This window comes from Nocardia sp. NPDC023852 (assembly GCF_040639505.1).
GTDB lineage: Bacteria > Actinomycetota > Actinomycetes > Mycobacteriales > Mycobacteriaceae > Nocardia.
Window position 1 is genome coordinate 1 of sequence record NZ_JBFAAB010000023.1, and the last position, 56,635, is coordinate 56,635.

Genomic DNA, 56,635 nt, shown 5'->3' on the forward strand with positions numbered 1-56,635 from the left:
GACACCGTGCGGGTATTCGCCGAACGGTTCACCCGACTACTGCACGCGATCACCACCCAACCAGAGCAGCCGGTCGGCGACCTGCAGATCCTGGAGGAGTCAGAGCGCACTGATCTGCTCACTCGGGCTGGTGGCCCAGCAGTGCGGCCGCGCACTCTTCCGGAGCTCATGACGGCCGCGGCGGCCGCGAATCCGCACGGTCCGGCGGTCGTCTTCGAGGGCCACTCGTTGACCTACGCCGAACTCGATGCCGCCTCCACACAATTGGCGCGTGTCCTGATCGATCGTGGCGCGCGTCCGGAGGTGCTGGTGGCCGTGGCGATTCCGCGGTCGATCCGGTCGGTGCTCGCGGTGTGGGCGGTGGCCAAGTCGGGTGCCGCATTCCTGCCGGTCGACCCGGCCTACCCGGCCGACCGCATTGCGCACATGGTCTCCGACTCGGGTGCGCAGCTCGGCCTCACGATCGCCGCGGAAGCCGCTGCGCTGCCGCCGATCGCGAGCGGTGCCGGCTGGCTGGCCTTGGACGATCCGCAGTTCGAGGCCGAAGTGCAGGCGCAGTCGGATCTTCCGATCGCCGATTCCGAGCGGCACGGTGTGATCCGGGCGGAAAACACTGCGTACGTGATCTACACGTCCGGTTCCACCGGTCTCCCCAAGGGCGTCGTGGTCACCCATGCCGGCCTGGCGAACTTCAGCGCCGAGCAGGTGGAGCGGTATCGCCTGGACCGGGATTCGCGGGCCCTGGCGTTCGCATCCCCGTCCTTCGACGCGTCGATGCTGGAGTTGTTGCTCGCGCTCGGCTCGGCGGGCGGGCTCGTGGTCGCGCCGCCGCTGACCTTCGGCGGGGAGGCACTGGCCGACCTGATCCGTGCCGAGGGTGTCACGCACGCCTTCCTCACCCCGTCGGTGCTGGCGTCGCTGGACTCGGACGCGTTGTCGGGTATGCGGGCGATCGTGGCGGGCGGCGAAGCGGTGCCCGCTGATCTGGCGGCCAAGTGGGTCGGGGTGTCCGAGCGGGCGTTCCACAACGGGTACGGGCCCACCGAGACGACGATCATGACCAACATCAGTGACGCGTTGCGGCCTGGTGACCCGGTCACCATCGGCGGTCCGATCCGCGGCATGCGGTCGCTGGTGCTCGACAGCAGGCTGCGTCCGGTGCCTGAAGGTGTTGCGGGCGAACTCTATGTGGGTGGTATCCAGTTGACGCGTGGCTATCACGCGCGACCGGGACTGACGGCGGCGCGGTTCGTCGCCGATCCGTATGGTGCGCCTGGTGATCGTCTCTACCGCACCGGCGACATGGTGCGCTGGGGCAGGGCCGGGGGCGTCCCGGTGGTGGAGTATGTGGGCCGTAACGACTTCCAGGTGAAGGTGCGCGGTTTCCGTATCGAGCTCGGTGAGATCGATGCGGCGCTCGCGGCGCAGCCAGGCGTCGACTTCGCGGTCACGGTCGGCCGCGAAGCCGGTTCCGGCGCCACGATGCTGGTCTCCTACGTGCTGCCGGCCAAGGGGGCGACGCTGGAGCCTGCCGTGCTGACCGAACGGATCGGGCGGACGTTGCCGGAGTACATGGTGCCCGCGGCGATCGTCGTGCTCGACGAGATCCCGCTCACGCCGGTCGGCAAGCTGGACCGCAAAGCACTACCCGAACCAGCCGTGGAGACCCGCGCCTACCGCGCCCCGCAAAACCCCACGGAACAGGTGATCGCCGAGGTGGTCGGCGATGTGCTCGGCATCGACAGGGTTGGTCTGGACGACGACTTCTTCGCGCTCGGTGGTGACAGCATCGTCTCCATCCAGTTGGTGTCGCGGGCCAAGACGCGTGGGGTGACCTTCACCCCGCGTGACGTCTTCGAGCAACGCACCGTGGCCGCGCTGGCCGAGATCGCGACGCTCGGCGGCCCCGAACAGGCGAAGCTGGAGGAACTGCCCGGCGGCGGTGTCGGCGAGATCCCGCTGTCGCCGATCATGACGCAATTCCTTGCGAGCGGCTCGTCCTACCAGCGGTTCTCGCAGACCATGGTGTTGCGACTGCCCGAGGGCATCGATCGGGAGACCCTGGTCGGCACCATCGCGGCCGTGTTCGACCATCACGACGTGCTGCGGTCGCGCCTGCGCCGCACCGGCGCGGACTGGACGTTCGAGGCGCTGCCGCGCGGTGCGGTCGACATCGATGCGCTGGTGCATCGGGTGGAGCTGGCCGTCGACATCGACGAGGCGGAGCTGACCAGGGTCGGCACCGCGGCGCTGGACGCGGCGCTGGGCCGGCTCGATCCGGCGAATGCTGCGATGGCGCAGTTCGTGTGGTTCGCCTTCGACGGTGAGCGGCGCGACGTGTTGCTGATCGCCGCGCACCACTTCGTGATCGACGGCGTGTCGTGGCGCATCCTGATCCCGGACTTCGCGGTCGCCTGGTCGCAACTGGTTGCCGGTCAGCCGGTGGCGCTGCCCGCCAACGGCACCTCGATGCGGCGCTGGGCGCACAGCCTCCTCGACGCGGCGCGTGCTCCGGAACGGGTCGCGGAACTGCCGTTCTGGCAGCAGGTTTCGGCCACCCCGGACCCACTGCTCGGCGTGCGTGCGTTCGACCCCGAAGTCGACACGAACGCGACCGTCGAGCGAGTCGAGGTCACACTGCCCGCCGAGATCACCGACGCGGTGCTCTCCGCGATTCCCGGCCTCTACCGCAGTGGCGTGAACGACGGTTTGCTGTCGGCTCTGGCCATGGCCGTCGTCCGCTGGCGTGGCGACCGCTCGGCAGGAGCGGCCGGTTCGGAGGCGGCAGCTCGCGTAACCACAGCGGGACCCGCGGACGCCGACTCGGTGCTGATCAAGCTGGAAGGCCACGGTCGCGAAGAGGACGTCGTCGCCGGCGCGGACCTCTCGCGCACCGTCGGCTGGTTCACCACCGCCTACCCGGTCCGGCTGGACCTGGCCGGCGCGGACCTCACAGACGCCTTCGCCGGTGGCGCCGCGCTGGGCGATATCGTGAAGTCGATCAAAGAGCAGTTGCTCGTGGTGCCCGACAAGGGCCTCGGCTATGGCCTGCTGCGGTATCTGAACCCGGAAACCGCGCCGCGCCTCGGTAGCGCGAGTGGGAGCAAGGCGGGATCCGACACAGCCCAGATCAGCTTCAACTACCTGGGCCGGATGTCGGCAGGGGGGAACAACGAGCAGCTAGCCGAGATCGGCTGGGTGCCGGCGGCCGACCTCGGTCAGCTGGATGTCGACATGGACCTCGACATGCCCGCCAACGCGACGATCGACATCAACGCGATCGTCACCGACGGCGCGGACGGCCCGCAGCTGAGTGCGTCGTTCGCCTTCCCGACCGGGCTGCTCGGCCAGGAACAGGTGCAGGAGTTCGCCGACCTCTGGGTCGAGGCGCTCACCGCGCTGGCCACGCATGCCCGGCGGCCGGGCGCGGGCGGCTTCACGCCGTCGGACATGCCGCTGGTTCGGGTCGGCCAGACCGACATCGAGCTGTGGGAACGGAACTACCCGGCGCTGGCCGAGGTATGGCCGCTCTCGCCGCTGCAGTCCGGTCTGCTGTTCCACGCGCTGATGTCCCAGTCCACCGTGGACGTGTACACCGTTCAGGCCGTGGTGGACTTGGGCGGCACGTTGGATGTCGCACGGCTGCACGCGGCCGCGCAGGGCATCATCGACCGGTACCCGAATCTGCGCAGCGCGTTCGTCACCGACTCCGACGGACAGGCCGTGCAAGTGGTGCTGGATCGGGTCGAGGCGCCGTGGCGCGAGGTGGATCTCACCGGGCTGCCCGCCGAGCAGCGGACCGCGGAACTGCGCAGGCAGGTCGCGGCCGAGCAGGCGACGCGCTTCGACATGACCGTCTCGCCGCTGATGCGGTTCACGTTGTTCCGCAGCGAGGAGTCGCAGTGGCACCTGGCCATCACCACCCACCACATCCTGGTGGATGGTTGGTCGATGCCGCTGCTCTTGCGGGATCTGCTGGTGTTGTACGCGGTCCGCGGCGACCAGACGTCGCTGCCGCGGGTGGCGTCCTACCGCACCTTCCTCGGTTGGCTGGCGGGGCGCGACCGGGACGCCTCGCTGCGCGTCTGGGCGTCGGCGCTGGACGGACTCACCGAGCCGACGCAGCTCGCGCCGCAGCCGCGTGCCGCGGAGAACTACGAGATCGGCAAGCTGACCACCGAGATCGACGCCGACCGCACCCGCAGGATCACCAAGCACGCAGCCGAACTCGGCGTCACGGTGAACACGCTGGTGCAGGCGGCGTGGGGCATTCTGCTCGGGCGGCTCACCGGTCGCGGTGATGTGGTGTTCGGCGCGACGGTGTCCGGCCGTCCGGCGGAGCTGTCCGGTGTGGAGTCCATGGTGGGTCTGTTCATCAACACGCTGCCGGTGCGGCTGCGGATCGATGACCGCGAGTCCGTCGGCAAGCTGCTGGAGCGGTTGCAGCACGATCAGGCCGACCTGCTCGAGCACCACTACGTGGGGCTCACCGACATCCAGCGGGTGGCGGGTGCCGGGTCGTTGTTCGACACGCTGGTGGTATTCGAGTCGTATCCGGTCGACAAGGAAGCGATTTCGGCGGCCAGCTCGATCGACGGCATGTCGGTCACTGGTGTCGACCTCAACGACGCGACGCACTATCCGATGACGCTGATGGTGGTCGCGGAGTCCACCATCGAGCTGATCCTGAAGTATCTGGGCAGCCGGTTCACTGCGGAAGAGGTGGAAATCCTCTCCGCGCGCCTGGTCCGAGTGCTGGACGCGCTGGTCGGCGATCCGGATTCCCTGATCGGCGACATCGATATTCTGGATGCGGACGAACGGGCCCAGCTGCTGGTCGAATCCGGTATCACGGCAACAGCTTCCGTGCAGGAGCCGGTCGGCCGGGTTGGTGCGCGCACGGTGGCCAAGGTGCTCGGCGAGGTCGTCGAGGAGGACCCGGAGGCGCCCGCGCTCTTGGCCGACGGCGACGAGGTCGCCTACCACGTGCTGGATCGGCGCTCCTCGCAGCTGGCCAGGGTGCTGATCGATCGCGGTGCGGGGCCGGGCGACGTCGTCGCGGTGACCCTGCCGCGCTCGGTGGACGCCGTGGTCGCCGTGTGGGCGGTGCAGAAGGCCGGTGCGGCCTGCCTGTTCGCGGGCGATCTGTCGGCGGCGGAGCTGTCGGCGGCGGGCGCCGGGTTCGGGATCGCCCTGGAACCGGTGGCCGACAGCGACATTCGCTGGCTGGTACCGGCCGACCCGCAGGTGCGGCAAGAGCTCGCCGCGGCGGCGTCGCATCCGGTGTCCTACACGGATCGGGCGCGCCCGCTCGGTGCGGATCATCCGGCGTTCGTCGTTCCCACGGCGGGCGGCGTCGTCGCGGTCACCCAGACCGAGGCGCTCGCCCAGGCCGAACGGGTGCGCGAGGAGTACGAGATCGACTACGAGTCGACCACGTTCACCGTCGCCTCATCCGGCCGCGCGGCTCTGCTGGAATTCCTGGCCGCCACCACCGCGGGCGCCCTCTCGGTCCTCCCGAACGGCGACCTCGGCGGCGATCTCGCCGACGGCGAGGTGACCCACTGGTTCATAGCCCCCGGCGAACCGACCGACATGGCAGCCGCCGAGGTCAAGATTGTGATCGCTGAATAGCGGCACGACGAGATCCGCCGGTGCAGGGCACGGCTCGGTGCCCTCTACCGGCGGGATCGTTTCGGCGGTTCGGCTAAACTCGAATGGAATCGGCGGCGACCGTACGTCACCGTTCGACGAGGTTGGAGGTGGTCTTATGGCTATGCCGGTGCACCGTGCAGAGCGCTGGACGGCTGCCGACCTCGAGCACATGCCCGAAGACGGACTGCGTTACGAGGTGTTGAATGGTCAGCTCGTCGTGAATGCCGCGCCGAAGCCCCGGCATCAGTGGCTGATCCAATGCTTGGTGCGCTCACTCACGGACGCCGTACCGTCTGGTTTCGTCGTGCTCGAAGGTGTCGGGGTATTGATCAACGACGATGAGCCGATTCCCGATCTGATCGTGGCGAGCGGTTCGATCGGGTGGGATGATCGAGGAATCCCCGCGGACCAGGTTCGACTAGTGGTCGAGGTGGTGTCCAAATCCACCACGCTGCAGGACAGAATGGTAAAGCCCGTCGTGTATGCAGAGGCGGGTATCCCGAGCTACTGGCGCTTCGAGCCCAACTCGTTCAAGGGGCAGCTGTCGGGCGAATCCTTGCCGGTGCTGTTCGCCCACGAACTCGGCGATGACCACGCCTACGAGTTGACGCACCGGGTGGCGGCAGGGGATGCCGTCACCTTGCGCAATCCTTTCGAATTCACGATCGATCCAGGGTCGCTACTGCCCTGATCGCCCGCCGTTGCCGGTCGGGCGATCGTTGGCCGAGGGGTGTGCTAGCCGGGGACTGCATGTTCCTCGGCGAAGACCTTGCGGCAGACCGGGGCGCAGAAGGCGTAGTCGGTGCCCTCGTGGGTGAGGGTGAACCGGGCGGTCGACAGCTCGACAGTCATGCCGCAGACCGGGTCGATGGCGTAACCCTCGGGGGCTTCGGCGTGGTCGCCGGAGTCCCGGTATTCCTGGGTCATCAGCTTGGTGATCTCGGTGGCGGTGAGCTTTCGGCCGAGGACGCCGAGATTGTGTTCACGCAGGCCGATGATCTGGATCACGCAGTGCGGGTCGCGGGTCAGTCGGTCCTGATCGGTCTCCGACTCGGCGATTGCCTTTGTGATCAGGGGGATCACGTGGTCGCCGAATTCACTGTTGTTGCTCCATGATCCGGGAACGGTGAGCCGCACCAGGTAGCGCGGTGCGAGCGCCCCGCCGGTCACCCAGACCTCGGGGGTGCGCACCAGAACATGGGTCAGTTCACGGGCTTTCGTCAGTACCGAGTCCGGCGCGGCGGGTTCGGTGGTCAGCTCGCGCAGGATGTGTTCGGCGAGTGCCCGTTTGCGGTCGGTGGTCAGCGACTCGTCGGAGACGAACAATTCGACGGTCATCACAAGCGTGCCTCTTTCGTGGGGAGCAGGGTGAGCATGACGACCAGCAGGAACGCCACTACGGCGCACGCGGTGCGTGCGAAGTGGAACGCTTCCCAGCGAGCCAGGAGTGTGGCGTAGTCGGCCGGGGGACCGCTGACCGCCCACACTTTGATGTGCTGGTTGATCGGGACGTTGCCGAGCCGGGTGATCACCAACGCCGCGACGGCAAGCACGGCCGCGCCACCCGCGAACCAGCGATACCGAGCGGTGGAGCGCACGGCGAGTACCAGCGTGGAGAAAATGGTCAAACCCATCAGCGCTTGCATCACAAGGCCGTTCACGCTCATCAGGGCGGTGTGGAAGGTAAAGCGTACGTCCAGTGGCACCCTGCGGAAGGCGTACAGCACGTTGACCGCCCCGTAGCCGAACGCGCCCGCGAGCAATCCGCTGAACAGCAGCGCGAATGCCCTCGCCGGCAACGGCCTTTCGATTGCCATCACGGGCGACGCTCGATGGCTGGTACGAGCGCGAGCAATTCGTCGACCGACCACTGGTCGTAGACGTGTTTACCGTGCTTCGCGGCGAGCACGCGGCCGCCGGGGGCGATCAGGAAATCGGCGGGCAGCCCGAGACTGCCGCCGTCGGGTTTCGCGGGCGGGGCGGCCTGCCTTCCGCGCAGCGTGCCGCGCACGTCGTGCGCGACACCGCGAAGGATGGCGCGCCAGCCACGCGGGTCGAGCAGCGCCCGTGGCGATTTCTCGACGCCGAACTCACGGTAGAGCTTCCGGGTCGGGTCGGCGATGACGTCCAGTGGCAGCTCAGCGGTGTACTTGCGCAATTCCTCCGCGCTGGAATGGAATACGACCACTTCGCGGATGTTCGCCGCGGCGATCTCGTGCCGGCGGGTGACGATCGAGCGCAGGTGCAGATTGCACACCGGGCAGCCGGCGAACCGGCGGAACTGTAGATGGATCAGGCAATCCGGGTCCGGCACCTGGATCTGCGCGCCGGAGACGGCGACCAGTGTTCGGTCGGGAACGTCGGTGGGTAAGGACATGGGGCTCCTCTCGTAGGAGTACATCGTACGCCTACGATCAGTATGCGCGTATCTTGTACGCTGTCAACTCGTGCCCCGTCCTCGGTCGCTGACGAACACCGATCTCGTGTCGGCCGCCCTCGCCGTGCTCGACCGCGACGGCCTGTCCGCGCTGACCATGCGCGCCGTGGCCAAGGAGCTGGGGGTGGCCACCATGGCGCTGTACCGCTACATCCGCGACCGCGACGAACTCGAGGTGCTGATCGTGGACCAGATGTTCGCCTCGATCGACACGACGCGGCCTGCCGGGATCGACTGGAAGGCGGGCGCGACGCTGCTGATCGAACACATCCGCGCCGGGGTTTCGGCCCACCCGGCAGCCGTGCCGCTGGTGCTGCGGCATCGCCAGTCCTCGGTGGAATCGCTGCGCGTGATGGAGGCCATGCTCGCCGTGCTCACCGAAGGCGGTTTCACCGGACGCGCACGGGTAATCGCCCAGCGCACGCTGATCGCATTCCTGCTCGGCTTCCTGCAGAACGAGCATTACGCGCCGCTGCCGGGTCGGGGCACGGCTGCGATGGCGCGACTGTCCCCCGAGGACTATCCGCATCTGGCGCAGACGGCCGGCCAAGCCAAGGACATGTCGGTCGACGACGAATTCCGGAATGGCGTTCAGATCGTGCTGCGCGGTCTGGAGCGTTAGAGTCACTGGCCGCGGGCGCTATGCCGAGCGATGGCCGGCGTCAGCGCCGTGATACCTACGGTCGATCGGCACGCTCGGTCAGGTAATCCTCCCAGGTCAGCTTGCCGACATCCGCGCTGTCGAACACCAGGTTCTCGCCCGCGCGGTAGACCCGGCCCGCCTTGCCGGGGACCCGCACCGTCAGCAGCGCGCGGTGCTTGCCGAGCGCCTTCAGATAGTCCCGGACCAGTTCACGCATGCTGATCACGGTCGGCCCGACCAGGTCCGGCACCCGTCCGGCGGGCGCGCCGAGCGCCAATTCCACCAGCCGGGCCGCCACCTCCCGTGCGTCGACCGGCTGGACGCACACGCCGCCCAGGATCGGCAGCACCGGCGACTTCAGCATCGCATCAACCAGATTCGGCACGAAGTCGTGGAACTGCGCTGCGCGCAGCGTGGTCCACGGGACGCCCGATGTGGCGACCACCTGTTCTGCGGCGAACTTCGCGCGGAAGTAAGTCAGCGGCAGCAGATCGGCGGCGGTCACCGAGATGTACACGACGTGCCGGACTCCAGCGGCGAACGCGGCGCGCATCAGGTTTTCGGTGGCCACCTCGTCGCCCTTGGCGTCGCCCGCCAGGTGCAGGATGGTGTCGACACCCGCAACAGCGGCATCGATTTCCTTGTCGCGCAAGAGATCTCCAGCTACGAACTCGACGCCGTCGACCGGTTCGCGCGCGCTGCGGCTGAGCACGCGGACATCGGCGCCGGTGTTCCGCAACAGGGGAAGGACCTGGCGGCCCAGTGTGCCGGTGCCGCCGGTGACAAGAATCTTCGTGGCCATGACCGTCTCCGATCCGGGTATCGATGGGTGGTTCCCATCTCCTCACTGGGACGACGACGCAGCAGCGCGGACTGTGACATGGCTCGACTGTGCACCCGCGCGGACGAGCCGTCCTACTTGGTCGGCGGGGTGAAGGGTTGATTGATCGTGGTGAAGTATTGGACAAGGGCAGCGATGGCGACAGGTGCCGTAACGAAGAGTTGACCGGCGAGGGTGCCGAGAGCGCCCACGGCGATGACACCACCCAGGCAGCCGACGGCAGCGGCTGGGATGAAGGGCCCGAACATGCCGATGATGGTCGCAGCGGCGATGGTCGCGCCGGCGATGCCACCGAGCACACAGCCGACGAGGCCGCCGCCGATACCGCCGACTGTGGTACCGATCGCCGCCCCTGATGCGATGGTGTCCTTCAATCGAGTGAAGGCCGCGACTTCACGGTCGTACGGCGATTCCCACCGAGCCTGGTCTTCGAAGGGGAGGGCAACCGGACGATAGGCGGCATGCTCGAGGTCGAATCGCGGTACGAGCGTGGCCGTCCGGCCCTTGATATCGGCGGCGATGGGGAAAACGAAATCGTCGACGCGGAATTCCAGCGGGGTGCCTGCGAGTACGGTGCCGTTGGCCGCTTTGACTTCGAAAACCCCATTCTCGACCGTCATCGAGCCCGAATCGATGTGGACGACCGCGCTGTCTTCGGATGTGGTCGCGGTGTAGCCGACCGTGCCACTGTCGGTGGCCTGCGGAGCAGCGCTGACATTTCCGGTAGTGATGCCGGCAACCGCGATGGCAAGCGTCGATGCTGTGGCGATCTTGCGCAGAAACATGTTCTCGGAACCTTAACCAGTTGTTTGAATGGTGGGAATAGGTGAGGTGCGGTATTACCCCTGTTGCCAGACCTCCCGGACCACGGTTACCTGGTCGGTGTCGAATTCGGCGCCGACGAGCAGCCAGCGCAGGCCGTCGAGTGCGTGACGCAAAAGGGCATCCATGGTGAAACCTCCTGGGGGAGCGGTTGTCTCGAAGATGGTCACCACCGTCGCAGAGTGTGGCTGAAGGCAGCCTGAAGCCACCTGAAATTTCTTCAGGAACAGTCCGACGTCGTCGCGCGATACCGCGGTCGACCCGTCGTGCAGGTGGGAACTCCGGCTGGTCGACCGCCGCCGTGAGCGCGGGTGTGAGCGATCAGCTCGATCGATTCGCCTGCCGATGTAGGGATTTCCCGACTTCGCGGGTCCACGTATCGGGGACAGACTCGGGTGACTCGACTCAACGAAACGGGTACCGGTCTACCGGTCCCAGATGCAGGCAGAAGCTGTGACTCTGCACTCATACCTGCTACTCGATCGGCCTGCGCTGCCGGCCGAATGACGGTATCGGAATCCGACGCACGGCGTCCCGCGCGGTTCTACCGCAGCGCCGCGCCGGACGATCAGTGGGTCGGCGGTGCGATCTGCCAGTGTTGCTGCAGCGCACCCGCGATCTGCGGCAGCACCGTCACCGGAATCCGCTTGCGGCGCAGCACCGCCCGGATCTCGGTGACCTGGTCGCGCTTGCGCAGGTCGTAGGCGCCCGTGACCGGGCGGACCACCGGCGGTATGGACAGTAGGACCAACTCGCCATGGGGTTCGTCGCCGCCGGACAGGTCCAGCGCCAGCGACCAGCGGGACCGTTCGTCGAGGGTGAACCGGCCGGCCACCACCCGATCCCACGCGATGCTGGACACCGTCCACGGCGTGCGCCGGTAGATGGTGTGGTCGGTGAGCACGACGGCGTCCCTGGTGAACAACGCCGATAACGCGGCGACGCCCGCGACGGCACCGGCCAGCAGGCCGGTGAACACCCGGTTGGCGCCGAACGCGGCCACAAAAGCACCGCAGATCGTCACGGTCACCAGGATGCCGAGCACGCTGTAGAGCGCCGCGCGCTGCGTCGGGACGACACCCACCCGCACCGTTGTCATCTCACCTACCTGCCTTTGGTGCATTGCCGGCATTACGGTACCTACTGCTCGCGCGCGGACGCACACCTCGGGAATTCCCAGCCGTGGCCGATCCGTGCGTCGAATCGGCCACAGGCTCATGCCGTCAGCGCGACCGCGGCCTCGGCGGTGTACACCAGGAAGGTCATGCTCTGCTGGAAATACAGCTGGACGGACTCGGCGTCGTGCGACAGATAGCCGATGGAGAGGTCTTGGCCGATGCGTAGATCGAAGTCGCCGCCGCGGGTGGTGAGCACGACCGCGCCGCTGATGGCGGGCGCCCAGATGATCTCGCCGTCCGGGATCAGGCGTTCGATGTGAGTGCGAATCATGTGCCCGTGGTCGGAGGTCTCGCTGACCTCGGTGTACAGGTCGGCGCTCAGCAGTACCGAGTACGGTCCGTCGACACCGGCCAGGCGCAGGGCGCTCAGCGCCTGCGCGACCGCCTCCGGCATCAGCCGGGTGTCGCTGGGCAGCGTGATCGGCTGGTTGGACGAACTTTCCCGGACACCGGTGATGGTCGCGGCCGGATAACCCTCGAAGATCGCGCGATCCTCGGCGAACGCGATCTTCTTCGCGGCATCCTTCACCGGGTCCAGATCGGTGTCCCGAGCGCCGCGCTCGACGTTGTCGAGTTCCGCACGGGAGAGCGTGAACGGCACCCGCAGTTCCACCAGGGGCGCGACCACGCGCCGGCGGGCCAGCACGCCTTCGTCGGGCGCCGCGATCGGCGTGGTGTGGCCGGTGCCGACGGCGGAGTAGTCGGTGCCGTGCGGGCCGGACAGGTCGACGACGCGGCGGCCCGCGATGTGCCGCTTGAAGGTGCGCGTCGCCTCCTCTTCGATGGCCGCCCATGCCTCGGACGTGATCGGCGCCAGTTCGCGATGGAGGTTGTTCATGACCGAGTGCTCCTTTTCAACGTGCCGATACCGAGGGCGCCGTCGCCGGAAACCGTGGCGCTGCCGGACAGACCTGCCCCATCGACGCCGACGGGTTCCCCGGATTTCTCCGTTTCCCACGGGGCGGGCGGAAGATCGTCGAGGAAGTCGATGGTCGGGGTGAAGAACGAGGTGCCGGTGACGGCGATGGAGAAGTCGAGGATGCGGTCGTAGGCGGCGTCTTCGGTGCCGAGGAACATGCGGGTGAGCATGCGTTCGGTGACGCTCGGGGTGGCCGCGTAGGCGATGTAGTAGGTGCCGAACTCGCCGTCGCGCACGCTGCCGAAGGGCATGTTGCCGCGCACGATCTGGCGTTCGGTGCCGTCCGGATCGACGAGCGTGTTGATCGCGACGTGCGAGTCTGCGGGTTTGTCCTCATCGGAGAGTTCGAAGTCGTCCAGCTTGGTCCGGCCGATCACGCGCTCCTGCTCCTCGACCGACAGTGCGCGCCAGTCCGCGAGCGGGTGTGTGTACTTCTGCACGATGACGTAGCTGCTGCCGGCGAACTCCGGGTCCTCATCGCCGACCAGGGCCGCGGAGACGGCCGTGCGGCCCTCCGGGTTCTCGGTGCCGTCGACGAAGCCGAGTAGGTCGCGCTGCTCGAAGTACCGGAAGCCCACCGTCTCGTCGACGATTGTCGCCGCGCCGGCGAGCCGGTCGCCGATCGCCATGGCCAGCTCGAAGCAGGCGTCCTGGGCCTCGCCTTTGATGTGGAACAGCAGGTCGCCCGGTGTTGCGGGCGCCGTGTGGTGCTCGCCTACGAAGCCGGGGAACTCATGCAGCTCAACGGGCTTCGGTCCCGCGAAGAGCCGGTCCCATGCGGCGGAGCCGATGGAGGTGACACAGGCGAGCCCGGCGCCCGCCAGCCGGAATCCCACCGAGCGACGCAGGCCGGTGATGTCGGCGAGCAGATCGCGCACCGCGGCTTCGCCGCCGTCGTCGATGGTGGCGACAAGGAAGATCGCGGCCGGTGTGAGTGGTTCGAGGATCGGCTGCGGCTCACCCATGATCGACAGACTAATGCCCGGCCCGTCCGACCGGCGGGCAGGGACGCACGGCGTAGCTGTTACTTCGCCACCGTCAGCAGGAAGGCGACGTCGTCCACGGCCTTGACGCTGTGGCGTGCCTTGGGCACCACGAGCAGGTCGCCCGCCGAGCCCTTCCATTCGTCGGTGCCGCTGATCAGGGTCAGCGTGCCGCTGAGCACCAGCAGGGTGGCGTCGCCCGCGTTGTCGTGCTCGGCCAGGCTCTGCCCGGCCGACAGGCCGACCACCGTTTGCCGAAGTGAATGCGTGTGACCGCCATAGATGGTTTGTGAACTACGTCCGCTCGTAGCGGTGGCTGCCAACTTGAGTTGTTGGCGAGCGACCGCAGTCAGCGATTTCTTGTCCATGGACCGCCTTTCGCAGATCACCAGCCGATGCCGGGCTGGTGGCAACGGCTCGAGGCGGGCGGACGGATGGAGGTCCGCCCGCCACATATCCAGGAGTATGCCCGAGACCGCCGCCGCGCGGGTCGTGTTTGGCCGGCCGGGCCGCTGTCCGGCGTGTTCCGCCATGGTCGACGCTGCCCGCGACGTGGCGTCCGATCAGCCGGATCACCTGCGGGTGTAGTGGCGGATCCGGAAGCGAAGGCCGGTCTTCGACGTGCGCCAGGGTTCTGGTTCATCCGGATCCCATTCCGGTCCGATCGGCGGCGCGTAGGCATCGCCCTCTACGGTGGTGTCGACCTCGGTGACGCGCAGATCGGTGGCGAAGTCCATGGCGGCGCGGTAGATCTCGCCGCCGCCGGCGACCCACACGGTGTCGGGGGCGCATCGCGTCAGCGCCTCGGGCACCGACGCGGCGCGTTCGGCGCCCTCGGCGGCCCAATCGGACTGCCTGGTAACCACGATGTTGCGACGACCGGCCAACGGCCGGAATCTCGGCGGCAGCGAATCCCAGGTCCGCCGACCCATCACCACAGGATGACCCCAGGTGGCGTCCTTGAAGTTCGCCATGTCCTCGGGCACGCGCCAGGGAATGGTGTTCCGGAAACCGATCACCCCGTCACGGGTCTGCGCCCAGATCAGTCCGATCGTGCGGGTCACACTGCCACCGGCGCCTTGATGGCCGGATGATGCCGGTAACCGACCACTTCCACGTCCTCGTAGCGGTAGTCGAACAGCGTCGGCGCGGGCCGCAGCCGCAGCTTCGGGAACGGGTAGGGGTCGCGGCCGAGCTGCTCGGTGACCTGCTCGAGGTGGTTGTCGTAGATGTGGCAGTCGCCGCCAGTCCAGATGAAGTCGCCGGGCTCCAGCTCGGTCTGCTGCGCGACCATGTGGGTGAGCAGCGCGTAGCTGGCGATATTGAACGGGACGCCGAGGAACAGGTCGGCGCTGCGCTGATAGAGCTGGCAGGACAGCTTGCCGTCGGCCACGTGGAACTGGAAGAACGCGTGGCAGGGAGCAAGCGCCATCTTGTCCAGATCGGCCACGTTCCACGCGGAGACCAGGATGCGCCGTGATTCCGGGTCGGTGCGCAGGGTGTGTAGCACCTGCGCGATCTGATCGATATGGGTGCCGTCCGGCGTCGGCCACGAGCGCCACTGGACGCCGTAGACCGGGCCGAGTTCGCCGTGAGCGTCGGCCCATTCGTCCCAGATGGTGACGCCGTGCTTGTGCAGCCAGCCGACGTTGGAGTCGCCGCGCAGGAACCACAGCAACTCGTAGACGATCGACTTCAGGTGGACTTTCTTCGTGGTGATCAGCGGGAACCCCGCAGCGAGGTCGTAGCGCAGCTGGTGGCCGAAGATGCTTCTGGTTCCGGTGCCCGTGCGGTCCGCCTTCTTCGTGCCGGACGCCAGCACCAGCCGGAGCAGGTCCTCGTACTGGCTGTCGGGGGTGGAAGCCGGGTGAAGCGAGTCAGGGGCCACGCCTGGCCACTCTAGTCTTCGGGCGACCTGGCAAGCTCGCCCGCATGCGCAAGCTCTACGTGATCGGCATCGGCGCCGGTGATCCCGACCACGTCACCGTGCAGGCCGTCAAGGCGATGCGGCGGGTCGAGGCGTTCTTCGTCATCGGCAAGGGCGAGGCCAAGCGGGAGCTGATCGCGGTGCGGACCGCGATCCTGGACGAGCACATGGATCGCCCGTACCGGATCGTGCCGATCGACGACCCGCCGCGCGATCGCACACCCATCGACTACCCGAGCGTCGTCGAGGATTGGCACGACCGCAGGTCCGCGCTGCTGGAGTCGGCTTTCGCCGAGGTCGAGGGCGTCGGCGGCATCCTGGTGTGGGGTGATCCGGCCCTGTACGACAGCACGCTGCGGATGGTCGAGCGGGTGCTCGCGCGTGGCGCGGTGACCTTCGACTATGCGGTGATACCCGGAATCACCAGCGCGCAGGCGCTGGCCGCGCGTCATCGCATGGTGCTCCACGGTATCGGTGAACCGGTGCACATCACCACCGGGCGTCGCCTGCGCGAGGAGGGGCTCGGCGCCGAGGGCGCGCTGGTGATGTTGGACGGCGACTGTTCGTTCAGCGCGATACCCGGCGACGACGTGCACATCTGGTGGGGCGCCTACCTCGGCATGCCCGACGAGACGCTGATCGAGGGCTCGCTGTCCGAGGTGCGGGACGAGATCGTCCGCCGCCGCACCGAACTGCGCGACCGCAAGGGCTGGATCATGGACATCTATTTGCTTCGCCGCGGCGGGTAGGACGGCCGTGGTCGACAACCGGCAGGCTGTCGGTGGGTCTGGGTAATCTGGACCCGTGCCCGAGCTACCGGAAGTGGAGGCGTTGGCGCAGTTTCTGCGGGAACACGCGGTCGGCGCCGTGGTGGGGCGTGTCGATGCGGCCGCGCTGAGCGCGGTGAAGACGTTCGAGCCTCCCGTGACGGCGCTCTCCGGCCGGGATGTCACCGGGGCAGGCCGGTGGGGCAAGTTTCTCGGCATGGAATGCGGCGGGTTGTGGCTGGTCACGCACCTGTCACGCGGCGGGTGGCTGCGCTGGATCGACGAACCCAGCCAGACGCCGCCGAAGCCGGGTGGCAAGAGCCCGCTCGCCCTGCGGGTGCACTTCTTCACCCCGGAGGGCGCGACGCCGGCCTTCGACCTGACCGAGGCGGGCACGAAGAAGCGCCTGGCGGTGTATGTCGTCGAGGATCCCACAATGGTGCCCGGCATAGCCCGGCTCGGCCCCGACGCGCTCGAAGTGACGGAGGCGCAGTTCGCCGAGATCCTGCGCGGCACCTCGCAGCGGACCAAGACCGCGATCGTCGACCAGTCGTTGCTGGCGGGCATCGGCAACGCCTACTCCGACGAGATTTTGCACACCGCGCGGATCTCACCGTTCGCGAACACGAAGACGCTGGGCGCCGACAAAGTCGCCGAACTCTACTCCGCCATGCGTGACGTGCTCACCGACGCGGTGCGGCGGTCGGTCGGCCAGGACGCCGCCCGGCTCAAGGGCGAGAAGCGTTCCGGCATGCGGGTACACGCCCGCACCGGGCAGGCATGCCCGGTCTGCGGCGACAACGTCCGCGAGGTCTCCTACGCCGAACGGTCGTTCCAGTACTGCCCGACCTGCCAGACCGGCGGCAAGGTGCTCGCCGACCGGCGGATGTCGCGGCTGCTGAAATAGCGCACCGCGTCGGTCAGCTCGCGGTCGATACGTGAACACCTTGCCAAGCAAGACGTCTGGCCTGGTCGGGATCATGTTCCAGTCGGGTGGGGTGATCGATGATCAGGGTGGACCTGCGGGCCTCGGTATAGGCGGGCCAGGAGGGCAGCGGTGCGCCGGTGTGGGCGAACGTCAGCCAGTTGTCCTGAAACTGGTCGGTGACGGCGAGCAGCCCGCGCCTACCGCCCGCGGCGGTGAGAGCGCGGACGAAGGGGGAGTCGCCGCCGCCGAAGATCGGTATGAGTTCGGTCGCGTGGGTGGCGCCGAGCCCGGCGAGATGTAGTGCACGCGGGGCGAAGTCGTAGCGGTAAGCGTAGGTCGGGGCATATCGGCTATGGCCCTCCATCACGGTCACCGAAGGACGCCAGAAGGTGAAGTCGCCACCGGCTCGCACCACCGTCTTCGATCGGGGATAGCCGGAATATGCTGCGGCGATACGGGATTCGACGTCGTCGCCGGAGCGGGCGAGCGCCGCGCGCAGCCGATCCGGTGTGGTAGGCAGCTCGTCGATGAATCTCGCGAAAAGGGTGCCTTCGTCCCGGTTCGTCCCGATGATCAGCGGCACACGGTGGGCGGTGCCCTCGGTGATCGCGTCGATCGGCGCACGTGGAAGGAGGTCGCCGTCCACTACCGGACAGACGGGGAACAGGCCAGGCTGTTCCCGTAACGCACGGTTGAGGGTGCGGTCGACGGCGCGGCGGATGTCGTTGGCGCTCGCGGTGCGCAGCGCCGTGGTCGCGTTATCCGGCGTAGCGCCGAGCGCCTCGACGCAGCGTCGGGCGAAGGCGCGGGCTTCGGCGACGGTCATCGCCCAGTCTGCCGGCGGGCTCTGCGAGACGGCCTGATGGAACAGACCTTTCGCCGCCGGTGCGGCGAGGAGGCTGAGTACAGCGTGCGCACCCGCCGACTCGCCGAAGATCGTCACGTTGTCCGGGTCGCCGCCGAAGGCCGCGATGTTGGTGCGCACCCATTTCAGTGCGGCGATCTGGTCGCGCAGCCCGAGATTGGCGTCGAAGGGGTGTTCCGGCGTGCCGAATTCACCGAAGTCGACGTAGCCGAACGCGCCGAGCCGGTAGTTCAGCGACACCACGACCACGTCGCCGCGCACCGCCAGCCGCGCCCCGGAGTACAGCGTCAGCGCGGAGGTACCGGTGAGATAGCCGCCGCCGTGGATGAAAACCAGCACCGGGCGCGGGGTCGCGGCGGGGGTCGCGGGCGCGGTGACATTCAGTGTCAGCGCGTCCTCGCTGGTCGGCTGGTAGGTGCGCGGTCCGATCCGCGATCCGGAGCGGTGTTGCATCGCGGCGAAGGTGAACTCGGTGGCCTGGCGAACGCCGGACCACGGTTCGACTGGCTGCGGAGCTCGAAACCGCAGGTCCCCGACCGGAGGGGTCGCGTAGGGAATGGACCGCCAGCGCGATACTCGGCGGCCACGGCGACCTCGGAGGACTCCGTCGGCGGTCGTGATGTCTGTCATCCACCGATGGTAGCTACCCGCGCCGCGCCTCCAACAGGCGCAACCAGAACTCGCTCACGGCGGGGAAGGCGGGCACCGCGTGCCAGAGCGTCGCCAGTGGTACCCGGCCCACCACCGCAATGGTCGCCGCGTGCAGCTGCTCGCCGACGTCGGGGCCGACGAACGTGGCGCCGAGCAAGGTATCGGTGGCGCTGTCGAGCACCAGCTTCGCGTGGCCCGCGTAGTCGTCGCGCGCCAGGGACGATCCGGCCACCGCGATGTCGAGGTCCACCGTCTCCACCGCATGGCCCGCGTCCCTGGCCGCGGCCTCGGTCAGCCCGACGGAGGCGACCTCAGGTGCGGTGAACACCACCTGCGGCACTCGGCCGTGGTCGGAACTCGCGACGAACCTCGCGTCGTCCAGAGGTTTCCCGTCGGCCCGCGCCCTGATCACATCCCCGCACACCCTCGCCTGGTACTTGCCCATATGCGTGAGCGCCGCGCGATGGTTCACGTCGCCGATCGCATACAGCCAGTGGCCCTCGACGCCACGCACGGTGAGATGGTCGTCCACCGTCACGTAACCGTCGGGTAGGCCGACCGCCGCAAGGCCCAGCCGTTCGGTCGAGGGTGCGCGTCCTGCCGCCACCACGATCTCGTCCACTTCGATCTCCGACTCGCCCTGCGGGCCGCGCAACCGTACCGTGGCCGGACCGCCGTGTATCCACCCCTCGCCGGTGTCCTTGGCCGCGGGGCGCTCGACGGCGCTCGGCTCGGTCCCGAACCGCACCCGCACGCCCGCCTCGGTCAGCGCCGCCGCCACCCGTTCGCCCGCGAACGGTTCGGCCGAGGCCAGCAGGGCCGAGCCGCGCACAAGCAGCGTGACCTCGGCGCCGAGCGCGGCCAGCCAGGTCGCCGCCTCGGAGGCCACCACGCCGCCGCCGACGACGGCGACCCGGCGCGGGACCTCGTGCAGGTTGGTGACGTCGCGGGAGATCCACGGTAGCGCGTCGCGCAGGCCTGGCACGGTGGGGATATTGGCGGTGGTGCCGGTGGCCAGCACCACGGCATGCCTGGCGCGCAGCTGCTGCCCGTCGACCTCGACGAGGCGCTCCCCGGTCAGGCGGCCGGTGCCGCGCACAACCTCGATGCGGCTGTGCTCGGCCCAGTCGACCTGGGCGGAATCGTCGTGGTCGTGGACGAAGGCGTCGCGTCGGCGCAGCACGGCCTCGACATCGAGTCCGGCGGCGGAGACGCCCGGCATCGACCGTGCGCTCGCCAGCACGTGGCCCGGCCGCAGCAGCGCCTTGCTCGGAATGCAGGCCCAATAGGAACATTCGCCACCGATGAGTTCGCGCTCGACGATGGCCGCCGTGCGGTCGTTTCCCGCGATGGCGTACGCGGCGGCGTTCTCGCCCGCGGGCCCGCCACCGATCACGATGACGTCGTATTCGATCGATGCGCTCGACATGGCGGCCGCTACTGCAGGTAGCCCTCGACTTGCGACACGGAATTGGCTTGCACGCCGTCCGCGGACTCACCCGAATCGATCCGAGCCCTGCGATGCCGCAGCAGGTCCCATGCCTGATCCAGCATCACCTCGAGTTCGGCGAGACGCTGCCGTTCGGTCTTCGGATCCAGCTGACCGCGGGTGGCCTGCGAGCGCAGCCGGTGCTCCTGGTCGACCAGTTCCTTGATGCGCGCCAAGATGTCCTGTTCGCTCATGCGGACCATGCTACGGGCCGAGCGAGACACTCGGCGGCGATCGGGACGGCGGCGACCAGGTCCGACCAGGACAGTGCGGTGTAGCCGAGCGCGACGCCGAAGTGGTCGCGGCGTGGCCCCAGGTGATGTCTGGCCAAGCCGTCGAGCGCGATGCCGCGCGCCTGTCCCGCCGCGACAGCGCGCTCCTCGGTTTCCGCTGAATTCACGGGGACGACGACATGGGAACCGGCGTCGTCCCCGACGATGCCGAGCCCGCGGCGGCGCAGCTCGGTCACGATCAGTGCGCGGCGCGGCGGTAGCGCGCGGCGCAATCTGCGCAGGTGCCTGGCCAGATCGCCATGCGCGGCGAAGGCCGCGAGCACGCGCTGGCCCGCGGGGCTCGGGCCGGTGCCGGTGCGCTCCCGATAGGCGAGCACCGCCGCCGCGATCTCCGGTGCGGCCAGTAGCCACCCGACGCCGAGGCTTGGCGACAGGATCTTGCTCGTCGTGCCGAGGTGGACGACGACGTCCGGAGCCATGGTGGCGAGCAGCGGCAGCGGTGCGGTGTCGTAGCGTAATTCGCCGTCGTAGTCGTCTTCGATGACGAAGATCCCTGATCGTCTGGCGTGCTCGACCAGATCGACCCTGCGAGCCGCGGGCATTCGCGCGCCGAGCGGAAACTGGTGTGCCGGTGTGCAATACACGGCGTTCGCTTCCGCGGGCAGCAAGTCGACCCGTAGGCCGTGCGCATCAACCGGAACCGGAAGGACGCGAACTCCTGCCGCGGCGAACGCCCCCGCTGCCCGCTGGTAGCCGGGGTCCTCCATGGCGACGGAAGTACCCGGACGCAGCAGGGCGGCGGCCAACTCACCGACGGCGGAACTGGTTCCAGCGGTGGCGAGCAGCACGGTATCGCTGCCCGCGCCGAGACCACGGTGGCGCAGCAGGTGTTCGGTGACCGCCGTGCGGAATTCCGGTTCGCCCGCGCGATCCTTGCGCACCAGCGCGGAATGGTCGGCGGCGGCGCGCCAGGCACGGCGCCACGCGGCCGGATCGATGGTTTCGATGCACGGGGCGCCGGGGCACAGGTCGAACAGATGCCGCTCGGCGTCCGTGCCGCCGGGTTCGGCGGCGCGCACGGGCACGGCGGCCGGTGCGGTGGTCAGGTAGGTGCCGGAGCCGCGCTTGCCGCTGAGCCAGCCCTCCGCGTGCAGTTGGTCGTAGGCGGCGGCCACTACGGTGCGGCTCACGCCGAGCCGGCGGGCCAGCGCGCGGGACGACGGCAGCCGGTCGCCACTGTGCAGCAGGCCGGTGGTCGCCGCATGCCGCAGCCCGTCGGCGACCTGCACGGACAGTGGTTCCGGCCGATCGCGATCCAGGTCGAGGGGCAGTTCGTCCAGCATCGTGCACCTCCGCGAAGTGGACTCTTGCAATTTCGCCGGATTGGCACTGTGATAATGCCACTTGCGAACCGATGCTGGGCATATGACCGAACCAGCCAGCTCCCGGACTCCGCTCTCCCCGACACCGCGCAGCACCCCGACCCGGTTGACCGATCGCGCACGGACCGATCGGGCCGATCTGGACGCCGTGCTCGACGCCGGGCTGATCTGCCACCTCGGTGTGCTGCTCGGTGGCACGCCGGTGGTGCTGCCGACCGTCTATGGACGCGACGGCGACACGCTCTACCTGCACGGTTCGACCGGCGCCGGGAACCTGCGCGCGGCGGTCGCGAATGACATCTCGGTGGCGGTGACCCTAGTCGACGGCGTCATCTACGCGCGTTCGGCCATGCACTTCTCGATGAACTACCGCTGCGCGGTGGTGCTCGGCCGCGCCGTCGAGGTAACCGATCCCGAAGAGCGGCTGCACGGGCTGCGGATGGTTGTCGAACACGCCGCGCCCGGCGCGTGGTCGCGGGTCCGGCCACCGACCAAGAAGGAACTCGCCGCGACGATCGTGCTCGCCCTCGATCTCACCGAGGCGTCGGTGAAGATCCGCACGGGCGGCCCCAAGGACGACGCGGCCGATATCGAGGTGGGTGGCGTCTGGGCCGGTGTGCTTCCGGTGCGCCAGGTGTGGGACCCGCCGATCGACTCCGACGATCTCGCGTCCGACGTCGCCGTCCCGGAGGATGTGCTTCAGCGGCTCGCATCGAGTGTGGTCCCAATCCACTGACAGCGGGAAGCCCGGGAGTCGGGAGTTCCGCGCGGCGCTCGCGCAGTTCGGGACGAGGCTCGGTTTTTCTCACGCGCCCCCGGCGGTGTCCGCACGGATTCGATGTCACGCGAGTGCGCCGGTCAGAACACGAATTGGTCGCCATAGCCGGTCGTTTGCGCAACACCGTTCCTGGCGTTGGCCCGGACGGTGATGAATGGCATTGCCGAAGCCGGGGAGAGGCATCCGTTGATATTGAGAGCGGTATTGCTGTGCGCGAAGGTGTACGGGAACGTCGACTCCTGGTCGAGCTCCGCCTCGGCGATCGCAACCGCGGTCACACTGCCCGGTGCCAGATTGAACGAGAACTCGCCACCGAGCTCCCCGTTGCCGGCGAAAGTGACCTCCGAACCGACGGTCAGTGCGGCCGCACCCTCTGTGTCTATCGTGAGGGCGGCTCCGGGCGTGACAGCGACTTCGCCTCCGCCGACCGCGGCGATCGATATCTCGATACCGTCGGATATGTCCACCGCGCACCCGACCAGATATCCGGCGACAATCTGCCCACTACGCAGCGATGAGGTTCCGTCGAAGACGGCGGAGAAATTCCCGGATACTTTGGCCGCGTGCGCGAACGGCACTCCCAATGCGAGATTGCCGCCGGTAGACACGACATGATTCTCATCCACCGACGCGATGACGTGCAATCCGCCGGAGCTGACCTCCCCGGGCTCCGCGTCGGCCGCGGTATCGACACCCGCAGCGCCGATGGCGGCCGCCATCACCGCGGTGAGCGCGGCCAGAGTACGCGAATGCTTGCGGTTCATCATGCTCCAGTCGAGTAGCGATCGAAACCGAACTTCATACGCAAACGGACTCACACACCAGCGATCGTCGAGGATTCTCTTCGGCGTGTCCGGCTCCGAACTCTACCGTCCGGTGCAGCTCAGGGTGGTGATCGTGCACGCGCGGCGCGTCGGCCGACGCGCCGCGCCTGCGGTCGTCGTAGGCGTCGCACCGTTTTTTCTAGACCGGCGGGCAAACCGCCTGATTTCATACCAGAACGCAGTCGACGAACTCACCACGCACGTGTCCGCAGCCCGGCCGACGCCGCCGTCCGAAGAGCCAGCTCGCCCAGCGCGGCGGCGGATTCGATACGTGCCGGGTCGAGGCTCACCAGGCTCAGCACGTAGTCGTCGCCGATGCGGCACAGGTAACCCGAGAGGCGGGTGCGCGGCAGCTGCGTGGCGGTCAGGCGGGGGTGGATGGCGCGGGCGGCGACCCCGGTGCAGCGGTGCGCGCCGAGCGTGCGCAAGGAGGCGGGCAGTGTTCCGATGTTCGAGCACAGGATGTCTCGTTCGCCCGCGCCCTTGGACAGTGCGTAGGCCCAGCGGTCGGGGAGCACCTGGAGCAGTTCCTCGGGCATGCCGCCCGGCGCGGACATACGGCGCTCGTAGGCCGAACGAGCCAGTGTGCGGATCGTCGCGGGCGTGTCGGCTCGTCCGATCGCGATCTGCGTCATGGCGAGGTCGTTGTCGACACTGGGTTCGTCGCGGGTGTCGACGGGCAGGCTGGCTTCGATCGTCTCGTTCGGAAACCCGCTGTCCCACAGCATGGTCGCGACAAGATGGATGAACAGGCTGTTGGCCGTGCCGCCGCTCGTCGCGGCGGCGCGATCCCACTCGGCGGCGGAGCATTGCAGGATCGCACTGTGCGTCGTCGCCCCGCCGATAGTGCACGGCTCCTCGTCCCGGGTCTCGGCGGCGGGCCTGCCCGGTATCCCGTGACGCAGCGCCGAGGCAGTGCCGCGCACAACGATCGACCACTGGCGTTGTGCGTCGGACCAATCCGAGTCCGGCACAGCGGGATGCGGCCGTTGAACACGAGCGCCGCCCAGCGCGTCGTCCACGGCGAGCGCGAGTGCCCGTCCATCGGCCAGCGCATGGGAGCACGCAAGGGAGACGATCGAACCGCCGTCGTCCAACGTGGCCGTCGAAAGCCGCCATCCGGGACCGTATTCCGGATCGAGCTCGGCTCCCTGTGAGTCGGCCCAGTCGAGTAGTTCCGCGACCGAAAGGACGCCATCGGCGCGAGCGATCGGATGCGCGCGGACGTTCGGTCGCCAGGAGCGTCGAGCTCCCGCGACGCGCGGCCGGATCACCCTGCGTCCCAGCGGTCCCGAGCGCAAGGCGTCGTGGACCCGTGCCAGCAGTGCCGGATCCACCCGGTCGGCCGTGCGCCACAGGCCCTGCAGGGCGACCGGGGTGCCCAGCCCGCGGTGGGTGCGGAGAAATATCTCGTCGACGACGCTCAGGCGGCCCATCGGTCTCAGGCGCGACCGCCGTGCCGGCCCGCACCGTCCGCGAACCGCTGTGCACCCTCCAGCGCGCCGTCGGCCAGCGCTGTCAGGCCGTGCCGGAACTCGTTGCGCAGTGCTGTCTCCTCGCCCATCCCGTCCTGCTCGAGCAGCGACAAGCGATCCGAACGCAGGCAGGCCTGCGGCAGCGCGGCCAGTTCGGCGGCGAGTTCTTCCGCGGCACCGCGGGCTTCGCCGCTGGGCACCACGCGGTTCACCAATCCCATCTGCAGCGCCTCGTCGGCGCCGACCGGACGTCCGGTGAGCACCATGTCCATGGCGCGGCCGGTACCCACGATGCGCGGCAGCCGGACGGTGCCCCCGTCGATCAGCGGGACGCCCCACCGGCGGCAGAACACGCCGAAGGTGCTGTCCTGCTCGGCGACGCGCAGATCGCACCACAGCGCGAGCTCGAGCCCGCCCGCCACCGCGAACCCGGAGACCGCTGCGATCACTGGTTTGGACAGTCGCATGCGGGTCGGGCCCATCGGGCCGTCACCGTCCTGGGTGACCTGGTTGGAGCGCTCGGTGCCCAGTGCCTTCAAGTCGGCACCCGCGCAGAAGGTACCGCCGTCGCCCCACAGTACGGCGACGGCCGCGTCGGGGTCGGTGTCGAACGCACGGAAGGCGTCGGCCAGTGCGGCAGCGGTCGGTCCGTCGACCGCGTTGCGCGCCTCGGGACGATGCAGGATCACGGTGGTGACGGGCCCGTTGCGCTGAATCAGTACGTTGACTTCTCTCTGCCCTGAAGCTGAAGGGCGGAGATTCCCACCCTCGCGGGCGGGGGTTTCCTGGTTCATCAACGGTTGCCTCCCAGCATCAGCTGCGGGGCGGTCTCACACCATCTCCGCAGGCAAGAACCGCCAGCCCGGCGGCTTCGATGTTCTTTGCCGCGTTCACGTCTCGGTCGTGGAATGCCCCGCAAGGGCATGTCCACTCGCGCACGTGAAGCGACATTGCCGTATTGATGCGCCCGCACGTCGAGCACGTCTTCGACGACGGATAGAACCGGTCGACAGCAACGACGGTCCTGCCGTACCAGTCTGCCTTGTACTCGAGCATCGACCGGAACTGCGACCAGCTCGCGTCGGAGATGGCCCGAGCCAACGACCGATTGCGGACCATGTTCCGCACACTCAAGTCCTCGATGGCGATCACTTGGTTTTCGCGCACCAACCGAGTCGAGAGCTTGTGTAAATGGTCCCGGCGCCGGTCGGCGATCCTGGCATGGATCCTCGCGACCCCGAGTCTGGCTTTCGCCCGGTTCCGCGAGCCCTTCTGCTTCCTGGATAGGGCACGCTGGGCCTTCGCGAGTCGCTCCCGGTCGCGTTTCTCGTGCCGCGGATTCGACACCTTCTCCCCACTGGAGAACGTGTAGAGGTTCGTGATTCCCGCGTCCACGCCGATAGCACTGTCGGTCGGTGCGTGCTCGATGATCGTATCCTCGACCAGGATCGAAATATGGTAACGGCCACGTGCGTCCTTCGACACTGTGACCTGCGAAGGTGAGGCACCATCGGGCAGCGGCCGAGACCAGCGGATGTCCAGCGGCTCGGATTGTTTGGCGAGTCTGATCTGCCCGTCGCGGTAGGTGAAGCAGTTCGAGAAGTAGGTCGCCGACTCCTTGGAGCGGCCTTTCCTCTTGAACTGGGGGTAACCGGTCTGCTTGCGCCAGAACTTGTCGTAGGCGCTTTGCAGGTTTCGCAGCGCCGCTTGCAGTGGCCCTTTGGACGGCTCGGTAAGCCAATGGGTTTTGAGGTCGCGTTTCCACTGCGTGAGCATTTTGTCGGATTCGGCGTAGCTGATCCTGCGATGTTCCTGCGTCCACGCCCGCGAACGCTCCGCCAGTGCCCGGTTGTACACGTAGCGGACGCAGCCGAAGGTGCGGGCGAGCTGCTCGCACTGCGCGCCGGTGGGATAGAAGCGGTATTTGTAGGCCCGCTTCACCACCTTCGAACGCATGTTTGACACGATAGCACCTTAGTGTGTCACGGATTCGATGCGCCAAATCTGCCGTGAACGACGGAGTGTGCGCGCTACGAATCATGATCACGTGTTCGACCATACGTCGTAAAAGCGCCCTTGTGTGAAGAAGTGAATCAGTGGTTCACTTCTTGTGTGGCCTACCGCAGAACCCCTGCCGTACAGGCACGCCTGGACGCGCAGGCGGGCCTGATCGTGCACGCCGCGACAATGGTGCTGTCCCGGGGCGGGTACGCGGCGCTCTCCATGGCTGCGGTCGCGGCCGAAGCCGGCGTGGCCACTGGGACGGTCTACAAGAACTTCGATAGCAAGGCCGATCTGGTGAGCGCGGTCTTCCGCAAGGTGGTCGGCGGTGAGGTCGCCGCGGTAGCCGAGGTGGGTGCGCGCGGAACGGCCGTCGAACGGGTGACCGCGGCGGTGGAGACCTTCGCCGGTCGTGCGTTGAAAAATCCGAAGCTGGCCTACGTGCTGCTCGCCGAGCCGGTCGACGCCGTCGTCGACAGCGAACGGCTGTCCTTCCGGCACGCATTCGCCGAGGCATTCGAATCCGCTGTGGCTGACGGAGTTTCGCAAGGCGAATTGCCGCCCCAGGACCCGAGGATCAGCGCGGCCGCCTTGGTCGGCGCGATCGGCGAGGTGCTGGTCGGTCCGCTGGCCGACGCACCGCACGGGGAATCCGTCGTTCCGGAACTCATCGCTTTCGCGATACGCGCGCTGGGTGTGCGCGCCGACCCGGGCGCCGACGGCGCTCGGCTGGAATCAGGAGTGGCAGATGCAGACGCATGAAGTCTTCAACCAGGTGCCCGACATCGTTCCCTTCGACGTCTCGCGGAACCCGGCGCTGATCGAGGGATTGCACCGGGAAGGTGCGGGCTGGGCCGAACCGGAGGTCCGGGAACTCGGCGTGCTCGCGGGGGGCGCCGAGGCGCAGGAATGGGGCAGGCTGGCCAACGAGTACCCGCCGGTGCTGCGCACCCACGACCGCTACGGCCACCGAATCGACGAGGTCGAGTTCCATCCGCACTGGCACAACCTGATGCGAGTCGCCGTCGAGCACGGTCTGCACGGTTCACCCTGGCTGGACGACCGGCCGGGCGCGCATGCCGCCCGAGCGGCGAAGTTCTACACCTGGGGCGTCGCCGACCCGGGCCACATGTGCCCGATCTCGATGACCTACGCGGTGGTGCCCGCGCTGCGGCACAACCCGGAGCTCGCGGCGAAATACGAACCGCTGCTCGGCTCCCGGATCTACGAGTTCGGCCTGCGTGAGCCGTCCACCAAAGCCGGGCTCATCGCCGGCATGTCGATGACCGAGAAGCAGGGCGGATCGGACGTCCGGGCCAACACCACCACCGCGACCCCGCGGCCGGACGGGACGTACCGCATCGTCGGGCACAAGTGGTTCACCTCCGCGCCCATGTCCGACATGTTCCTCACGCTGGCGCAGGCGCCAGGCGGCCTGTCCTGTTTCCTGCTGCCCCGGGTGCTGCCGGACGGCACTCGCAATCCCCTCCGGATCCAGCGGCTCAAGGACAAGCTCGGCAACAAGTCCAACGCCTCCTCGGAGATCGAGTACGAGAACGCCACCGGCTGGCTGGTCGGCGTGGAGGGCGCCGGTGTCAAGACCATCATCGAGATGGTGAACATGACCAGGCTGGACTGTGTGATCGGCTCGGCGACCGGCATGCGGGCCGGCGCCGTGTACGCCGTGCACCATGCCAGGCACCGGGAAGCGTTCGGCGCCAAGCTGGTCGACCAGCCCGCCATGCGCAACGTTCTGGCCGACCTGGTGATCGAATCGGACGCCGCGACCACGGTGATGATGCGGCTGGCCGGGTCTACCGACCGGGCCACACAGGATCCGGCCGAGGCAGCGCTGCGGCGAATCGCCTTGGCGGTTACCAAATATTGGGTGTGCAAGCGGGCGCCCGCGCACGCCGCCGAGGCGCTGGAATGCTTCGGCGGCAACGGATATACCGAGGAATCCGGGATGCCGCGGCTGTACCGCGAGGCGCCGCTGATGTCTATTTGGGAAGGTTCCGGCAACGTCGCGGCGCTGGATGCCCTGCGCGCCATGGGCCGTCAGCCGGAGACCGTCGAGGCGTACTTCAACGAGGTGTCGCTCGCGAAGGGCGAGCATCCGCGTCTGGACGACGCGATCGCCCGGATCGGCAAGGAACTGTCCGACCTGAGCGACATCGAATACCGCGCACGGCGCGTCGTCGAGCTGATGGCGCTGGTGCTGCAGGGCGCGCAGCTGGTCCGGCACGGCCACCCGGCCGTCGCCGACGCCTTCTGCGCCACTCGGCTCGGCGACGATTGGGGCATCGCGTTCGGCACGCTGCCCACCGGGGTGGACACCGGCGCCATCATCGAGCGCGCGTTCGTCTGATCCGACCGGTCGCTCCGGCGGGCCGAGTGAGTGTGCGCCATCGAGCGTTCGCCTGACCCGGGGCGGTCGCTCAGGCGGTCAGCGGATCGAGCACTCGTTCGACCAGCGCGGTGTCGCAGTGCTCGACCACTTCTTTCAGCCGGCCGTCGGCGACGCGGAAGACGAAACAGTAGGTCTGGTCGTAGGTTTCGCCGCGGGTGGTCACGCCGTAGCCGCGCGCCTGCACGACCACCCGGTCGCCCTCCGCGACGATCATCTCGGCCGCAGTGCGGTATTCGGTGAACTGCGCCATGAGAGGTCGCAGGAGTTGCTGTAACACAATAGTTTTCGGTTCCCATACGCCGGTCCACGACCAGTTGCCGGGAAACACCCAGCGGAAGTCGTCGGCCATCGCGTCGCTCATGGCGCGGGTATTGCCGTGGGACATCTGTTCGAAGATGCCCTCGAGCAGGTTCTTGTTCTCGATCGCACTCACGCCGACGACGCTAGCGCCGTGACACCCATGCGAGAAGCGAAAGCCTTGCATGTTTGATATGAGTAAACCGCATGAGTGACTTCACCGTCGTCGGCCTGCGCGTGGTCCGGGAGGCGGCCGCCTGCGGATCGTTCTCGACCGCGGCCGAGAACCTCGGCTACACACAGTCCGCGGTCTCCCGGCAGATCGCGTTGATGGAGCAAGCGGCCGGGCGAGCATTGTTCGAGCGCCACGCTCGCGGTGTGCGGCCCACCGAAGCGGGGCGCATCGTGCTGCGCCATGCGGAGGTTGTGCTCGGCGAGCTGGACAACGCACGGCTCGATATCCGCCATCTCGCCGCACGCCCACCGGGCCGGCTGCGCGTCGGCGCGTTCTCCACCGCGATGGCCGCCCTTGTGCCGCGGGCCATTGCCGAGGTGGCAGCCCGGGACCAACCCGCGCGGATAGCGCTGCGGGAAGGGGTGAGTCCCCGCCTGCTCACCGCCGTCGCGCGGCAGCGACTCGATCTGGCGGTGGTGACCGACCCCGATGCCTCGCAGGCCGGCGTCGAAATCGAAATACTGCTGGATGATCCGCTGCTCGTCGCGCTCGCGCCCACGCACCCCCTCGCGGGCGCCACCCGCGCCACACCCGAGATGCTGCGCGACCAACGGTGGATCGCCGGGAGCCAGGAGCCAGACTCCACTCTGCTCGGCGCCTGGCGCGATGCCGAATGGGAGCCGGACATCGCGTTCGTCGCCCGGGACTGGTTCGCCAAAATCGGACTGGTCTCGGCAGGTCTCGGCATCACCGTGGTCCCCGGCATCGCCGTCCCGGTCCTCCCTCCGACCGTCGCCCTGCTACGCATCGACCACCCGGCGGCGGTACGCAGAACAGCCATCGCGCACCGCCGCAACGACCCCCGCGACGCCGCACTACGCCAATCCTTCGCCGAGGCGCTACGCGACCGTGCCGCGGAGCTCTCCGCCGAGGTACGCCACCGGCTCCGATAGCGAAGTCAGCCGTCAGGACAGACTGTCGAGCGACTCGAGATCTATCACCGCATGCGTCATTCGCTCGAGATTTGCCCGCGATACCGCCTCGGGCTGCATGGCAGGCTCCAGCGCGCCGACACCGAGCGTCAACAACCAGAAGAACAGCCCGTGGAACAACTGCTGCCGATATCCGAGCCATACCTCGTCCAGCGACAGTGCCGGACCGCCCGACGTGGCCAGTTGATCGGCATAGATCCGCAGCAGGTCCTTCTCCCACGCCCGGCGATCCTCGACGGTGAGTGCCGAGGTCAGCGCGTACGCGACATCGAGACCCCAGTGGCCTTTGGTGATGCACTGCCAGTCGTACAGGCCCATCCGCCCGTCGCCGTTGATGTACCAGTTACGTGAGTGCACGTCCGAATGCAGCAGCGTGGCCGGACCGCGGTTGTGCAGCTCGAGTGAGCGGAGAAACGCGGGCCACAGCTCGTCGCGCCGCGCGAGAAATTCCGGCGGACTGACATCGGCGGCACGGTCGACGCCCACCACGCTGCGGGTGCGGAAGCGAATCAGCCGATTCACGTCCAGCTGCCACGTTTCGGCGTCTTTGATTTCGCTGAGGTCGGAGGCGAATCGTGGGCTCTCCCAGAATGTTCCGTGCACCGCGCCGAGCAGCCGGACAATATCCTCCGCTTTCGCGCGGTCGATATACACCGTTGTCGGATCCCCGAACGTGCATCCGCGGGTTTTCGACACATCCTCGAGCAGGAACATAGATCTGCCGGACCTGGTATCGACACCGGCGAAATATCCTGTCGGCGCCTCGATGTCCAAGTCGGGGCGGATCACGTTGTAGAACAACGCCTCCGAGGCTGCCGCACCGGTTGGACCCGTCACCAGGCGAGACCGGAAAGTCGGTGTGGACTTCGTGAACACATCGACAGGTAGCCCTGCGGCGGACCCTGCGGCGTTGTACTCGATCGTTACGGCGCGACGGCTGGTCGAGCCATCACTTCCGCTGCCCAGCGTAAAACTCGATACTTCGGCGCCTGGCACAGCACGGCACAGTGCGTGCGTGAGCCACTCGGTGGTGAGGAACTCGGGCGATCGGGGAACCTCCGTCAACGCGGTCGGCCGAGCCGGCAGCAGCCGCTCCCGGATGGCATGCGTCGCGATTCGCCCGGCGATCCCGAGCACACGTGTCTTGGTCACTTTACTCATGGACTGCTTAGTTCCCTTGGTCGACGTCGGCGGTAGCGAGAGCCATCAGATGCTCGACCAGACGGACCAGGACGAGCTTGGCCGAATCCCGGTCTCGGACATCGCACAACTGCACCGGGACATGAGGCGCGATGTCCAAGGCGCCGCGGACCTCGTCTTCGTCGTAGATGTCTGCCCCGTCGAAGCAGTTCACCCCGACGATGAAGGGGATGTCACGAGACTCGAAGAAGTCCACCGCGGCGAAGCTTTCCTGCATCCGCCTGGTGTCTGCCAGGACAATCGCGCCGAGCACGCCGACCGACAACTCTTGCCACATGAACCAGAACCGGTCCTGCCCCGGCGTGCCGAACAGGTACAGCACCACGCGCGGGTTGAGTGTGATTCTGCCGAAGTCGAGCGCGACCGTGGTCGTCGTCTTGGATTCGACACCGGTCAGATCGTCCACCACAGCACCGATGTCCGACAGTCGCTCTTCGGTGCGCAGCGGCGGAATTTCGCTGACCGAGCCAACCATCGTCGTCTTGCCGACGCCGAACCCTCCGGCGACCAGGAGCTTGACTGCCTGGACTTCCTGAATCTCGGGCACGCCGAGACCGTCAGATGTTGCGAACACCATCGAGCACCGCCTGCAGCAGGTGTACGTCGGGACGATCGACGGTTTGAGTCGGGGATCTGAAGATCAGGTGCCCCGAGCTGATCAGATCGCTGACCAGCACCTTGACCGCCGCCAGCAAGAGGTTCAGTCCGGCCGCGATCTCGGCGATCGTCAAGGGCCGTCCCTGGCACATCCGCAAAATCTCTCCGTATTCCCGATCCAGTGTCGCTGCCTCGGTCTCCGACCGGATCGCAACGACCAGCGTGATGATGTCGAGGTTGTGCATATCCCGCCCGGCCCGCCCCCGGGTCACCGCGAAAGGGCGAACCAAGGGGCCGGGGTCTTCGTCGAGCCACGAGCCGTCGTCGTATGTCATGCTGTGTCAGCGCGCCGACGAAGCGTCCGCCGCTGCCCTCGGAGTCGCCGATAGGCTGGCACCGACCTGCTGCACGATCACGTTCATCTCGTAGGCCACCATTCCGAGATCAGCATGCTCCGAGGCCAGCAACGCCAGGCAGGCGCCCTGGCCGGCTTCGGTCACCACCAGATAGCCGTATTCGAGTTCCACGACAGTTTGTTGCACAAGGCCTTTGTCGAACTGTTTGCCGACGCCACGGGACAAGCTGCCGAAGGCGGACGCCATCGCGGCGAGATGTTCGGCGTCCTCCCTCGTCAGCTCTTTCGAACGCGCGACGACCAGTCCGTCGGCCGACAGTACGACTGCCTTTTCGGCTCCCGCCAATCGGTTCACCAAGTCGTCGAGCAGCCAATCCAGCCCGCGCGCGGTGGTGCCGGGGCCCGTGTGATCATTCATTTCTCGACCATCCGTTTCCATCTATGGGACTGACATCCGAGTTACGCGCCTCATGGGTTCCGCGTTGGAACGAAGCCATCGCGTTGCGCGCTTCGTCCGGAGTTCGCCGACGCGGAATCCGGGTAGGCGACACCGAGTTCGGCGGTTCGGTGTTCTCCACCCGCAGTTGCGGTGCGAGGTGGCTCTGACGCTGCCGTCGCGGCAGCGGTGCCTTCTTGCGCCTGTTCGTCGACGACGGACGATCCACTCCGCCAACCGATTGAGGTCCACGTCCACCAGCAGGAAGTGGGGTCGACGGCAATGCCTCGACGCCGGCCGGCTCCGCGGGCCAGGGTGGCAACTGGCGGAAATCGTTCCCCGGCATCCTCGGCACAGGGTCTGCGACGGACTGCGGAGTGAATGGCGGGCGATGATGTCTGCCACCGGACCGGACGTCGGCCGGTGTGTGTTCGGCAGTCCTCGGACCGGCTTCCTCGACGCTATCGAGCAGCTTGGCGGGTATCAGCGCGATCGCCTTGATACCGCCGTACGCCGACTCCAGGAGATTCACCGCGATGCCGTGCCGCTGGGCCAACTGCCCGATGACGAACAAACCCAGATGGCGGTGCCCCGCCAAGGCCATTTCCTGGAAGTCGGGCGACTCGCGCAGGAGATCGTTGAGGCGCTCCCGCTCCTCGAAATGGATGCCGAGGCCTTGGTCCTCGACTTCGACCACCACCCCTTTACCGACGAGGTTTCCCCTGACCGACACCGGCGAATCCGGCGGTGAGAACGAGGCCGCATTATCGATCAGCTCGGCCAGCAGGTGGACCAGGTCGGCGACCGCGGCGCCGACCACTCGAACCTCGGGCAGCCGCACCGCGCTGACCCTGGTGAAGTCTCGGGTTTCGGAGATCGCGCTCCGGACGATCTCCTCGAGCGCCACCGGTTTGCGCCACTTCCGGCCCGGTTGACCACCGCCGAGAATCAACAGATTCTCAGCGTTGCGTCGAGCTCGGGTAGCCAGGTGATCGAGCTGAAACAGCAGCTCGAGATGTTCGGGATCGTTCTGCTTCGCCTCCGCCGTATCGAGGACGCCGAGTTGCTGATGGACCACGACCTGGCTGCGGCGGGCGATGTCCATGAAGACCCGGTTGATTCCGCCCCGGGTCCGCGCCTCGGCCGCCGCCGCGGCGACGGCGGTCCGCTGTGCCGTGTTGAACGCCTCCGCGACCTGCCCGATCTCGTCTACGCCGTCGTCGACGATCACCAATTCGGCGTCGACATCGACCTTCTGCCCGTCGTGCAGTCGCTGCACCATCGAGGGCAGCGCCTGGTCTGCCAACTCCAATGTCTTGGCACGCAACGAACGCAACCGCCGGACCAACGTACGCGCCAACTGAATGGCGATGACGAACGAGACGACAGCGACCACCAGCATGGCGATAGCGGCCGCGATCCCTTGCGCGAGCTGTGTTTCAGCGGCATCCACCGTCCCGCGCTCGGCGTAGCCGAAGTGATCTCTCGCCAAGCCCCGCAGCTCGGAACTCACTCTGTTCTGCGCGGCGAGCCACTCGTCCACCGGCATCGGAAGTCTGCCGGTCTGCGCCAGCACGTCCTCGGCGGCCACCGTCGAACGCCATTCGTCACTGGCGAGAAGTTTCTCGTATCTTGCCTTTTCCGTGGCGGTCAGCTGCGGAACCGTTGCCTCGAGCTGGCTGTGCAGAGCACCAACCGACCGGGCATAGATCAGCCGGTCGGGCGGGCTGAGAACGCTTCCGCTCGCCAGTACTCCCGCCGCGCGTCCGAACCCGCGAGTATGCAGGTCGGTTATCCGCATCAAGGCGGCCGCGACAATCTCCTCGGCAACCGTGCCAGGATTGGCGGAGGTACGAGCGGTGCTCTCGAGTCCGATCGCGACGACACCGGCGAGCTGAGTGTAGAAGTCGTCGATCTCGGCGGCCGTAGCCTGCCGGATATCGACCGCGTGGCGGATCGCTTGTTGTTGTGCGGCCATTGCCCGGAAGATGGGGGAGGACTTTGCTGTCGCCTCGGGATTGAGCTTCTCGAGCACGGGAGCGATATCAGCGATCTTCTTCAGGGCGGCGTCGGATTCGTTCCGCCGTGCCGGCAGGTCTGCCAATCCCTGCGGGTCATCGCCGATAGCCAGGAGACTATATGTTCGCTCGTTCTGCGCCGCGGTAGCGAGCCCGACCGCGGGATCGACCTGGAGGCTCAAATTCTTGGACCAGTCCCGCGCCGAGATACCGTCACTGATTTGCACACCCGCGAACGTCGTGCCGGTGATGACGAGGGCAAGGCTGGGGATGAGCACGATCGCGAGAACACGCGCGCGAATCGATCTGGGTCTCGGCACGATTCGGTGGAGACCGAGCCATCGAGCGCCTGCGTGGAAGGGAACTTTCACCGCAACCCGCAGCTCTGCGTGACCGCTTCGCCCATATGCGCTGCGCCGAACTCAGCCACGTGGAGCCGGCCACGATCGCTGTGCAGTGGCCTGCCTGCTCGGCGTACAACCGGCCGCGCCTGGAGAATCAATGCTGTTCCTCGATCCGCTGTTTTACTTACTTGTTCACGATCGCCCACTGCTGGGCACGAATGCCCCTTCGGCGGACCGGGTACCCTCGTCGCGCCGGGCCGGCAATCGACGGGCGAGGATGGTGCCTGCGCGCTGGTGCTGGATTGCCATGAATGCCTATCTCCGCGTTCGGCACCGATGGCTCGCAGACTGTTCGAAGAGCGGTCGCCATTGGGTGACGGAGGCCCACCGCTCGGTAGTTGAGACTGTCACAAACTACTGAGTGCGACGGATAGTAGTCAAGAAAGCTGTCGGCGGTCATTGTGAGCGGCATCTCGAAAGTGTCGACGTACGAGTCTGCTTGACTGGAGATGTGAGTGCCACCGTCCAGCGCCACCCCCGAGGCGAAGCTCGCGGCGCGATTGTTCGCAGTGCTCGAAAACTCTTCGGTAGCAAGGGATACCACGGCACGAGCCTGCGCGAGATCGCACATCTCGCGGAGGTCAGCGAGGCCCTTCTCTACCGCTATTTCGGAGGCAAAGAGGCGCTGTTCGAGGAGGCGGTGTGTGAGCCGTACCGCGGCTTCATCGAAGACTTTCTCGACCACTGGAAACGCACTGACGCCCAGCTCTCCAATGCGGAGGTGGTCGCGCGATTCGTCAGCGGTCTCTACGATTTCGTGCTGGAGAACCGTGACCTCCTCTTCGCGCTCGCGGCCGCGAACCGGTTCGGGAACACGGAGATCGGCGAGGCGGGCCTGCTGAGCGACGGTATCCGGAGTCTGGTCGAATTCGCCGCGACGGAAGCCGACGCGCGCGGCCTAGGACACATCGACCTCGAAATGGCAGGCTCCTGCACCATTGCGCTGGTAATGGCAATGGGAATTCTCGATGACCTGTTGTTCCCCAGCGGTGTCGGCCGTCCCAGCAAGACACGTTTGGTGCGCGAAATGACCAAGTACGTCGAGGCAGGTGTCCAGCAGGCACAAGAGATCACGCCGGCCGGTTGATACCGCGACGTGGCCGAAGCCACGGCGTATCGCATGAAACGGCTTGTCCATGTGCCACTCGACCGGGCGGTAGGGTGGCGGTGGTGGCCGGGGAGTTCGTGGAGCGACCGTTGGGCTGGCTGGTCCGGCGAGTATTGGGCCGGGCTGGGAGCGGACGGTATCTGGTGGGGATCGCGGGTCCGCCAGGGGCGGGCAAGTCGAGGTTGGCCGGTCTACTGCGGAACGCGATCGATGCCGAGGCAGGGACGGCCGTCGCCGAGATCGCGCCCATGGACGGCTATCACTTGCCCAACTCCATGTTGCGTGCGGCAGGAAGCCTTGCGCGTAAAGGGGAGCCGGATACCTTCGACGTCGCGGGATACCTCGCGGGCCTGCGCCGGTTGCGGACCACGCCGCTGGGCAAGCCGGTCGCCTGGCCGACGTTCGACCGGAGGAGCGATGCGCCGGTACCCGGCGGTGTGGTGTTCGACCGGCAATCCATCGTGCTCACCGAAGGCAACTACCTTCTGCTGGACGATTTCGAGGGGCGGACGTGGTCGGCGGTACGGACACTGCTCGACGAATGTTGGTACCTGGACGCGCCGCGGGAACTGATCGAGGATCGCCTGCTCCGTAGGCACATTCGCGGTGGCCGAACACAGGCGGCGGCGATAAGAAAGGTGCACGAGAGCGATCTGCGCAACGCGGACCTGATCGCGACCACAATGGCGCGCGCCGATCTGATACTGCGCGAGCACGCGGGGCGCTACGCGGTCGCCGAGCGCTGACCGCTCTGCCACCCCGCGCAGCCGCGGATCGAAGGCGCGCTCGGCAGGCGCACCGTCATCCAGCGCACTCGGAAGCGCCGCGCGCCCAAGGTCGAAACCCGCTACCGCGCCACTCCGGTGATCGTTGTCAGCGGTTTGCGCGGTACCAGCGAATGAGTGCGTCGGTAGACGAGTCGTCCTGCGGCGCCGGGTCGTTCGCCGCGGTCAGCAGCGGAGCGAGCGCGAGCGCCTGCTGCTTGCCGAGTTCCACGCCCCACTGGTCGAAGCTGTCGATGCCCCAGATCGTGCCTTCGACGAAGACCTGGTGCTCGTAGAGGGCGATGAGCTGCCCGACGGCCGACGGCGTGAGTTGCGGCGCGAGAATGGTGGTCGTCGGACGGTTGCCCGGCATCACCTTGTGCGGCACCACCTTCGGGTCGGTGCCTTCCGCGGTGATCTCCTCGGCGGTTTTGCCGAACGCGAGCACCTTGGTCTGCGCGAAAAGGTTGCTCATCAGGATGTCGTGCATGCTGCCGGTGCCGTCCCGGGTCGCCAGGTCGTCGGTGGGACGGGCGAACCCGATGAAGTCGGCCGGGATGAGGCGGGTGCCCTGGTGCAGCAACTGATAGAAGGCGTGCTGGCCGTTGGTTCCCGGTTCGCCCCAGAAGATCTCGCCGGTCGAGGTGGTGACCGGGGTGCCGTCGGCACGCACCGACTTGCCGTTGGACTCCATGGTCAGCTGTTGCAGGTAGGCAGGGAAGCGGGCCAGGTCGTTCGAATACGGCAGCACAGCACGGGATTCCGCGCCGAAGAAGTTCGAGTACCAGACACCGAGCAGGCCGAGCAGCACCGGTGCGTTCGCTTCCAGCGGCGCCGACGCGAAATGTCGGTCCACTACGTGCATTCCGGCGAGAAACTCCGCGAAGCGCTCCTTGCCGATGGTCGCCATCACCGAAAGGCCGATGGCCGAGTCCACCGAGTAGCGCCCGCCGACCCAGTCCCAGAAGCCGAACATGTTCGCGGTGTCGATGCCGAACTCCGCCACCCGCTCGGCGTTGGTGGAGACCGCGACGAAGTGTTTGGCGACGGCGTCCTCGCCGAGGGCCGCGACCAGCCAGCGCCGGGCCGCGGTCGCGTTGGTCAACGTCTCCAGGGTGGAGAACGTCTTGGAGGCCACGATGAACAGCGTTGACGCCTGGTCGAGCCCGTCGAGCTTCGAGACCAGGTCGGCAGGGTCGACGTTCGAGACGAACCGTGCGCCGATGCCTGCGTCGGCGTAGTGCCGCAGCGCCTGATGCACCATCGCAGGCCCCAGATCCGAACCGCCGATGCCGATGTTGACCACCGTCGCGATGCGCTCGCCGGTCGCGCCCCGCCACTCGCCGGAGCGCAGCGCATCGGTGAAATCATTCATCCGCCGCAGTACGTCGTGCACCTCGGCGCCCGCGTCGGCGCCGTCGACGGTCACGGTCTCGCCTTCCGGCAGCCGCAGCGCGACATGTCCGACCGCTCGGTTCTCGGAGGTGTTGATGTGGTCGCCGCGGTACATCGCGTCCCTGCGCTCGGGTACGCCCGCCTCGCGCGCCAATTCGACGAGCAGTTGCAAGGTCTCCCTGGTCACCCTGTGCTTGCTGTAGTCGATGTGCAGGTCCCCCACCTGGACGGTCAGCTCGCTTCCACGGGCGGGATCGTCGGCGAAGAACTCCCTGAGGTGTCGTCCCGCGACGGCACCGTGGTGATCGTGCAGTTTCCGCCATGCCGCCGTCGCGGTGATGTCGCTGCTCACGTCCGCCGAGGTTACAAGCAGGCTTCGCTGTGCGCACGGGAATGTCCGCTGAGCAGGCGGCAATGAGCGCGACGCTGTGTGCTGCCGTGCTGTTGGACGCCGTGCCGTGCGAAGCCGAGGAGCCAACGAATCCCGGGCGCGCCGAGATTCGGGCGCCGACCGTGCGATCAACGGTGGGCCTCGGCGGAGCGGCATAGTCTGGCCTCATGGTGTCCGAACGTGAAGTTCTCGAATCCGTACCGACGCGACTGTGGATCGGCGGGCCCGTCGACGCCACCGGCGCAGGCACCTTCCCGGTGCACAATCCGGCGACCGGGGAGGTGCTGGCCCAGGTCGCGGACGCGACACCAGAGGACGCCGTGCGCGCGCTGGACGCGGCCGTCGCGGTCCAGGCCGAGTGGGCGGCCACGCCCGCGCGGGAGCGGGCGGAGATCCTACGGAAGGTGTTCGAGCGGATCACCGCGCGCGCGGAGGAGTTCGCACTGCTGATGACCCTGGAGATGGGCAAGGCGCTGCCGGAGAGCCGCAACGAGGTGCGCTACGGCGCCGAGTTCTTCCGGTGGTTCAGCGAGGAGGCGGTGCGTGTGCACGGGCGCTACCTGCACGCGCCGTCCGGCAGCGGCCGCATCGTGGTGCACAAGCAGCCGGTGGGCCCCTGCCTGGCGATCACACCCTGGAACTTCCCGCTGGCCATGGGGACGCGCAAGATCGGCCCCGCGCTCGCCGCGGGCTGCACGATGATCGTCAAGCCCGCGTCGGCCACGCCCCTGACCATGCTGCTGCTGGCGAAGCTGTGCGATGAGGCCGGTCTCCCCGACGGCGTGCTGTCGGTGATCACATCCAGCCGGTCGGGCGCGGTCACCCAGCCGCTGCTGGACGATCCCCGGCTGCGCAAACTGACTTTCACCGGCTCCACCGAGGTCGGCAAGAAACTGGTGGAGAAATCGGCGAACGGACTGCTGCGCACCTCGATGGAGCTCGGCGGCAACGCTCCGTTCGTGGTGTTCGACGACGCCGACGTCGACGCCGCCGTGCAGGGCGCGATGCTGGCGAAACTACGAAACGGCGGCGAGGCGTGTACAGCGGCCAACCGTTTTCATGTGCAGAACGGTGTCCTCGGGGAGTTCACCACCAAGTTCGTCGAGGCGATGTCCAGCAGCGTGACCCTCGGGCCTGGCTCCGACCCGGACACGACGCTCGGCCCGCTGATCAACGAGGACCAGCTCAATACGGTCAGTGAGCTGGTCGACGACGCCGTCGCGGCAGGCGCACGGGTGCGCATCGGCGGCAAGGCGCCCGGCGGACCCGGCTGGTTCTACCCGGCGACCATCCTCAGCGACGTTCCGGCGCAGGCCAGGATCCTGCGCGAGGAGGTATTCGGCCCGGTTGCCCCGATCGTCGGTTTCGAGACCGAGGAGGAGGGTCTCGCTGCCGCGAACGACACAGAGTTCGGTCTGGTCAGTTACGTCTACACCCGCGACCTCGACCGCGCCTTCCGAATCGCCGAGGGCCTGGAATCCGGCATGGTAGGCGTCAACCGCGGTGTCATCTCCGACCCCGCCGCCCCCTTCGGCGGTGTCAAGGAGTCCGGCTTCGGCCGGGAGGGCGGAACCGAGGGCATCGAGGAGTATCTGTCCACCAAGTACATCGCCCTCACTTGAGCGCAGCCGCCATAATGCAGCCGAACGGCTCGCAACCGCCCTGGCGGTAGCTCAGCTCCGGTCCTCGGTAACGACTGCCCCGGGGGTCCCGCGCACTCGGGGCGGCCTCGGGGATGCGACGGCCATACGATCGCCGCGTGGTTCTATGAGCCGTGCTCGACAGCTGAGAACAGGTTCCCGCGATCAGTGGCCGAGGCGGCCGCGTCCGAGACGAAGCAGCAACATCGCGAGGGTGTGGCCTTCCTGGCCGAGTTCACTGAAGCGCTCCAGCACCTTCATTTCCCGGCTGTGCACGAGGCGCGTCCCGCCGGACGCCATCCGAGTCCGGCCGATGATCCGGGAGATCTCCGTGCGGCGCTTGATGGCGGCGAGGATCTCGGCATCGAGGCGGTCGATCTCCTTGCGGAGTTTGTCGATCTCGGCCTCGGTCCGCGGTAATGCGGATTCCGATCCGGTCCTCGTGGCGGGGGTGCTCATCATTCATCTCCTCGTGTCAGAACATCGATCGGTGCGCGCGCTCGGCTTGTTACCGATCAGTTCTTTCACCGTGAAACAGACCTGGTGGGACCTTGTATTGCCCCCCCACCAAGGCGTGCTCAGGTACAGGCTCCGCGATCACGATTCTCCGGCGGGTGGCCGGACGGGATGTATCGGGAGGGGGCAGAACATTCGGCCAGTCTGCCACGGGGTGGAAGGTCTGCAAAACGATTGTGTTTGTGAGCTTCCTGATATGCCCTGGTCGGTTCACTCGCGCTTCCCAGCAGTGGGAGCTCGGCTCGTTCACTCCGGAGGACATCGAACCCGGGGCTTCATGTCTGTCGGTGCCCGCCGGTAGCGTGGATGGACGATGGACATCACGGTGGCTCCCACAACGCATGCCGGTCGGGTCGGGCACCCGGATCCGACTTCGAATCCGCAGATCGTCGGCGGAAACGCCGAGGAGGGAGTGTGGCGCGCCGCGGTCCCCGAGCCGCCGCCGGCGGACTCCGAGCGCGAACAGCAGCGCATCGAGCGGGAGGAGCGCCGTGCCGAGGAGGCTGAACGACTTCTCGACGGGCTCAACCCGCAGCAACGCGCGGCGGTCGTGCACACCGGATCGCCCCTGCTGATCGTGGCAGGCGCGGGATCGGGCAAGACGGCCGTGCTCACCCGTCGCATCGCCTACCTGCTCGCCACCCGCGGGGTGACCCCTGGTCAGGTGCTCGCCATCACCTTCACCAACAAGGCCGCCGCGGAGATGCGGGAGCGCGTGATCGGATTGGTCGGCCCGCGCGCGAACAACATGTGGGTGTCCACCTTCCACTCCAGCTGTGTTCGCATCCTGCGTACGCAGGCCGCGCTCCTGCCCGGCTTGAATTCGAATTTCTCCATCTACGATGCCGACGATTCACGGCGGCTGCTCACCATGATCAGCCGCGACCTGGATATCGACACCAAGAAGTATTCGGCGCGGCTATTGGCGACCGCGATCTCGAATCTGAAGAACGAACTCGTCGGCCCGGTCCGGGCCACAACGGACGCCGAGTCGGACGATGCGGAACTGCCCAGCTTGGTGGCCAGGGTCTATACCGAGTATCAGCGTCGGCTGCGCACGGCGAACGCCATGGACTTCGACGACCTGATCGGCGAGACGGTGGCCCTGCTGCAGAACCATCCGCAGGTCGCCGAGTATTACCGCCGCCGGTTCCGGCATGTGCTGGTGGACGAGTATCAGGACACCAACCACGCGCAGTACGTCCTGATACGCGAGCTGGTGGGGCATCATCTGGCGGACGAGGGCGAGGACCGGGTACCGCCCAGCGAACTGTGCGTTGTCGGCGACGCCGACCAGTCGATCTACGCCTTCCGCGGGGCAACCATCCGTAACATCGAGGAGTTCGAGCGGGACTTCCCCGACGCGGAAACCATTCTGCTTGAACAGAACTACCGCTCCACCCAGCACATTCTGTCCGCCGCCAACGCGGTGATCGCACGCAACGAGAACCGGCGAGACAAGAAGCTGTGGACCGATTCCGGCGAGGGTGACCTGATCACCGGCTACGTCGCCGACAACGAGCACGACGAGGCGTCGTTCGTGGCGCGCGAGATCGACCGGCTGGTCGACCAAGGCGACGCCAACTACGGCGACGTCGCGGTGTTCTATCGCACGAACAATAATTCCCGTGCGCTGGAAGAGATCTTCATCCGGATGGGGCTGCCGTACAAAGTGGTCGGCGGCGTCCGCTTCTACGAGCGCAAGGAGGTGCGCGATATCGTCGCCTACCTGCGGGTGCTGGAGAACCCGGACGACGCGGTGAGCATGCGCCGCATCTTGAACACCCCCCGCCGCGGTATCGGTGATCGGGCCGAAGCCTGCGTCGCGGTGCACGCCGACCAGCGCGGGATCGGTTTCGCCGCCGCCCTGCGCGATGCCGCCAACGGCAAGGTGGCGCTGCTGAACACGCGTGCGCAGCGCGCCATCATGGGCTTCCTGGACCTGCTCGACGAGATTCGGGCAGCGGGCGAACGCGTCGAATCCGACTTCCCGGACGTCGGCAATATCGTCGAGGCGGTGCTGGAGCGCACCGGCTACCGTGCCGAGCTGGAGGCCTCGGACGACCCGCAGGACGGCGCCCGGCTGGACAACCTCAACGAATTGGTCAGCGTCGCAAGGGAATTCAGCTCCGAGGCATACAACAACGCGGAGGCTGCCCGGCAGGAAGGTCTGCTGCCGGAGGTAGGCGAGGGCGAGCCGGACCCCGGTTCGCTCGCCGCGTTCCTGGAACGGGTGTCACTGGTTGCCGACACCGACCAGATTCCGGACGAAGGCTCCGGCGTCGTCACGATGATGACATTGCACACGGCCAAGGGGCTGGAGTTTCCCGTGGTATTCGTGACCGGGTGGGAGGACGGGCAGTTCCCACACATGCGTGCGCTAGGCGACCCGACCGAGCTGGCCGAGGAACGTCGCCTCGCCTACGTCGGCATCACCAGGGCAAGGCAGCGCTTGTATCTCACCCGCGCGGTGGTCCGTTCCGGCTGGGGGCAGCCGGTCTCCAATCCGGAATCGCGCTTTCTGCAAGAAATTCCGGGACATCTCCTCGACTGGCGGCGGCTGGAGCCCGCCGGGTCGTCCGCGTCCAGGGGTATTCGGCGGCGCGGTGGCGACGATGACGGGTTGGAGCGGGACTGGACTCGTGGCGACGGATGGTCCGAGCCGCGTCCCGGGGTGCGTGACCGTGGCCCGCGCAGGCCCGCACCCGGCGGCTCGACACGAAACAACACCACTCTGGTGCTCGCGGTAGGCGATCGGGTCAGCGACGACAAGTACGGTCTCGGCCGCGTGATTGCCGCCGAGGGCTTCGGGCCGCTGGCCACCGTGACCATAGATTTCGGCACCGCGGGAAAGATCCGGCTGATCCCGCAGTACAGCAGGACGCTGATCAAGCTCTGAATGTTCGGGCGCGCAGTCGCGCGTCCGAGTTGGGTTCCGCGAGTGTGCGGCGGGGCCTCTCGGCACTTCCGCGTGGTCCCGACGCCTCGGTAGGGTCCGCGATATGGATACGGTCGCGCAACACATCCTGTGGTTTCTGCCCATGCTGTGGCTCGGTATGGTGCTGGCCATCTCGTTCCTGGAAGCGCCGCTGAAGTTTCGTGCGCCCGGCGTTACTCTGCCCCTCGGCCTCGGTATCGGCCGCTTGGTGTTTCGCGCACTGAACGTCGCCGAGTCCGTGCTTGCCGTGCTGCTGGTGGTCGCCGCGTTGATCGTAGGGCCTGGCACGGCGAGTCGGCTCTGGCTCGCCGTCGCCGTCGCAGTCCTGGCCGTCCAGGTAATGGCAGTGCGACCACCTCTGTCCCGGCGCACCGACCGCCTCCTGGCAGGCGAAGACCTACCCCGCTCACACGCTCATTACTGGTACATAGGCCTGGAAGTCGCCAAGGTGGTGGTGCTGGTCGGTCTCGCGATCGCCGCGGCACCGTAGCGCAGGCCCGCACAACGGCGCGGTCGTATCCCGACCGATCAGTCGCGCTGAGGGCCGAGGCTGATGCCGCGGCTCGCCAGCCAGGGGAGGGGATCGACCTTGTCGACGCCGTGCAGCCAGACCTCGAAGTGGCAATGCGGGCCGGTGGAGAAGCCGCGGTTGCCGATCGTGGCGATCTGGTCGCCTGCCATCACGCGCTGGCCCTGCGAGACGGTGGCGGTGTCGATGTGGCCGTAGATGGTGATGGTGCCGTCGTCGTGCAGCAGACGGACCCACATGCCGAAGCCCGCAGCGGGACCGGCCTCGACCACGGTGGCGTCGGCGACGGCGTAGATCGGGGTGCCGATCGGTCCCGCGATATCGATTCCGAGATGCTGCACACCCCAGCGGGCGCCGAATCCGGAGGTGAAGGTACCCGCGGCGAATTTGGTGAAGAGCGGACGGAGCTTCGCGGCCTCTTGGGCGGCGAGGTCCTCGGCGTACTTCTGGCCCTTATGCAGGATGTCGTTGAACTGGCCGAGATCGGCCGGCGCCGAAACATTCAGGACCTGCGGCGATTCCGGCGAGGCGCTGGGGTCGGCCACGTTCATCGACTGCGCGGCGATCTCGTGGACCTGGCCTGCGGCTTCGTAGTCGACCGTCTGTGACGGCTGCTCCGGCGCAGCGAAAGCGGCCTGGCCGGCGGCGACGACCGCGCCGGCGGCAACCGCGGCGACCGCGGCGCGCCCCTTGAGGGCGGCGGGCGGTGCGGGCAGGCGGTGCGCGCCACCACGCTTGTTCGAGCCGCGACGGGCGGGGATTACCGTGGGCCCGGCGGGAGTGTCCGACTCGGGTTCGGTGACCTCGGGCGCCCAGCTCTCCTCTGAAGCCCAGCCGCCGTCTTCGGACACCCACGAGTTCTCCTCGGGCGCCCAAGAGCTCTCTTCGGCCCACGCATTGCCGGAGTCCCATGCACCACCGTCGGACCAGGAGTTATCCTGCCACTCCTGCTGTCCGGACTCGTTGTCCGCAGCCCAGGCGTTGTCGTAGCCGGCGTTCTGGTAAGCCGCACTGTTGTAGTGCGAGTTGTCGACGGGGGTGTCGCTTTCGCCCGCTGCGTCGTAGCCGTATTCGGCCTGCGGTACCGCCGCGGGGGTCGCGCTGTACTGCGAGTTCCGATGCCGGTCCATCGACGGGGTCGCGGGTCCGCCGGTCACGCCGAAGGACTCGCTGTCGAGGCGGTAACGATGTGCCGACAGCGCGCGATCATCGGTAGCGAAGGTAGAGCGATGGTTCATCGGCGGTGCCGCATCGTGAAGCGGAAGATATTCGAATATCCGCTGGTCAGCGGTGTCGGTCGGTCATATGCGGAGCGGCTCTCCGTCTGCGGAGTGCTGTGCTGCGTCAAGGCTTGCCGTCCTCCTCGTCGTGACCGTGTTGTGACATCGACCGCAATGACGGTAACGAAACGATTGCGTGCCCACAAGCGCTGCGCGACTCCTATTCAAACATGTGATATTCATCACGCTCGCCCTGCGGAATATCTCACCTCGCTACGGGCACTCGAGAGAGGTCATTCGACGACGGGCTGTAGTAGGCCGACACCTCCTCCGGGTTCGGCGGCTCTACCTGGCGCGGCGTCGGCAACCTACTCATCGGTAGCGTTGGCCAGCGGTTTTACCGTTGTCGGCGCCGCTCCGTGACCTGCGCCACTTAGGATGTATGTGGCCGATTGGCCGTCCATGTGACTGGTTAGAGTCCGACCCGACCCGCTTCCGACGTCGGGCCGCCAACAAAGACGTTGTCATCACAACGCAGACGAGACGGTGAATACATGGATCTCTTCGAATATCAGGCGAAGGAGCTCTTCGTTAAGCACGGAGTGCCTTCGTCCGAGGGCCGCGTCACGGACACGGTCGTCGAAGCCCGCGCCATCGCGGAGGAAATCGGCAAGCCGGTGATGATCAAGGCCCAGGTCAAAACCGGTGGCCGCGGCAAGGCGGGTGGCGTCAAGTATGCCGCCACCCCGGACGACGCGCTCACGCACGCGCAGAACATTCTCGGCCTGGACATCAAAGGCCACATCGTCAAGAAGCTCCTGGTCGCCGAGGCGAAGGACATCGCGGAGGAGTACTACATCTCCTTCTTGCTGGATCGTGCGAACCGGACTTACCTGGCCATGTGCTCGGTCGAGGGTGGCATGGAAATCGAAGAGGTCGCCGCGACCAAGCCGGAGCGGCTGGCCAAGGTTCCGGTCGACGCGGTCAAGGGCGTCGACCTGGCGTTCGCGCGGTCGATCGCCGAGCAGGGCCATCTGCCCGCCGACGTGCTGGACGCCGCGGCCGTGACCATCCAGAAACTGTGGGAGGTGTTCGTCAAGGAGGACGCCACCCTGGTCGAGGTCAACCCGCTGGTGCGCACGCCGCAGAACGAGATCCTCGCGCTGGACGGCAAGGTCACCCTGGACGAGAACGCCGAATTCCGCCATGAGGACCACGAGGCGTTCGCGGACAAGGACGCGACCGACCCGCTGGAGCTCAAGGCCAAGGAGAACGACCTCAACTACGTCAAGCTCGACGGTGAGGTCGGCATCATCGGCAACGGCGCGGGTCTGGTCATGTCGACCCTGGACGTCGTCGCTTACGCGGGGGAGGGTCACGGCGGCGTGAAGCCTGCCAACTTCCTGGACATCGGTGGTGGCGCCTCGGCCGCGGTGATGGCCGCCGGCCTCGATGTCATCCTGAACGACGAGCAGGTCAAGAGCGTGTTCGTCAATGTCTTCGGCGGCATCACCGCCTGCGACGCGGTCGCCAACGGCATCGTCAAGGCGCTGGAGATCCTGGGCGACAACGCGAACAAGCCGCTGGTGGTCCGGCTGGATGGCAACCGAGTGGACGAGGGCCGCAAGATCCTCGTCGACGCCGCGCACCCGCTGGTGACGCTGGCGCAGACAATGGACGAAGGCGCCGACAAGGCCGCCGAACTGGCAGCCGCCCGATAACGACGGCCGAGTAAGGACGAAAAGAATGTCTATTTTCCTGAACAAGGATTCCAAGGTCATCGTCCAGGGCATCACGGGCGGCGAGGGCACCAAGCACACCGCGCTGATGCTGAAGGCCGGCACCCAGGTCGTCGGTGGTGTGAACGCGCGCAAGGCGGGCAGCACCGTCGCGCACACCGACAAGGACGGCAACGCGGTCGAGCTTCCGGTGTTCGGCACCGTCGCCGAGGCCATCGAGAAGACCGGCGCCGACGTGTCCATCGCGTTCGTGCCGCCGAAATTCGCCAAGGACGCCATCATCGAGGCCATCGACGCGGAGATCCCGCTCCTCGTGGTCATCACCGAAGGCATCCCGGTGCAGGACACCGCGTACGCGTGGGCCTACAACGTGGAGAAGGGCGCCAAGACCCGGATCATCGGTCCGAACTGTCCCGGCATCATCACCCCGGGCGAGTCGCTGGTCGGCATCACCCCGGCCAACATCACCGGCAAGGGCCCGATCGGCCTTGTCTCGAAGTCGGGCACGCTGACCTACCAGATGATGTACGAGCTGCGTGACTTCGGCTTCTCCACCTCGATCGGCATCGGCGGCGACCCGGTCATCGGCACCACCCACATCGACGCCATCGAGGCGTTCGAGAAGGACCCGGAGACCAAGCTGATCGTGATGATCGGCGAGATCGGCGGCGACGCCGAGGAGCGGGCCGCAGCCTACATCAAGGCCAACGTCACCAAGCCTGTCGTCGGCTACGTCGCGGGCTTCACCGCCCCCGAGGGCAAGACGATGGGCCATGCGGGCGCGATCGTTTCCGGTTCGTCGGGCACCGCCCAGGCGAAGAAGGACGCGTTGGAGGCCGCGGGCGTGAAGGTCGGCAAGACGCCGTCCGAGACCGCCGCGCTGGCTCGCGAGATCTTGGAGAAGGCCAGCATCAGCGCCTGATCCGCGAGACGAACGAAGGCCGCCTCCGAATTCGGGAGGCGGCCTTCGTCATGTGTGGCGGTGGGCTCGGCTCGGGCAGAAGCCGAGCTTCCTGACCAGCCACGCGCGGCACTATTCGTCCGGGCTCGTCGGGAACCTCTGTCTTCTTCCTCCTTATCGACACGAGACAGACCCCCGGGGGGTTCATCTCCGCGGTCGAGTGGAGCGGAGTCGAATTGCCGCAGGGGTGCAGGAACGTCACAGCCGCCATTTCGCTACCCCCTCGTTCATCCCACTGATCCATGCTCGACAGGCGCCTCGTCGCTCATTCCCCGGTACTGAGAAATCCGGCAGTGTGAAACGAGCCACCATGACCAGCGCACGGATCATCGCTACCGCCGTGCTCACCGCCGCCCGTTCACGGCATGGGGACGGCCCCGCCGCGACGGACTCGGTCGCTCTGTCCCGTACCAGCAGCTCGGTGAGTGCTGCACGAGGACGACGTCGGTGCGGACGGCGGCGAATCGTCCGATTACGACGGCGTCGGCGGGGAATGCGCTTGATGTGTCCAGCAGCACGCCCGAGCGAAGACTCCCGCGGCTTCTATCGTGTGCTCCGGCGTCCACCCGCAAACGGCTCGCGACCTGCCGGGCATCGGCAGATCCGGCCGTCCGGCCAGTCGGTCGAAGGTGACCTGAGCGAGGGAGTGCAGTAGCGTCAGAACAGAGAGATCCAGCCGTGAAGACCCTGTACGACTCGACCTAGGAGACGACGACATGTCATACCCGACCGGGGGCTCCGGGTACAACCAACCCGCGCCTTCAGCACCATCCACCCAAGGCCCCTCGGCGGGTGGTGCGAGTTCAGGTTCGAGCGCTACCGGTTCCGATGCCAAAGGTCTGCCGTTCTTCCTGGCGGTCGGCGTAGCGGCGCTCGGCGTGATCAACTTCCTGCTCGGCTTTCTCCCGTTCCTCGGTAGCAAGCCGGTCGACTTCGGCGGTACCCGGGTGAGCAGCCCGGAGACGGCGAAGTTGTTCGAGGTGGCGTCCGGCTCGCCACTGCTCGGACTGCTGCTGCTCGGTGGCCTGCTGGCGGGTCTGTCCCTGCTGCCGAAGCAGAGCTGGATCGGGGCGGCCGCGGCGGCATCGACCGCGGGCTTTTTCGCGCTCTTGTTCCAGTCCTTCAATTTCGGTGAGGGCACCGTGCTGAAGTGGGGCGCGTACGTCGTGCTCGTGCTCGCCTTCGCGCAGGCCGCGGTCGCGATCGGCGCGCTGCTGTTCGAGGCGGGCATTGTGAAGGCACCCGCGCCCCGCCCGGCCACCCCCAGCGGATTCGGTCAAGGTGGCTACGGCCAGCAGCAGTTCGGGCAGGGTCAGCCGTCCTTCGGGCAGAGCCCGCCGAACCAGCCCGGCTACGGACAGAGCAGCCCCTACGGGCAGTCCGGCTTCGGTGGCCAGTCCGGCGCGCCGCAGTTTCCGTCGCAGCCTTCGCCCTACGGGCAGAACCAGCCGGGTCAGCCGACCTATGGTCAGGGGCAGCCGGGCCAGTCCTATGGTCAGCCGCAGTCACCCTACGGGCAAAGTCAGCCGACCACTGCCTACGGCGCCTCCCAGCCGAGTTCACCCTATGGCGCGCAGCCGCGCCCGGACGAGAGCTCGACCCAGCAGTTCGGTGGTCAGCAGCCCGGCCAGCAGTCGCCGTACGGTTCGCCGAGCTTCGGTCAGCAGCAGGGCCAGCAGGGCCAGCCGTTCGGCGGCGAACAGGGTAGCGATCCGTCCTCCGACGCCACACAGGCATTCCGTCCTTCGGACGACAACAAGTAAGACAGCGGCACCTTCCTCGGCGCGGCGGCCGCACCCGGCGCGCCTGACTCGGTCGCGCCGGGGAAGCTGCCACGCTGAAAAGCCATGAGCTACCCCAGAAACTTCCCGGCGCGCCGTACGGGCAGGTCGCGGGCGCCGCAACCACGCCATGACGCGGACGAGACCGGGTTTCTGTCGCTTACCCCCGAACGAGCCAGGGTGCTCGTCTCGGTCGCCGGACGCCCCGCGACGTTCGCACTGATCACCATGATCATTCTCGCGCTCGGCGCACTACTGTCCGCAGGAAGCAATCTGGCGGGCACCTCGGGTGCGATCGCCGCCGGATGGCTGGGCATGCATCAGGTTCCGCTGGTGATCGGTAAGACCCCACTCCACCTTCTCCCACTGTTGCCCACAGCGCTGCTGGTCTGGCTTGCCGGCCGCGAATGCGCACGCGCCGTGGAATCGAACAGCACCAGGGCCGATCTCGGCTGGATCGTCGGCGCCGCGCTGGCTGGTCCGCTGCTGGTCACCGCGATATGTCTGGCGGTCGCCGAGGACGCTTCCGGTGTCATCGCGCTGCAACCGCCGAACACCCTCGCTGCGTTCGCTTGGGTGGGCGGGTTATATCTGCTCGCCGCCGTGGCAGGTATCGCGACCAGCATCCGGCGCCGGCTTTTCGTGCTGCTGAGCTTGCCCGACTGGGTCGTCTCGGGACTCTATGGCGCCGGCCGGTCCGTTTTTCGCCTGCTGGCCTGCGCCACCGCGGTCGTACTGGTGTCGTTCGTCGCCCATATCTCTCGGCTGGGCGATACCTACCAGTCGGCGGGTAACGCCGCGGGAGTGATCGGGCTGACCCTCCTCTCGCTGGCCTATCTGCCGAACCTCGCGGTCCAGACCGTCGGTGTGCTGGTCGGATCCAGCGCGCAGTTCGGCGTCGCCTCGTTCGGGGTGTTCTCTGTCGTGGGCGGCCCCATTCCGGCTGTGCCGCTGCTGGCCGCGGTTCCCACCGGACCTGCGGCGGGGTGGTGGGTGGTGCTGTTGGTCGTCCCTGCGGCGATCGGGGTGCTCGGTGGGTTGGACTGTGCTCGGACCTCGACCGACCGGATCACCGCGCCCTGGGCCACGCTGACCTCGGCCGGGCTGGCCGCCTTCGCCTCCACGGTGCTCGGCGCCGTCGCGGGCGGTGAGCTCGGCGCGTTCGGTCGGGTCGGGCTCGACCTGCCGATCTTCGCGATGATCACTTTCGCATGGCTCGCCATCCCCGGATATGTGGGTTTGACGTTCGCTCGCTGGTATATCGACCCGGTCGGTGCTCCGCCCGCCGACTACACCGATCCGTACGACGACTATCACGACGAGGACACGGAGTACTACTCCGACGAGGAATACCACGACGACTACTACACCGACGCGGATCACCACGACGACTACGACGCCGACGACTATTACTACGACGACGAGTACGGTGACGACGGGCCGGAGCTGGAAGGTGAACTCGTGGACGAACAGCCCGCGATCGCGATCACTCGCGGGTACCACGCCGAAAACGCACCCGACATCGTCGACGCCGAAGTGGTCGAGGCGGACCTGCCGGACAGCGACCGGGTAGACGGTCGTTAGGCTCTAACCCGGCGGTGTCGCATCCCGTCCGCCATCCGATCGACCGCAGGAGTAGAGCGCTGACGCCTCAGCACGCCCCGTGGATGCCCGCAGCGGCCCCGGCGACCGTCGTCGTGCTCGCGTCGGGTACCGGCTCGCTGCTGCGCGCGCTCTTGGAGGCCACCTCCACGGTCGACTATCCGGCAAATGTCGTCGCGGTGGGCGTCGACCGCAGCTGCCCCGCCACCGGGTACGCCGACGCCGCGGGCGTGCCGCACTTCCGAGTGGCGTTGAAGGACTTTTCGGACCGCGCCGCGTGGGATGTCGCGCTCACCGACGCGGTCGCCACCTACGACCCCGACCTCGTGGTGTCGGCAGGTTTCATGAAACTTCTCGGGCCCGCTTTCCTGGATCGGTTCGGCGGCCGAATCCTCAACACCCACCCCGCGCTGCTTCCCGCGTTCCCTGGCGCGCACGCGGTCCGCGACGCGCTGGCCTACGGGGTGCGAGTCACCGGCTCCACCGTCCATCTGGTCGACGCGGGTGTGGACACGGGGCCGATCCTCGCGCAAGAGGCGGTCGCGGTGCTGCCCGGTGACGACGAGGCCACCCTGCACGAACGCATCAAGGTTGTCGAGCGACGGTTGCTGGCGGAGGTTGTCGCCGCCGTCGCGACGCGAGGCATTGTCTCCGACGGACGAAAGGCAGTTATCCCAGATGAGCGAGTTCTCCGGTGAGTGAACGCAAGCCGATCGGCAGGGCGCTGGTGAGCGTCTACGACAAGACGGGCCTCATCGAGCTCGCGACCGGTCTGCACGCCGCGGGCATCGAGCTGGTCTCGACCGGGTCCACCGCGGGCAAGATCGCCGAAGCGGGCATCCCGGTGACCAAGGTCGAGGACCTGACCGGATTCCCGGAGACCCTGGACGGTCGGGTCAAGACGCTGCACCCGCGGGTGCATGCGGGCATCCTGGCCGACTCACGCAAGCAGGAGCACGTCGACCAGCTGATCGAACTCGGCGTCGAGGCGTTCCAGCTGGTCGTGGTGAACCTCTACCCGTTCAGCCAGACCGTGGCGAGCGGGGCGAGCCAGGACGAGTGCGTCGAGCAGATCGATATCGGCGGTCCGTCCATGGTGCGCGCCGCTGCGAAGAACCATCCTTCGGTGGCCGTGGTCGTCGACAGCGGCGACTACGACGACGTGCTGGCTGCGGTGAAGTCCGGCGGCTTCACACTTGCCGAGCGAATGGCACTGGCGGCCAAGGCTTTTCAGCACACCGCGAGCTATGACGTGGCGGTTGCCGGCTGGATGACCACTGTGCTCGCCGTCGATGGCGAGCACGCCGACGCGGCGATCCAGTTCCCTGAGTGGCTCGGCGGCACCTGGGAGCAGTCGGCGGTACTGCGCTACGGCGAGAATCCGCACCAGGCCGCCGCGCTGTACACCAACGGAGACGGCAGTCTCGGGCTGGCGCAGGCACAGCAGTTGCACGGCAAGGATATGTCGTACAACAACTATGTCGACGCCGACGCGGCATGGCGTGCCGCGTTCGACCACGACGCTCCCACCGTCGCGATCATCAAGCACGCCAACCCCTGTGGGATCGCGGTCGGCGCCGACCTCGCCGAGGCCCACCGCAAGGCGCACGCTTGCGACCCGGTCAGCGCGTTCGGCGGTGTGATCGCCGCGAACCGCGAGGTCACCGTTGAGATGGCCGAGCAGGTCGCTGAGATCTTCACCGAAGTGATCGTCGCTCCCTCCTACGCCGATGGCGCCGTGGAAGTGTTGCAGCGCAAGAAGAACGTGCGCATCCTGGTCGCGCAGCCGCCGCGTCGCGGGGGCGCCGAACTGCGCCCGATCAGTGGAGGTGTGCTGCTGCAGCAGCGCGACGTGCTCGACGCCATCGGCGACGACCCGGCCAACTGGACCCTGGCCGCGGGCGAGCCCGCCGACCCGGAAACCCTGGCCGATCTCGAATTCGCCTGGCGCGCTTGCCGTGCCGTGAAGTCCAACGCGATCCTGCTCGCCCACGACGGCGCGTCCGTTGGCGTCGGCATGGGTCAGGTCAATCGAGTGGACGCGGTCGGCCTCGCGGTTCAGCGGGCCGGAGATCGCGCCAAGGGCTCGGTGGCCGCCTCCGACGCCTACTTCCCGTTCCCGGACGGCCCGCAAACCCTGATTCAGGCCGGCGTCCGCGCCATCGTCCAACCCGGCGGCTCCGTCCGCGACCAGGAGACAATCGACCTCGCCCGCGAAGCGGGCGTAACCCTCTACCTCACCGGCGCGCGCCACTTCGCCCACTGAGGTCGGCAGTCGACCAGAAACGCCGTGTCGGGCTATTGATTCGACACGGCGTTCGGTTTTCGTAGGGGTCGCCGCACTGTCCGCCCCAGTTTTCGCCGGCTGCTACGGCGACCCCTGATCCGCGTAGCCGGACCGTGGGCTCATGAACTCCCATGTCGTCCGTTGTGCCGGTGTTGGCCGGTCTACGTTTGTACGTTCGTGCCTACAGTTGGGCGACAGGTTGCCGGTCGCCGGTCCGAATGGCGGAGAACACCCGCTCGACCGCGTTCTTTTTCTCCCCGACCGGCGCCACGTAGTGGATCATGGCGTGGTCGGCGGCCTCGCCGGGCCCCTGGTCGATCACCACGGCGGCCAGGTACTGCACAGGCAGCCACCGGCCGTGGCTATGTTGCCGACCGCGTGGAACAGCGCGTCCAGAACCTCGACGCCGTACGCCTCCGCGCTGTTCGACGCGATGGGTGAACGCGCGCGGTGACAGCCAGCCCCTACGCCCGGACTGTCCTACTAGACTGCGCTGAGTACTGTCCGGTTGCCGAGCGGCGCTTTCAGCTGCACCTCCAAGGTGCCGAAAACCGCTATCATCGTGCACATTCGGCCCACTGCGTCTGCGCGGGTGCCCGAGCGGAGTTCGATGGTCACTGTCGCATCGGTCTCGGTGACCGATGCGTCCACGCCGTAACACTCCGGCGCTCCTGTCTCGAAATTCACCGCGATCCGGTTGTCCGCCAACCTCGTCCATGATCTGAACGGGATCGGGTGCGGGCTGACGATCGTCGGGTCGGCAGTGAACCCGTTGCCCTGGTTGCCTTTCGGGTCCTCTATCGGCGTACTCGGTGCCGTGGCACTCGTGGTGCTCGTGTTCTGCTGTTTCCCATCGTCGTTCGAGCCACCACAGCCTGCGGCGGTGAGACAGGCGAGCACTACGGCGACAGCTGCGACGGCGCGTCCGGCCGGGATCCGATCCATGCCCTCAACCCTAGTTGGCGTAGCTGTCCTAGTTGGCGTAGCTGTCCGTTCGGCGCGGGCTGCTGTCCATCCTGTGAGTCGGCTTCCTCGGCAGCGACGACAAGCCCCCCGGCGCTCGCGCATCGGGGGGCTTGCGTTTCCGTTGGTGTCGGAGCTCGTGCCTACCGGCTGGTGAACGGCAGGAGCGCCATCTCACGGGCGTTCTTCACCGCGATAGCGACCTGACGCTGCTGCTGCGGGGTGAGTCCGGTGACTCGGCGGCTGCGAATCTTGCCGCGGTCGGAGATGAACGTACGCAGCAGGTTCACGTCTTTGTAGTCGACCGTCTCGATACCCGCGGCGATGAGCGGGTTCTTCTTGGGACGGCGGGCCTGCTCGGCGCGAACCTTCTTAGACGGTGCTCGCTTTACTGCCATATGACGGGTTCCTTCTCACGAGATCAGTGGTTGTTTACCAGCTCGATTTGTGCACACCGGGCAATTCACCCCGGTGGGCCATCTCGCGCACACGCACACGGGAGAGTCCGAACTTCCTGAGATGACCGCGCGGTCGTCCGTCGGCGGCGTCCCGATTGCGCAATCTTACCGGACTGGCGTTTCGCGGCTGTCGTCGCAGTTCGGCCTGGGCAGCCGCGCGGCCACTGTCCGACGTGCCCGGATTTCGGATGAGCTCCTTCAGTTCGGCGCGACGTTCGGCGTAGCGTGCCACGATCGCCCTGCGCTGTTGGTCGCGCGCGATCTTCGACTTCTTGGCCATCTCAGCGCTCCTCACGGAAGTCGACGTGCTTGCGCACGACCGGGTCGTACTTGCGCAGCACCATGCGGTCCGGGTCGTTGCGGCGGTTCTTGCGGGTCACATAGGTATACCCGGTGCCCGCCGTCGACTTCAGCTTGACGATCGGGCGGATGTCGGTCGATTTCGACGCCATGGGAATGCTCCTCAGATCTTGTCGCCGCGCGCCCGGATTCGGGCAACTACAGCCTCGATTCCGTCCCGGTCGATGGTCTTGATGCCCTTGGCGGAGACCGTCAGCGTGATGCGACGGCCCTCGCTGGGCAGGTAGTAGGTCTTGCGCTGGACGTTCGGGTTCCAGCGCCGGCTGGTCCGCTTGTGTGAGTGCGACACGGACTTGCCGAA

54 protein-coding genes (1 of these 54 cut by a window edge) are annotated in these 56,635 nt (G+C 67.3%); 20 read left to right on the forward strand and 34 right to left on the reverse strand.

Annotation, left to right across the window (positions count from 1 at the left end; genetic code table 11):
* Both AB0H00_RS25000 and AB0H00_RS25005 read left to right on the forward strand, forming a co-directional pair.
* A partial coding sequence (locus AB0H00_RS25000) for an amino acid adenylation domain-containing protein (protein ID WP_357270632.1) occupies positions 1–5,634 on the forward strand: 5,634 nt, incomplete at its 5' end.
* A 136-nt stretch (positions 5,635–5,770) separates the two neighbouring features.
* Entirely contained in the window at positions 5,771–6,346 is a 576-nt protein-coding gene (locus AB0H00_RS25005) for a Uma2 family endonuclease (RefSeq protein WP_357270635.1), read from the forward strand.
* A gap of 44 nt (positions 6,347–6,390) precedes the next feature.
* Here AB0H00_RS25005 and AB0H00_RS25010 read toward each other — a convergent pair whose 3' ends face one another.
* The 3 genes from AB0H00_RS25010 to AB0H00_RS25020 are packed head-to-tail and all read right to left on the reverse strand — an operon-like array spanning position 6,391 to position 8,032.
* Entirely contained in the window at positions 6,391–6,993 is a 603-nt protein-coding gene (locus AB0H00_RS25010) for an ATPase (RefSeq protein ID WP_357270638.1), read from the reverse strand.
* Positions 6,993–7,472 carry a DUF1772 domain-containing protein gene (locus AB0H00_RS25015; RefSeq protein WP_357270641.1) on the reverse strand — a complete coding sequence of 160 codons (480 nt, stop codon included), beginning with the start codon at positions 7,470–7,472 and terminating at the stop codon, positions 6,993–6,995. Before AB0H00_RS25015 ends, AB0H00_RS25010 begins: the two co-directional genes overlap by 1 nt.
* Positions 7,472–8,032, reverse strand: a complete 561-nt coding sequence (locus AB0H00_RS25020) for a peroxiredoxin-like family protein (protein WP_357270644.1) — start codon at positions 8,030–8,032, stop codon at positions 7,472–7,474. Before AB0H00_RS25020 ends, AB0H00_RS25015 begins: the two co-directional genes overlap by 1 nt.
* A gap of 70 nt (positions 8,033–8,102) precedes the next feature.
* Between AB0H00_RS25020 and AB0H00_RS25025 the strand changes: the two genes are divergently transcribed.
* The gene (locus AB0H00_RS25025; protein WP_357270647.1) at positions 8,103–8,714 is read left to right on the forward strand and encodes a TetR/AcrR family transcriptional regulator; all 612 of its coding nucleotides are present in this window, start codon (positions 8,103–8,105) and stop codon (positions 8,712–8,714) included.
* Positions 8,715–8,769: 55 nt separating this feature from the next.
* On the opposite strand, the gene AB0H00_RS25030 is transcribed toward AB0H00_RS25025, so the two are convergent.
* The 8 genes from AB0H00_RS25030 to AB0H00_RS25065 form a co-directional block, all read right to left on the reverse strand.
* Entirely contained in the window at positions 8,770–9,537 is a 768-nt protein-coding gene (locus AB0H00_RS25030; protein ID WP_357270650.1) for an NAD(P)H-binding protein, read from the reverse strand.
* A gap of 113 nt (positions 9,538–9,650) precedes the next feature.
* Positions 9,651–10,361 (reverse strand): hypothetical protein, encoded by a 711-nt coding sequence (locus tag AB0H00_RS25035; RefSeq protein ID WP_357270653.1) that lies wholly within the window; start codon positions 10,359–10,361, stop codon positions 9,651–9,653.
* A gap of 605 nt (positions 10,362–10,966) precedes the next feature.
* Positions 10,967–11,497, reverse strand: coding sequence for a hypothetical protein (locus tag AB0H00_RS25040; protein WP_357270656.1), 531 nt, complete (start codon positions 11,495–11,497; stop codon positions 10,967–10,969).
* 116 nt (positions 11,498–11,613) lie between these two features.
* Complete coding sequence (locus tag AB0H00_RS25045; protein WP_357270659.1) at positions 11,614–12,414, reverse strand: family 1 encapsulin nanocompartment shell protein; 801 nt, start codon at positions 12,412–12,414, stop codon at positions 11,614–11,616.
* Complete coding sequence (locus AB0H00_RS25050) at positions 12,411–13,460, reverse strand: Dyp-type peroxidase (RefSeq protein WP_357270662.1); 1,050 nt, start codon at positions 13,458–13,460, stop codon at positions 12,411–12,413. Before AB0H00_RS25050 ends, AB0H00_RS25045 begins: the two co-directional genes overlap by 4 nt.
* Positions 13,461–13,519: 59 nt before the next feature.
* Positions 13,520–13,846, reverse strand: a complete 327-nt coding sequence (locus AB0H00_RS25055; protein ID WP_327110265.1) for a cupin domain-containing protein — start codon at positions 13,844–13,846, stop codon at positions 13,520–13,522.
* 204 nt (positions 13,847–14,050) lie between these two features.
* Entirely contained in the window at positions 14,051–14,542 is a 492-nt protein-coding gene (locus AB0H00_RS25060) for a dihydrofolate reductase (RefSeq protein WP_357270665.1), read from the reverse strand.
* On the reverse strand, positions 14,539–15,366 hold the full coding sequence (locus AB0H00_RS25065) for a thymidylate synthase (protein ID WP_357270669.1): 828 nt from the start codon (positions 15,364–15,366) through the stop codon (positions 14,539–14,541). The genes AB0H00_RS25060 and AB0H00_RS25065 overlap by 4 nt, the downstream gene beginning before the upstream one ends.
* Positions 15,367–15,410: 44 nt before the next feature.
* On the opposite strand from AB0H00_RS25065, the gene cobF reads away from it, so the two are divergent.
* Both cobF and AB0H00_RS25075 read left to right on the forward strand, forming a co-directional pair.
* Positions 15,411–16,154: a precorrin-6A synthase (deacetylating) gene (gene cobF, locus AB0H00_RS25070; protein ID WP_357270672.1), complete on the forward strand. Its 744-nt coding sequence runs from the start codon at positions 15,411–15,413 to the stop codon at positions 16,152–16,154.
* A 55-nt stretch (positions 16,155–16,209) separates the two neighbouring features.
* Positions 16,210–17,079 (forward strand): DNA-formamidopyrimidine glycosylase family protein, encoded by an 870-nt coding sequence (locus tag AB0H00_RS25075; RefSeq protein ID WP_357270675.1) that lies wholly within the window; start codon positions 16,210–16,212, stop codon positions 17,077–17,079.
* A 13-nt stretch (positions 17,080–17,092) separates the two neighbouring features.
* On the opposite strand, the gene AB0H00_RS25080 is transcribed toward AB0H00_RS25075, so the two are convergent.
* The 4 genes from AB0H00_RS25080 to AB0H00_RS25095 are packed head-to-tail and all read right to left on the reverse strand — an operon-like array spanning position 17,093 to position 21,681.
* Positions 17,093–18,595: a carboxylesterase/lipase family protein gene (locus tag AB0H00_RS25080; RefSeq protein WP_357270678.1), complete on the reverse strand. Its 1,503-nt coding sequence runs from the start codon at positions 18,593–18,595 to the stop codon at positions 17,093–17,095.
* Positions 18,596–18,608: 13 nt separating this feature from the next.
* The gene (locus AB0H00_RS25085) at positions 18,609–20,045 is read right to left on the reverse strand and encodes an NAD(P)/FAD-dependent oxidoreductase (RefSeq protein ID WP_357270681.1); all 1,437 of its coding nucleotides are present in this window, start codon (positions 20,043–20,045) and stop codon (positions 18,609–18,611) included.
* A gap of 8 nt (positions 20,046–20,053) precedes the next feature.
* Entirely contained in the window at positions 20,054–20,299 is a 246-nt protein-coding gene (locus AB0H00_RS25090) for a DUF2630 family protein (RefSeq protein WP_357270684.1), read from the reverse strand.
* Positions 20,296–21,681: a PLP-dependent aminotransferase family protein gene (locus AB0H00_RS25095; protein ID WP_357270687.1), complete on the reverse strand. Its 1,386-nt coding sequence runs from the start codon at positions 21,679–21,681 to the stop codon at positions 20,296–20,298. The genes AB0H00_RS25090 and AB0H00_RS25095 overlap by 4 nt, the downstream gene beginning before the upstream one ends.
* 82 nt (positions 21,682–21,763) lie before the next feature.
* Between AB0H00_RS25095 and AB0H00_RS25100 the strand changes: the two genes are divergently transcribed.
* The gene (locus tag AB0H00_RS25100) at positions 21,764–22,456 is read left to right on the forward strand and encodes a pyridoxamine 5'-phosphate oxidase family protein (protein WP_357270690.1); all 693 of its coding nucleotides are present in this window, start codon (positions 21,764–21,766) and stop codon (positions 22,454–22,456) included.
* Between the two features lie 122 nt (positions 22,457–22,578).
* Here the strand turns inward: AB0H00_RS25100 and AB0H00_RS25105 are convergent, their stop codons facing one another.
* The 4 genes from AB0H00_RS25105 to AB0H00_RS25120 all read right to left on the reverse strand — a co-directional run bounded on the left by AB0H00_RS25105 (position 22,579) and on the right by AB0H00_RS25120 (position 26,753).
* Positions 22,579–23,265: an MspA family porin gene (locus AB0H00_RS25105; protein WP_357270693.1), complete on the reverse strand. Its 687-nt coding sequence runs from the start codon at positions 23,263–23,265 to the stop codon at positions 22,579–22,581.
* A 248-nt stretch (positions 23,266–23,513) separates the two neighbouring features.
* Positions 23,514–24,758 carry a hypothetical protein gene (locus tag AB0H00_RS25110; protein WP_357270696.1) on the reverse strand — a complete coding sequence of 415 codons (1,245 nt, stop codon included), beginning with the start codon at positions 24,756–24,758 and terminating at the stop codon, positions 23,514–23,516.
* A 5-nt stretch (positions 24,759–24,763) separates the two neighbouring features.
* Positions 24,764–25,591 (reverse strand): crotonase/enoyl-CoA hydratase family protein, encoded by an 828-nt coding sequence (locus AB0H00_RS25115; protein ID WP_357270699.1) that lies wholly within the window; start codon positions 25,589–25,591, stop codon positions 24,764–24,766.
* 19 nt (positions 25,592–25,610) lie between these two features.
* Positions 25,611–26,753 (reverse strand): RNA-guided endonuclease TnpB family protein, encoded by a 1,143-nt coding sequence (locus AB0H00_RS25120; protein ID WP_357270702.1) that lies wholly within the window; start codon positions 26,751–26,753, stop codon positions 25,611–25,613.
* A gap of 156 nt (positions 26,754–26,909) precedes the next feature.
* Between AB0H00_RS25120 and AB0H00_RS25125 the strand changes: the two genes are divergently transcribed.
* Both AB0H00_RS25125 and AB0H00_RS25130 read left to right on the forward strand, forming a co-directional pair.
* Entirely contained in the window at positions 26,910–27,560 is a 651-nt protein-coding gene (locus tag AB0H00_RS25125; protein WP_357270704.1) for a TetR/AcrR family transcriptional regulator, read from the forward strand.
* A complete protein-coding gene (locus AB0H00_RS25130; protein ID WP_357270708.1) occupies positions 27,547–29,166 on the forward strand; it encodes an acyl-CoA dehydrogenase family protein in 1,620 nt (539 codons plus the stop codon). The genes AB0H00_RS25125 and AB0H00_RS25130 overlap by 14 nt, the downstream gene beginning before the upstream one ends.
* A gap of 70 nt (positions 29,167–29,236) precedes the next feature.
* On the opposite strand, the gene AB0H00_RS25135 is transcribed toward AB0H00_RS25130, so the two are convergent.
* On the reverse strand, positions 29,237–29,641 hold the full coding sequence (locus AB0H00_RS25135; RefSeq protein ID WP_357270711.1) for a nuclear transport factor 2 family protein: 405 nt from the start codon (positions 29,639–29,641) through the stop codon (positions 29,237–29,239).
* Positions 29,642–29,712: 71 nt separating this feature from the next.
* Here AB0H00_RS25135 and AB0H00_RS25140 point away from each other — a divergent pair, with 71 nt between their 5' ends.
* Positions 29,713–30,633, forward strand: coding sequence for a LysR family transcriptional regulator (locus AB0H00_RS25140; RefSeq protein ID WP_357270714.1), 921 nt, complete (start codon positions 29,713–29,715; stop codon positions 30,631–30,633).
* Positions 30,634–30,645: 12 nt separating this feature from the next.
* Here the strand turns inward: AB0H00_RS25140 and AB0H00_RS25145 are convergent, their stop codons facing one another.
* Genes AB0H00_RS25145 through AB0H00_RS25165 form a run of 5 tightly spaced genes read right to left on the reverse strand, consistent with a single transcriptional unit; the run spans position 30,646 to position 35,556 of the window.
* Complete coding sequence (locus AB0H00_RS25145; RefSeq protein ID WP_357270717.1) at positions 30,646–31,833, reverse strand: aminoglycoside phosphotransferase family protein; 1,188 nt, start codon at positions 31,831–31,833, stop codon at positions 30,646–30,648.
* A 7-nt stretch (positions 31,834–31,840) separates the two neighbouring features.
* Positions 31,841–32,419: an ATP/GTP-binding protein gene (locus AB0H00_RS25150; protein ID WP_357270720.1), complete on the reverse strand. Its 579-nt coding sequence runs from the start codon at positions 32,417–32,419 to the stop codon at positions 31,841–31,843.
* 10 nt (positions 32,420–32,429) lie between these two features.
* Positions 32,430–32,804, reverse strand: a complete 375-nt coding sequence (locus tag AB0H00_RS25155; RefSeq protein ID WP_357270723.1) for a DUF742 domain-containing protein — start codon at positions 32,802–32,804, stop codon at positions 32,430–32,432.
* Between the two features lie 6 nt (positions 32,805–32,810).
* A complete protein-coding gene (locus AB0H00_RS25160) occupies positions 32,811–33,242 on the reverse strand; it encodes a roadblock/LC7 domain-containing protein (RefSeq protein ID WP_357270726.1) in 432 nt (143 codons plus the stop codon).
* Positions 33,235–35,556, reverse strand: a complete 2,322-nt coding sequence (locus AB0H00_RS25165; RefSeq protein WP_357270729.1) for a nitrate- and nitrite sensing domain-containing protein — start codon at positions 35,554–35,556, stop codon at positions 33,235–33,237. Before AB0H00_RS25165 ends, AB0H00_RS25160 begins: the two co-directional genes overlap by 8 nt.
* Before the next feature lie 577 nt (positions 35,557–36,133).
* Here AB0H00_RS25165 and AB0H00_RS25170 point away from each other — a divergent pair.
* Positions 36,134–36,769 (forward strand): TetR family transcriptional regulator, encoded by a 636-nt coding sequence (locus tag AB0H00_RS25170; protein WP_357270732.1) that lies wholly within the window; start codon positions 36,134–36,136, stop codon positions 36,767–36,769.
* 83 nt (positions 36,770–36,852) lie between these two features.
* Positions 36,853–37,536: a nucleoside/nucleotide kinase family protein gene (locus AB0H00_RS25175; RefSeq protein ID WP_357270735.1), complete on the forward strand. Its 684-nt coding sequence runs from the start codon at positions 36,853–36,855 to the stop codon at positions 37,534–37,536.
* Between the two features lie 127 nt (positions 37,537–37,663).
* On the opposite strand, the gene pgi is transcribed toward AB0H00_RS25175, so the two are convergent.
* Positions 37,664–39,301 (reverse strand): glucose-6-phosphate isomerase, encoded by a 1,638-nt coding sequence (pgi, locus tag AB0H00_RS25180; RefSeq protein ID WP_357270738.1) that lies wholly within the window; start codon positions 39,299–39,301, stop codon positions 37,664–37,666.
* 206 nt (positions 39,302–39,507) lie between these two features.
* Here pgi and AB0H00_RS25185 point away from each other — a divergent pair, with 206 nt between their 5' ends.
* On the forward strand, positions 39,508–40,962 hold the full coding sequence (locus AB0H00_RS25185) for an NAD-dependent succinate-semialdehyde dehydrogenase (RefSeq protein ID WP_357270741.1): 1,455 nt from the start codon (positions 39,508–39,510) through the stop codon (positions 40,960–40,962).
* 183 nt (positions 40,963–41,145) lie between these two features.
* Here the strand turns inward: AB0H00_RS25185 and AB0H00_RS25190 are convergent, their stop codons facing one another.
* Positions 41,146–41,439 carry a chorismate mutase gene (locus AB0H00_RS25190; protein ID WP_357270745.1) on the reverse strand — a complete coding sequence of 98 codons (294 nt, stop codon included), beginning with the start codon at positions 41,437–41,439 and terminating at the stop codon, positions 41,146–41,148.
* 370 nt (positions 41,440–41,809) lie between these two features.
* Between AB0H00_RS25190 and pcrA the strand changes: the two genes are divergently transcribed.
* A complete protein-coding gene (pcrA, locus tag AB0H00_RS25195; RefSeq protein WP_357270748.1) occupies positions 41,810–44,395 on the forward strand; it encodes a DNA helicase PcrA in 2,586 nt (861 codons plus the stop codon).
* Positions 44,396–44,498: 103 nt separating this feature from the next.
* On the forward strand, positions 44,499–44,924 hold the full coding sequence (locus AB0H00_RS25200; RefSeq protein ID WP_357270751.1) for a hypothetical protein: 426 nt from the start codon (positions 44,499–44,501) through the stop codon (positions 44,922–44,924).
* 38 nt (positions 44,925–44,962) lie between these two features.
* On the opposite strand, the gene AB0H00_RS25205 is transcribed toward AB0H00_RS25200, so the two are convergent.
* Complete coding sequence (locus AB0H00_RS25205; RefSeq protein WP_357270753.1) at positions 44,963–46,201, reverse strand: M23 family metallopeptidase; 1,239 nt, start codon at positions 46,199–46,201, stop codon at positions 44,963–44,965.
* A 536-nt stretch (positions 46,202–46,737) separates the two neighbouring features.
* Here AB0H00_RS25205 and sucC point away from each other — a divergent pair.
* The 6 genes from sucC to purH all read left to right on the forward strand — a co-directional run bounded on the left by sucC (position 46,738) and on the right by purH (position 54,532).
* The gene (sucC, locus tag AB0H00_RS25210; RefSeq protein WP_357270756.1) at positions 46,738–47,904 is read left to right on the forward strand and encodes an ADP-forming succinate--CoA ligase subunit beta; all 1,167 of its coding nucleotides are present in this window, start codon (positions 46,738–46,740) and stop codon (positions 47,902–47,904) included.
* Between the two features lie 25 nt (positions 47,905–47,929).
* The gene (gene sucD / locus AB0H00_RS25215) at positions 47,930–48,844 is read left to right on the forward strand and encodes a succinate--CoA ligase subunit alpha (protein ID WP_357270759.1); all 915 of its coding nucleotides are present in this window, start codon (positions 47,930–47,932) and stop codon (positions 48,842–48,844) included.
* A 755-nt stretch (positions 48,845–49,599) separates the two neighbouring features.
* A complete protein-coding gene (locus AB0H00_RS25220; protein ID WP_357270762.1) occupies positions 49,600–50,646 on the forward strand; it encodes a DUF5336 domain-containing protein in 1,047 nt (348 codons plus the stop codon).
* A gap of 84 nt (positions 50,647–50,730) precedes the next feature.
* The gene (locus AB0H00_RS25225; protein ID WP_357270765.1) at positions 50,731–52,248 is read left to right on the forward strand and encodes a DUF6350 family protein; all 1,518 of its coding nucleotides are present in this window, start codon (positions 50,731–50,733) and stop codon (positions 52,246–52,248) included.
* A gap of 83 nt (positions 52,249–52,331) precedes the next feature.
* Positions 52,332–52,964, forward strand: coding sequence for a phosphoribosylglycinamide formyltransferase (gene purN / locus AB0H00_RS25230; protein WP_357270768.1), 633 nt, complete (start codon positions 52,332–52,334; stop codon positions 52,962–52,964).
* Positions 52,961–54,532 carry a bifunctional phosphoribosylaminoimidazolecarboxamide formyltransferase/IMP cyclohydrolase gene (gene purH / locus AB0H00_RS25235; RefSeq protein WP_357270771.1) on the forward strand — a complete coding sequence of 524 codons (1,572 nt, stop codon included), beginning with the start codon at positions 52,961–52,963 and terminating at the stop codon, positions 54,530–54,532. The genes purN and purH overlap by 4 nt, the downstream gene beginning before the upstream one ends.
* 202 nt (positions 54,533–54,734) lie before the next feature.
* Here the strand turns inward: purH and AB0H00_RS25240 are convergent, their stop codons facing one another.
* The 6 genes from AB0H00_RS25240 to rpmB all read right to left on the reverse strand — a co-directional run.
* Positions 54,735–54,896, reverse strand: coding sequence for a hypothetical protein (locus AB0H00_RS25240; RefSeq protein ID WP_357270774.1), 162 nt, complete (start codon positions 54,894–54,896; stop codon positions 54,735–54,737).
* Between the two features lie 140 nt (positions 54,897–55,036).
* A complete protein-coding gene (locus tag AB0H00_RS25245; RefSeq protein ID WP_357270777.1) occupies positions 55,037–55,498 on the reverse strand; it encodes a hypothetical protein in 462 nt (153 codons plus the stop codon).
* 161 nt (positions 55,499–55,659) lie between these two features.
* The gene (gene rpsR / locus AB0H00_RS25250) at positions 55,660–55,914 is read right to left on the reverse strand and encodes a 30S ribosomal protein S18 (RefSeq protein WP_024802192.1); all 255 of its coding nucleotides are present in this window, start codon (positions 55,912–55,914) and stop codon (positions 55,660–55,662) included.
* 34 nt (positions 55,915–55,948) lie between these two features.
* Positions 55,949–56,254, reverse strand: coding sequence for a 30S ribosomal protein S14 (gene rpsN, locus AB0H00_RS25255; protein ID WP_357270781.1), 306 nt, complete (start codon positions 56,252–56,254; stop codon positions 55,949–55,951).
* 1 nt (position 56,255) lies between these two features.
* Positions 56,256–56,426, reverse strand: coding sequence for a 50S ribosomal protein L33 (gene rpmG, locus AB0H00_RS25260; protein ID WP_195094943.1), 171 nt, complete (start codon positions 56,424–56,426; stop codon positions 56,256–56,258).
* Positions 56,427–56,437: 11 nt separating this feature from the next.
* On the reverse strand, positions 56,438–56,635 hold the 3' portion of the coding sequence (gene rpmB / locus AB0H00_RS25265) for a 50S ribosomal protein L28 (RefSeq protein WP_067474136.1). It continues 39 nt past the right edge of the window; the window shows 198 of its 237 coding nt (coding positions 40–237); the start codon falls outside the window, past its right edge; it ends in the stop codon at positions 56,438–56,440.

Coding starts and splice junctions, on each gene's coding strand:
- AB0H00_RS25120 (WP_357270702.1), bottom strand. CDS start 26,753: ATGCGTTCGAAGGTGGTGAAGCGGGCCTACAAATACCGCTTCTATCCC.
- AB0H00_RS25090 (WP_357270684.1), bottom strand. CDS start 20,299: ATGAGCGAACAGGACATCTTGGCGCGCATCAAGGAACTGGTCGACCAG.
- AB0H00_RS25085 (WP_357270681.1), bottom strand. CDS start 20,045: ATGTCGAGCGCATCGATCGAATACGACGTCATCGTGATCGGTGGCGGG.
- AB0H00_RS25245 (WP_357270777.1), bottom strand. CDS start 55,498: ATGGATCGGATCCCGGCCGGACGCGCCGTCGCAGCTGTCGCCGTAGTG.
- rpsN (WP_357270781.1), bottom strand. CDS start 56,254: ATGGCCAAGAAGTCGAAGATCGCGCGCGACCAACAGCGCAGGGCGATC.
- AB0H00_RS25080 (WP_357270678.1), bottom strand. CDS start 18,595: ATGACAGACATCACGACCGCCGACGGAGTCCTCCGAGGTCGCCGTGGC.
- cobF (WP_357270672.1), top strand. CDS start 15,411: ATGCGCAAGCTCTACGTGATCGGCATCGGCGCCGGTGATCCCGACCAC.
- pcrA (WP_357270748.1), top strand. CDS start 41,810: ATGGACATCACGGTGGCTCCCACAACGCATGCCGGTCGGGTCGGGCAC.
- AB0H00_RS25190 (WP_357270745.1), bottom strand. CDS start 41,439: ATGAGCACCCCCGCCACGAGGACCGGATCGGAATCCGCATTACCGCGG.
- AB0H00_RS25035 (WP_357270653.1), bottom strand. CDS start 10,361: ATGTTTCTGCGCAAGATCGCCACAGCATCGACGCTTGCCATCGCGGTT.
- AB0H00_RS25010 (WP_357270638.1), bottom strand. CDS start 6,993: ATGACCGTCGAATTGTTCGTCTCCGACGAGTCGCTGACCACCGACCGC.
- AB0H00_RS25020 (WP_357270644.1), bottom strand. CDS start 8,032: ATGTCCTTACCCACCGACGTTCCCGACCGAACACTGGTCGCCGTCTCC.
- AB0H00_RS25140 (WP_357270714.1), top strand. CDS start 29,713: ATGAGTGACTTCACCGTCGTCGGCCTGCGCGTGGTCCGGGAGGCGGCC.
- AB0H00_RS25205 (WP_357270753.1), bottom strand. CDS start 46,201: ATGAACCATCGCTCTACCTTCGCTACCGATGATCGCGCGCTGTCGGCA.
- sucC (WP_357270756.1), top strand. CDS start 46,738: ATGGATCTCTTCGAATATCAGGCGAAGGAGCTCTTCGTTAAGCACGGA.
- AB0H00_RS25110 (WP_357270696.1), bottom strand. CDS start 24,758: ATGGGCCGCCTGAGCGTCGTCGACGAGATATTTCTCCGCACCCACCGC.
- AB0H00_RS25005 (WP_357270635.1), top strand. CDS start 5,771: ATGGCTATGCCGGTGCACCGTGCAGAGCGCTGGACGGCTGCCGACCTC.
- AB0H00_RS25155 (WP_357270723.1), bottom strand. CDS start 32,804: ATGACATACGACGACGGCTCGTGGCTCGACGAAGACCCCGGCCCCTTG.
- AB0H00_RS25095 (WP_357270687.1), bottom strand. CDS start 21,681: ATGCTGGACGAACTGCCCCTCGACCTGGATCGCGATCGGCCGGAACCA.
- AB0H00_RS25130 (WP_357270708.1), top strand. CDS start 27,547: ATGCAGACGCATGAAGTCTTCAACCAGGTGCCCGACATCGTTCCCTTC.
- AB0H00_RS25185 (WP_357270741.1), top strand. CDS start 39,508: ATGGTGTCCGAACGTGAAGTTCTCGAATCCGTACCGACGCGACTGTGG.
- AB0H00_RS25055 (WP_327110265.1), bottom strand. CDS start 13,846: ATGGACAAGAAATCGCTGACTGCGGTCGCTCGCCAACAACTCAAGTTG.
- AB0H00_RS25145 (WP_357270717.1), bottom strand. CDS start 31,833: ATGAGTAAAGTGACCAAGACACGTGTGCTCGGGATCGCCGGGCGAATC.
- AB0H00_RS25040 (WP_357270656.1), bottom strand. CDS start 11,497: ATGACAACGGTGCGGGTGGGTGTCGTCCCGACGCAGCGCGCGGCGCTC.
- rpmG (WP_195094943.1), bottom strand. CDS start 56,426: ATGGCGTCGAAATCGACCGACATCCGCCCGATCGTCAAGCTGAAGTCG.
- AB0H00_RS25030 (WP_357270650.1), bottom strand. CDS start 9,537: ATGGCCACGAAGATTCTTGTCACCGGCGGCACCGGCACACTGGGCCGC.
- rpsR (WP_024802192.1), bottom strand. CDS start 55,914: ATGGCAGTAAAGCGAGCACCGTCTAAGAAGGTTCGCGCCGAGCAGGCC.
- purN (WP_357270768.1), top strand. CDS start 52,332: ATGCCCGCAGCGGCCCCGGCGACCGTCGTCGTGCTCGCGTCGGGTACC.
- AB0H00_RS25225 (WP_357270765.1), top strand. CDS start 50,731: ATGAGCTACCCCAGAAACTTCCCGGCGCGCCGTACGGGCAGGTCGCGG.
- AB0H00_RS25015 (WP_357270641.1), bottom strand. CDS start 7,472: ATGGCAATCGAAAGGCCGTTGCCGGCGAGGGCATTCGCGCTGCTGTTC.
- AB0H00_RS25100 (WP_357270690.1), top strand. CDS start 21,764: ATGACCGAACCAGCCAGCTCCCGGACTCCGCTCTCCCCGACACCGCGC.
- AB0H00_RS25220 (WP_357270762.1), top strand. CDS start 49,600: ATGTCATACCCGACCGGGGGCTCCGGGTACAACCAACCCGCGCCTTCA.
- sucD (WP_357270759.1), top strand. CDS start 47,930: ATGTCTATTTTCCTGAACAAGGATTCCAAGGTCATCGTCCAGGGCATC.
- AB0H00_RS25115 (WP_357270699.1), bottom strand. CDS start 25,591: ATGAACCAGGAAACCCCCGCCCGCGAGGGTGGGAATCTCCGCCCTTCA.
- AB0H00_RS25160 (WP_357270726.1), bottom strand. CDS start 33,242: ATGAATGATCACACGGGCCCCGGCACCACCGCGCGCGGGCTGGATTGG.
- AB0H00_RS25105 (WP_357270693.1), bottom strand. CDS start 23,265: ATGATGAACCGCAAGCATTCGCGTACTCTGGCCGCGCTCACCGCGGTG.
- AB0H00_RS25045 (WP_357270659.1), bottom strand. CDS start 12,414: ATGAACAACCTCCATCGCGAACTGGCGCCGATCACGTCCGAGGCATGG.
- AB0H00_RS25050 (WP_357270662.1), bottom strand. CDS start 13,460: ATGGGTGAGCCGCAGCCGATCCTCGAACCACTCACACCGGCCGCGATC.
- AB0H00_RS25200 (WP_357270751.1), top strand. CDS start 44,499: ATGGATACGGTCGCGCAACACATCCTGTGGTTTCTGCCCATGCTGTGG.